This window comes from Amycolatopsis melonis (assembly GCF_040064235.1).
Lineage (GTDB): Bacteria > Actinomycetota > Actinomycetes > Mycobacteriales > Pseudonocardiaceae > Amycolatopsis > Amycolatopsis melonis.
On record NZ_JBDZYD010000015.1, the window covers coordinates 1 to 56,057 of the forward strand.

The following is a 56,057-nucleotide window of genomic DNA, read 5'->3' on the forward strand; positions in this document are numbered from 1 at the left end:
TTCGCCACTCATCCACACCCGAAGATGCTTCAGCGTTCGACTTGCATGTGTTAAGCACGCCGCCAGCGTTCGTCCTGAGCCAGGATCAAACTCTCCAACAATGTCTTCGAATTCAATCGAGGCAAAAAATTGCTCTCAAAGGAAACCCCGACGAGGGGTTTCAAATATAAGCTCTACTGGCTTAGTTCACTAGCACACTGTTGAGTTCTCAAGCAACACACGCTCTGCGTGTCATTTCCGCAGTGTCGGCCCGGTCTCCCTGGCGACGAAGAGAAGATTACACGCCCGGAAACAGCCCCGAACAGGGGGGTCGGTCTTCATGATCAGCGCAGGTCAGAGCGCATGACGAAGGCCGTCTGCGGCTCAGTCTGCACCGAACGGCCGCCGAGCGCCAGCGAAAGAATATTGCTCCGAGTACATTGCACCGTATTGCTCCGCGGCAAAGCTCCGCCTAGCGTCGGCCGCATGACACTCGCCTACGACGACCTCGGCCCGAAGAGCGGGCGCCCGGTCCTCCTCGTCCACGGCCACCCGTTCGACCGCTCGATGTGGCGGCCCCAGGCCGAGCGCCTCGCCCGGGACGGCTACCGCGTCGTGACGCCGGACCTCCGCGGATACGGTGAGTCCAAGACCCAGGACACCAAGACCACCCTGGACGTCTTCGCGGACGACCTCGTCGCACTGGCCGACACCCTCCAGCTCGGCAACTTCGTCCTCGGTGGCCTCTCCATGGGCGGCCAGATCGTCATGCAGCTGGTCGCCGCCCACCCGGACCGCGTGACCACCCTGGTCCTGGCCGACACCTTCGCGGGCCTCGACACCCCGGAGGCCAAGCAGGCCCGCTACGACACCGCCGACCGCATCACTGCCGAAGGCATGGCGCAGTACGCCGAGGAGCTGCTGCCCAAGATGATTTCGAAGCAGACACGCGCGGAGAGGCCGGACGTCGAGGCGCACGTCCGGCGGATGATGCGCGACGCCCCGGCGGACGGCGCCGCGGCCGCGCTGCGGGGACGTGCCGAGCGTCCCGACTACACCGGCGGCCTGCGGCACATCGGCGTCCCCACCCTGGTGGTCGTCGGCAGCGAGGACGAGTTCACCCCGGTCGCCGAGGCCGAGCTACTCCACCGGGAGATCCCCGGCTCCACCCTGGTGGTGATCGACGGCGCGGGCCACCTGCCTAACCTGGAGCGCGAGACGGAGTTCGACGAGGCACTCAGCACCTTCCTGAACAGCAGCGGAGCCACCCCATGACCCAGCAGACCGTGTTCGTGACCGGCGCCAGCGCCGGCTTCGGTGACGCCATCGCGCGCCGGTTCGTCGCCGAGGGCGCCCGCGTGATCGCCGTCGCCCGCAGCGAGGACAAGCTCGAGAAGCTGGCCGGTGAACTGGGCGAGGCCGTCCTGCCGGTCAAGCTCGACGTCAGCGACCCCGAAGCCGTCAAGGACACCGTCCAGAACCTCCCGCGGGACTGGCAGCAGGTGGACGTCCTGGTCAACAACGCCGGGCTGGCCAAGGGCCTCGAGCCCGCCCACCAGGCCGACCTCGACGACTGGGACCAGATGATCGCGACCAACGTCCGCGGCCTCGCGCACGTCACGCGCGCGCTGCTGCCGGGCATGGTCGAACGCGGCCGCGGCCACGTCATCAACATCGGCTCGATCGCCGGCACCTACCCCTACCCCGGCGGCAACGTCTACGGCGCGACCAAGGCGTTCGTCCACCAGTTCAGCCTCAACCTGCGCAGCGACCTGCACGGCACGGGCGTCCGGGTGACGAACATCGAGCCCGGCATGGTCGGCGGCACGGACTTCTCGAAGGTCCGGTTCGACGGCGACGGCGACAAGGCCGCCAAGGTCTACGAGGGCACCACGCCGCTGACCGCCGGCGACGTCGCCGAGTCCGTGTACTGGGCCGCGAGCCAGCCGCGGCACGTCAACATCAACATCATCGAGCTGATGCCGGTGGTGCAGAGCTTCTCCGCCCTGCAGATCTACCGGGAGTCCTGAAACAGCGAGAACAGCGCCTGCTGGCCCGGCTCGGCCGAGGTCAGCAGGCGCTTCGTCCGCGGCCGCCCGCCGGTCGACGGGTAGCGCAGCACCAGCTCGCCGACGCCCGCGAGCTGGTCGAGCAGCTCCCGCACGGACAGGTTCGTCCCGGCCCGGTCCGCCTCGCGCCGCATCAGGTGCGTCACGGTCGCCGCGAGCACGGACACCAGGCCGTGCGCGGCGATGCGCTGCCGCGTCCACTCCCAGCGCGGGGTCGGGCCGGTGACCGCGGGCCCGGTGAGCCAGCGGAACGTCGATTCGAGGTGGGTGCGGGCGCGGTAGGCCGTGACGACGTCGCCGATCGGCCAGTCGCGGTCGGTGACCAGGATCTGCTTGCCGAAGAACTCCTCGTCCAGCCGGGCCAGCGCGGCGGCGTCGATCCGCCGTTCGAGCCGGATCTCCCCCGGCCGGTTCCCGCTCAGCACGGCGGTGAGGACGCGCTCGATGCGCCGTCCACGCGTCACCCGGCCGATTTCGGCGTGGACCTGCGCGCGGTCACCGCGGTGGGTGCCCGCGGCCAGCGCCTCGGCCAGGCCGTCCAGCTCGCGGGTGGCGGTGGCCAGCTCGTCGGCGAACGCCCGCGACTGCGCCGCGTGCAGGGTCGCCGAGTGGGTCAGGATCACCCGCCGCCGGACGCCGTCGACGACCGCGTGCGTGTCCAGGGCGGTGAGGCCGGCGAACCGCTCGGGGTCGACGCGCTTGCGGGCGGACGCGGGCTGGGTCAGCAGCTCGGGGTGGTCGGTCAGCGGCAGGGAGCCGACGAAGCCGCTGCGGGAGCCGAGGTCGAGCTGGGCCGCCTGGCCGGCGTGGAAGACGAGGGTGGCCGGGCCCAGTTCGCCGGTCAGGGAGGCGAACGTCGGCGCGGTGCCGTCGTCGCGCCGGTACAGCCGCGAGTTCAGCGGGATCGCGCCGTCGCGGGTCACCCGCAGCCCGGCCCCGGCGAGCACGCCGGAGCAGGCCGACGGCAGCGTGCAGTCCGCGGGGGCGAAGGCGGCGAACTGGGGGACGTCGACGGCGAGGGCCGCGTGGTCGTCGAGGATGTCCAGGACGGCGGCCGCGACGGTCTCCTCGATGGCCGCGATCCGTTCGGGCGTCAGGCGTTCCAGCGCGCGCCAGAGATTGTCCACTGTGGATACCCGCGGCCGCACGAGGTCGGCGGCCGCCGACGATTCCCACCACTGCCCGATCGGTGCCGAAGGGGCGGTCGCGCGGTGCAGCACCGCGACGGCCAGCGTCGGTCCCAGCGCGGGCTTCGCCCGCACGACGTCGTCGACCCGGCGAACGAAGTCCAGCCGCGTGAGCGTCGCCCACACCGCGGCGACGTCGCCGTAGGTCCGGTAGGAAACCGACGCGGGTTCGCCGCCGGGGACGGCGCGGGCGATCTCGTCGGCCGTGCCGAGGTAACGCTGGGTCACTACCCGCGGCTTGCCGTCGACCCTGGCGGACTCCGCCAGGTAGTAGTACGTCCGTCCGCCGATCTTCTTGCCGACCACAGCTGCCACCCTTTAGGTAATACACGCCTGCCCGCTGATCGACAACCACGGGAGCGCGCTGACCTGCGACGACGATCACGCGGACCGGGGAGGCGGGTGATGGTACGGAAGACACACTGGCTGGTCGCGTGAGGACGGTCCTAGCGTTGGCGGAATGGGACCCGAACCCGACGCCACCACCCCGACCGCCTCCGCGATGCGCCGCGCGCTCGCCCGGGCGCGGGACGGGAAGACACTCGACGTAGCCGAAGCGAGCGTCCTGCTGCACGCCCGCGGCGAAGACCTGGGGAAGCTTTCCGAATACGCCTCGCGCATCCGTGACGCGGGCCTGGCCGAAGCCGGGCGCGCCGGCATCATCACCTACAGCCGCAAGGTGTTCATCCCGCTGACCCGGCTGTGCCGCGACCGCTGCGGCTACTGCACGTTCGTCACCGTGCCCGGACGGCTCGAATCGCCGTTCCTGTCCCCCGACGAGGTCCTCGACATCGCCCGCAAGGGCGCGGAGATGGGCTGCAAGGAAGCCCTGTTCACGCTCGGCGACCGGCCGGAGGACCGCTGGAAGGCCGCCCGCGAGTGGCTGGACGCGCACGGCTACGACGACACGCTGTCCTACGTCCGCGCGATGGCGATCCGCGTGCTGGAGGAGACCGGCCTGCTGCCGCACCTCAACCCCGGCGTGCTGACCTGGCAGGACTTCCAGCGGCTCAAGCCGGTCGCGCCGTCGATGGGCATGATGCTGGAGACCACCGCGACCCGGCTGTGGAGCGAGAAGGGCGGCCCGCACTACGGCTCGCCGGACAAGGATCCCGCGGTCCGGCTGCGGGTGCTCGAAGACGCCGGACGCAGCAGCGTCCCGTTCACCACCGGTGTCCTCATCGGCATCGGCGAGACGTTCGAGGAGCGCGCGGACGCGCTGTTCGAGATCCGCAAGATCGCCAAGACCTACGGCGGCATCCAGGAAGTCATCGTGCAGAACTTCCGGGCCAAGCCGGACACGAAGATGCGCGCGACCCCGGACGCCGACCTCGAGGAACTGGCCGCGAACATCGCCGTCGCGCGGCTGGTGCTCGGCCCGAAGATGCGCATCCAGGCGCCGCCGAACCTGATCGGCAACCAGTACGACCTGATGATCCGCGCCGGCATCGACGACTGGGGCGGCGTCTCGCCGCTGACCCCGGACCACGTCAACCCGGAACGCGCGTGGCCGCAGATCGACGAACTCGCCCGCCGCACCGAGAAGGCCGGGTTCGAGCTGAAGGAACGGCTCACGATCTACCCGGAGTACGTCAAGGCGGGCGAGCCGTGGCTGGACCCGCGGCTCACGCGGCACGTCGCTGCGCTCGTCGACTACGACACGGGGCTGGCGCGCGAGGGCGCGCTGCCGGTCGGCATCCCGTGGCAGGAGCCGGACGGCGGCTGGCAGGAGTCCGGCCGCACCGACCTGCACACCGAGATCGACACCAGCGGCCGCACCGAGGACCGCCGCAGCGACTTCGACTCGGTCTACGGGGACTGGAAGGAGATCGGCGACCGGATCAAGACCGGGCCGCAGCGGTTCGACACCGACATCCTGGAAGCCCTGCGCAGCGCGGAAAAGGACCCCGCGGGCCTGTCCGACGACGCCGCGCTGGCGCTGCTGCACGCCGACGGCAAGGAACTGGACGCGTTCACGAAGCTCGCCGACGACCTGCGCCGGGAGACGGTCGGGGACGACGTCACGTTCGTCGTCACGCGGAACATCAACTTCACCAACGTCTGCTACACGGGTTGCCGCTTCTGCGCCTTCGCGCAGCGTCGCACCGACGCCGACGCGTACACGCTTTCGCTGGAGCAGGTCGGCGACCGCGTCGACGAGGCGTGGGCCGCGGGTGCGACCGAGATCTGCATGCAGGGCGGCATCCACCCGGACCTGCCCGGCACCGCGTACTTCGACCTCGCCGCCGAGGTCAAGCGCCGCCAGCCGGAAATCCACCTGCACTCCTACAGCCCGATGGAGGTCGTGAACGGCGCTTCGCGGACCAACCTGTCGCTTCGCGATTGGCTCATCAAGGCCAAGGAGTCCGGCGTGGACTCGCTGCCGGGCACGGCGGCGGAGATCCTCGACGACGACGTCCGGTGGGTGCTCACCAAGGGCAAGCTGCCGACGTCGGAGTGGATCAAGGTCGTCACGACCGCGCACGAGGTCGGGCTGCCGACGACGTCGACGATGATGTACGGCCACGTCGACACGCCCGCGCACTGGGTCGCGCACCTCAAGCTGCTCGCGCGGCTGCAGCGCGAAGGCCTGGAGAAGCACGGGCGGCGCGGGTTCACCGAGTTCGTGCTGCTGCCGTTCATTCACCAGAGCGCGCCGATCTACCTGGCCGGGCTCGCCCGCCCGGGCACGACGCTGCGCGAGAACCGCGCGGTGCACGCCCTGGCCCGACTCCTGCTGCACGGCATGATCGACAACATCCAGAGCTCCTGGGTGAAGCTCGGCGAAGAAGGCAGCCGCGCGGTGCTGCAGGGCGGCGTCAACGACATCGGCGGCACGCTGATGGAGGAGACGATCAGCCGGATGGCCGGCGCGTCGCACGGGTCGTACAAGACGATCAGCGACATGCGCGCGATGGTCGAGCCGCTGGGCCGCCCGCTCGTGCAGCGCACGACGGACTACGGCAGGCCCTCGGCCGAGCGGCTGGCTGCCGCGGCCGCTTCGGACGGCGTCGCGACGCAGGTGCGCAAGCCGTTGCTGCCGCGCCTCCCGCCGTGTGGGGTGGCGGGCGCCCGGCCGGGCGCCCGCTACCCTTGCGCGGCATGGGGGTTTCTCGCTTCGCACCGCTTCTGTTCGCCGCGCTGCTGGCCGGTTGCGCCACTCCGCCACCACCACCGCCGCCCGTTCCGACGCCGACGACCACCCCGAGCCCGACCTACGCGCCCCCGCCGGCGACCGGGCTGTCGCTGTCGGTGGGTCAGGTCGAAGCCGGGCTCGGCCACCGCGCGAGCGTCCTGACGCTGACCAACCGGGACACCAAGCCGCGGCCGGTCCCCGACTACCCGGACCTGAAGATCCTCGCCGCCGACGGCACCTCGCTCGACGTCCGCGTCGAACACGACACGTCCTACTTCGCCCGCGATCTCGGGCCGCAGCACCTCGTCCTCCAACCGGGCGAAAAAGCGCTGGCCGTGCTGGCGTGGTCGGCGACCGTGACGAGTGGCGACAAGCGCACGGGCGTCGCAATTTCGGTGGTCCCTTCCCCAGGCGAACCTGCGCAGAAACAGCCTCTGGAGACCGATCTCGGCACCACGGACACGGTTACCGTCAGCTCGTGGGCGAGCAAGATCGGCAACTGACCACCGTGTGTCACCGCTCACAAACCGACGGGTGACCAGCGCGGTTCTGTGCTACCTCTGTTCCCTCACCGTGCCGGAAGGGACTTGCGATGAGCACCTCCGTGGCCTCGCTGGAAATGGTCGACACCGACCGCTACCCGCTGACCGAACCGGACAGTCCCGCCTGGCGCGAGACCGTCGGCCGCACCCGCGCGGAACTGGCCGATGCCGGCTGCAGCGTCCTGGCCGACTTCGTCCGCCCGGAACTGCGCGAGACGCTGCGGGCGGAATGCGCCGCGCTCGAACCGCACGCGTACACCAAGATCGAAAAGGTCAACGCCTACAACACCGCGATCGGCGAGCCTCTGCCCGAAGACCATCCCGGCCGGACGATCATGGAACGCGGCAACGCCTTCGTGGCGCGCGACCGCATCCCCGCGTCGTCGATCATCGCCCGGCTCTACACCAGCCCGCTGTTCCAGCGGTTCGTCGCCGACTGCTTCGGGCTGCCGCGGCTGCACGAGCTCGCCGACCCGCTGTCCGGGCTGACGCTCAACGTCATCGCGCCCGGCCGCGCCCACCCGTGGCACTTCGACACGAACACCCACACCGTCAGCATGCTGACCCAGGCCGCGCAGGACGGCGGGACGTTCGAGTACTGCCCCGGCATCCGGTCCGCCGCGGACGAGAACTTCGCCGCCGTGCGCGCGGTGCTGGACGGCGACACCCGGCCGGTCCGGCGCCTGGACCTGCGGCCCGGCGATCTCCAGCTGTTCAAAGGACGCTTCGCGCTGCACCGGGTCAGTACCGTGGCGGGCACGCTCGCGCGGCACTCGGCGATCTTCGCCTACAGCGAGCGCCCTGGCGTGATCGGCAGCGCCGAGCGGACCCGGCAGCTGTTCGGCCGGGTCCTGCCCGCCCACCTCGCCGGCCGCACCGACCGCGGCGACGCGCTGCTCGACTGAACCAGGAGCCAGGCCCGTGCCTTTCGACTCGACCGGCAAGATCTCGTTCGACCACATCTACACCGCGCCGGACCCGCGCCCGTTCTTCGGCACGCTGCGCCGCGTGGACTACGGCATTCCCCAGCTGGCGAAGCCGTACTTCGCGAAGCTGATCGCCGAACACCCCGCCGAGCGGCCGACCGTGCTCGACGTCGGCTGTTCCTACGGCGTCAACGCCGCCCTGCAGCGCTGCGAGACGACCATGGACGAGCTGTACGCGCACTACACCGACCCGGCCGTGCGCGCGCTGGACCACGCGGCGCTGCTGGAAGCCGACCGGAACCGCGTCCGGACCGCCAGTCCCCGGTTCTACGGCCTCGACAGTTCCGCCCCGGCGCTGGAGTACGCGCTGTCCGCCGGGTTCCTCGACGAGGCGATCCACGCCGACCTCGAACGGAACGACCCGGACGGCACCCAGCAGAAGCTCCTGGACGACGTCGACCTCGTCGTCTCGACCGGCTGCGTCGGGTATGTCACCGAGAAGACGCTCACCCGGGTCGCGCGCGGCGCGCGGCCGTGGATGGCGCACTTCGTGCTGCGGATGTTCTCCTTCGAGCCGATCGCGGCGAGCCTCGCCGAGCTGGGGTACGAGACCGCGAGCGTCGGCGGGGTGTTCCGGCAGCGGCGGTTCGCCTCCGCCGAGGAGCAGACGCAGATCCTGGACACCCTGAGCGCCGCCGGGGTCGATCCGGCCGGGCTGGAGTCCGACGGGTGGCTCTACGCGCAGCTGTACGTTTCCCGCCCCGGCGGCGCGGCCGCGGACCTCGCGGCCGCGCTCGCCACCGCAGACCGAGAAGGATGACCGTGAGCAGTCCGGAATGGTCCACCCGCACGTTCGGCAACGAGGACCGGCTCCCCCGCGTCCCGCTCCCCACGCTGGAGGACAGCGGCCGCCGCTTCCTCGAGTGGTGCGCTCCGCTGCTGACGCCGGAGGAACTGGCCGAAACCGAAGCGGCGGTCGCGGCGTTCCTGTCGGGTCCCGGGCCCGAGCTGCAGGCCCGGCTGGAGGAATACGACCGCTCGCCCGGCGTGCGCAGCTGGCTCGACACGTTCTGGCCGTACCGCTACCTCGGCCGCCGCGACCGGATCGCGCTCAACGCCAACTTCTTCTTCCTGTTCCAGGAGTCCCCGCTGGGCCAGGTGGAGCGCGCGGCCGAGCTGACCGCGTCCGCCGTGGACTACAAGCTGCGGCTCGACGAGGAGCTGGTGCCGCCGGTGGTGCTGCGCGGTGCCCCGCAGTCGATGGTGCAGCACAAGTTCCTGTTCTCGGCCACGCGGATCCCCGGCGAGGTGCTGGACACCGCGCGCACGCAGTACCCCTCGCCCGAGCGGCACATCGTGGTGTTCCACCGGAACGTGCCGTTCCGCATGGACGTCATCGACGGGGACGGCCGGCCGTACACGCCGTCGCAGCTGGCCGAGGGCCTGCAGGCGATCCTCAAGGACGACCACGGCACCGACGTCGCCGCCGCGCACCTGACCACCAAGGCCCGCGCGGAATGGGCGGCGTCGCGGGCGGCGCTGCTCGAAGCCGGGAACGGCGCGGCACTGGAGACGATCGAGACCGCGTTGTTCTGCCTGTGCCTGGACGACTTCACGCCGTCGAGCACGCTGGAAGCGGGCGACCAGCTGCTGTACGGCGAGAACCGCTGGTACGACAAGGCCGTGTCGCTCGTCGTGTTCGGGGACGGCAGCGCGGGCATCAACGTCGAGCACTGCGAACTCGACGGCACCACGATCCTCGGCTTCACCGACGCCCTGCTGAGCGGTTCACGGCTGCCGCGGGAGACGGCTTCGGGCGTCCCGGGCTTCGAGCCGGTCGAGTTCACGCTGACCGACGCGCTTGTCGAAGACGCACGCGCCGCCGGAGCCGCGTACCGGGCGTACGCGGACGCGACCGCAACGCAGACGGTGTCGTTCGGCTTCGGTGCCAACCGCGCGAAGGAGCTGGGCATGTCCCCGGACGCCTTCGCGCAGATGGCCTACCAGCTCGCCCACCGCCGCGCGAAGGGCCTGACCGGCGCGACGTACGAGTCGATCGCCACCCGGCAGTTCCAGAACGGCCGGACCGAGGCCATGCGGGTCGTCACGCCCGAGGTGGTGCGCTTCGCCGACGTCATGACGTCCGACGCGAGCGCCGAGGAGAAGCGCGAAGCGTTCCGTGCCGCGGCGGCGAAGCACGTCGCGCGGGCGAAGGAGTGCCAGGCAGGGGACGCGCCCGAGCAGCACCTGTGGGAGCTGCAGCTGATCGGCAAACGCCGTGGCGACACCGAAACCCCGGCGCTGTACACATCACCGGGCTGGCTGAAGATGCGGGACGACTACCTGAGCACCAGCTCGGCACCGTCGGTCAACATCCAGTACTTCGGGTTCGGCTCGACCAGCCCGCAGTGCATCGGCGTGGCGTACGTGCTGCTGCCGGACCGCTGGAACATCTACCTCAGCACCCCGAAGCACGTCGCGGCGGAGATGTACCGCTTCGCCGGCGAACTGGAGCGAGCGGTCACCGAACTGCAGGAGCTGCTGGCCACGGGGTGACGCTCGGCCTGGGGTGGCGCTGAACCTGGATCCCCCCGTCGGTGCGTGCTGAAAGGGACTTTCCTTGCGTCTGGTGCAACGAAAGTCCCTTTCACTGCACCACGTGAGACGAAAGCGCCTTTCAGCCCACCCTGGCACGCCCCGCGAGTGCCCTTGCCCGGCAGGGTCGCCGAGGCCGCCGGTGGGCGGTCGTGAGTGGTAATTCGGGTTCTAACGCGAATTACCACTCACGACAAGCCGCGGCAGGCTGCTCACGCCGTCGGGTCGGAGACGACCAGGACCAGCGATCCTTCGAACTCCGGCTGCTCGCGCAGCTTGCCGTAGCGGCGTTCCCACGTCCCGTCGTCGAGGTCGTGCTGCAGTTCCGCGGCGAAGCGGTGGTGCACGCGGTCGTCGACGAAGCTCCATGCCGAGCACGACAGCCGCGCGCCCGGGTCGAGGAGGCGTTCGGGCCGCGCGTAGTAGGCCTCGTTGAAGCCGTCGGTGCAGTCGATCGGGATCGGCACGCCGATCACCGACGTGTGGCCGCCGAGGCCGTCGGCGATGTCGTCGACCGACGGGTAGCGCCGCGCCTCGGTCTCGATCACCTCGGGGGCGTAGTCGAGCAGCCAGAACCGGCGCAGCCGCTCGGGATCGCACGTCAGGATCGCGATCGGGCCGCGCGTCACCCGGCGCATCTCCCGCAGCCCGGCCCACAGGTCGTTCCACTGGTGGACGCTGAACGTGCTCATCGCGCCTTCGAAGGCCCGGTCGGGGAACGGCAGCTTCTCCGCCACGGCGTCGACCGCGGGCGGCAGGCCCGCCGGCCGCTGCGCGCGCATCGACGCCGACGGCTCGACCGCCGTCACTTCGCGGTCGCTCGGCTCGTAGGCGCCGGCGCCCGCGCCGACGTTGAGCACGGTGCGCGCTTCCCCCAGCGCGTCGAGGATGTACCGGCCGATGCGCGGATCCGGCTTGCGGTAGTCGGTGTACACCCCGCCGATCGCGCCGTAGTCCGCGTCCCCTGCGCTGCCGTCAGCCCGTCGCTGGCTCATGGCGACAACGTAGCAAGTCCGGCCGGACAGCGTACCGTCAAGTTCTGTCGCAAATTTGCGTAAGTCAGTCAAACTATTGCGGATTCTTGTCCGATATTCGTATGCTCCCGGACACGTCGACGGCCTGCTCCTCCCTCCCGCGAGAAAGGTGACGACGATGTCCCCCGTTCCCCGGCGCAGCGCGGCCCTGCTGGCCGCGGCACTCGCCGCGGCCGGCCTGACCGGCCTGACCACCGGCTCCCTGACCCCCGCCGCGGCGGCGACCTGCCCGGCCACCGCGTCCGGCGGCGCGAGCGTGCCGTTCCGGACCGTCGAGGCCGAGTGCTCGGCCACCACCGGCTCGGCGATCGGGCCCGACTACACCCAGGCCAGCCTGGCGTCGGAAGCCTCCGGACGCCAGGCGGTCCGGCTCGGCACCGGCCAGTACGTCGAGTTCACGCTGCCCGCGGCGGCGAACGCGATCAACGTCCACTACAGCGTCCCGGACGGCTCGTCGGGACGGCTTTCGGTGTACGTCAACGGATCGAAGCTCGGCAGCGGCCTCTCGGTGACGTCCCGGTATTCCTATGTGGACACTGGCTGGATCCCGGGCGCGAAGACGCACCACTTCTTCGACGACGCGCGGCTGCTGCTGGGCCAGGACCTCGCCGCGGGCGCGAAGGTCCGTGTCCAGGCCGACCCGGGCGACGTCGGCCAGGCGACCGTCGACCTCGCCGACTTCGAGCAGGTCGGCGGCGCGGGCACGAAACCGGCGAACGCACTGGCGGTCACCGACTACGGCGCCACCGCGAACGACGCTTCGGACGACTCGCAGGCGTTCCGCACCGCGCTGGCGGCGGCCCGCGCGCAGGGCCGGGAACTGTGGGTGCCGCCCGGCCGGTTCGAGATCGGCTCGGCCCTGCAGATCGACCAGACGACCGTGCGCGGCGCCGGGCCGTGGTACACCGTGCTGCACGGCAACAACATCTTCAACAACGGCAGCGCGTCCGGCAACATCCGGCTCCACGACTTCGCGGTGTTCGGCGACGTGACCGAACGCAACGACGGCAGCCCGGACAACGCGTTCCACGGCGTGCTCGGCACCGGCTCGGTCGTGTCGGGCCTGTGGATCCAGGACACCAAGTGCGGGCTGTGGCTGATGAACGGCGCGTCGTCGAACCTCACCATCGAGAACAACCGCATCCTCGACACGCAGGCCGACGGCGTCAACTTCGACGGCGCGGTGACGAACTCCGTACTGCGCAACAACTACCTGCGCAACAACGGCGACGACGGACTGGCGCTGTGGTCCAACGGCCAGGCCGACTCGGGCAACACGATTGCGAACAACACCGTCGTGCAGCCGAATCTGGCCAACGGCATCGCGCTGTACGGCGGCTCGGACAACACGGTGAGCGGCAACCTGGCGCAGGACACCAACGCCCTCGGCGGCGGTTACGTCGTGGGCAACCGCTTCAACTCGGTGCCGCTGGGCGGCACGATCACGCTGTCGAACAACACCGCGCTGCGGGCCGGAGCACTCGACCCGAACTGGCAGTTCGGCGTCGGCGCGCTGTGGTTCGACGCCCGCGACCAGGCGATCACCGGCGTGACCATCCGCGTCACCGGGTTCACCGCGATCCAGAGCCCGTACGAGGCGATCCAGTTCATCGACGGCAACGGCGCGGGCAAGCCGATCCAGGGCATCACGATCGACGGCGTCTCCGTGCAGGGCGCCGGCACGTTCGTGGCGCAGGCCCAGACGCAGGGGTCGGTGTCGATCAGCAATCTGACGGCCACCGGCGTCGGCGTGACCGGGACGTACAACTGCCCCTACCCGGCGTCGATCCCGAAGATGACGTTCACCGGGTCCGGCAACAGCGGCTGGACCGGCACCTGGCCCGACTGCTCGACCTGGCCCGCGCCGAACTCCGGGCCACCGCAGCCGCCGCAGCCGGGCACGAACCTCGCCCGCGGCAAGGCGATCGCCGCGTCGGGTTCGCAGGGCGGCTTCCCACCGTCGAACGCCGTCGACGGGGACGCGAACACGTACTGGGAAAGCACGAACAACGCCTTCCCGCAAACACTGACGGTGGACCTCGGCGCGGCCGCGTCGATCGGCAAGGTGACGCTGCGCCTGCCGCCGTCGTCCGCATGGGGCCCGCGGACCCAGACGGTGACGATCTCCGCCAGCGTCGACGGCGGCTCGTACACGACACTGGTGGGTTCCCGCGGCTACGCGTTCGACCCGGCGTCCGGCAACACGGCCTCGGTTTCGTTCCCGGCGACGTCCCAGCGCTTCGTGCGGCTGACGTTCACCGGCAACACCGGCTGGCCCGCCGGCCAGGCCGCCGAATTCGAGGTGCTCGCAGCCTGATGTGACAAAAGCGCACGGCGGCGCGACGGTTCCGCACGGATCCGCCGGGCCGCCGTGCGCTGCACTAGCATCGCCGGGAGATCGTCCCGGGGGAGGACCAGTGCCGCGTCTGCTGCTCGTCGAGGACGACGAAGCCCTGGCCGAAGCCCTGTCACTGGCCCTGCGGGCGCTGGGGCACGACGTCGTCCACGCCCCGACCGGCGAGCAGGCGCTGACCGCACTCGGCGACGCCGAGTTCGTCCTCCTGGACGTCATGCTGCCCGGCATCGACGGCTTCGAGGTCTGCCGCCGCATCCGCGCCCGCAGCCGGCTGCCGATCGTGCTGCTGACCGCGCGCGGCGATCCGATCGACGTCGTCGCCGGGCTCGAATGCGGCGCCGACGACTACGTGGTCAAGCCGGCCGAACCGCGGGTGCTCGACGCGCGGATCAAGGCGATCGGCCGCCGCGCCCGGCCGGCGGCACCCGAGGCCGGGCTGCTGCGCGTGGGCGAGCTGGACATCGACGCGGCCGCGATGAGCGTCACCCGCGGTGGCGAGGAGCTGGCGCTGACCGCGACGGAGATCCGGCTGCTGGTCGAGTTCGCCGAGCACCCGAACCAGGTGCTCAGCCGCCAGGTGCTGCTCAAGCGCGTGTGGGACTACGGCTACGTCGGCGACTCGCGGATCGTCGACGCGGCGGTCGCGCGGCTGCGCGCGAAGGTCGAGGCCGACCCGGCGAATCCGGTGCTGCTGCGCACGGTCCGCGGCCTGGGCTACCGGCTGGTGACGAAGTGAGGCTCCCGGCGGTCAGCCTGCGGACGCGGATCGTCGCGGCGATCGTCGCGGTGACCACGACGGCGACCGCGGTCATGGCGTTCTTCGCCTACCAGGTGCAGTCCGAGGACACCGTGCAGGCATTCACCATCTCCGCCACGTCCCGGGTGGTCGACGAGGGAATCGACCTGCAGCGGGAACTCGACGGGGCCCGGCCCGAGAAGCAGGCCGACGCACTCGTGGCGAAACTCGGGATGCTGCCGGTCGGCTGGTTGCTCGTGCGCAAACCACCCGGCAAGCCGTACACCACGATCGCCCGTGCGCCGCTGGAACTCGCCGGAAGGCAGGTCGTCTGGCTGGGGCCGCCGCCGATGGTCGCCACCGAGACCCCGGAGGAACTGCTGCGGCCGGTCGAAGCGGCGGTGCTTTCCCGCTCCGCCACCGGGGTCGCGCTGAACACCGCGAACACCACGGACCCGGAGACCGGCCGCCCGGCGCTGGTCGTGGGCCGCGACTTTCCCGGCACCGACTACTTCCTGGTCGAGTTCTTCGATCTCGGCGTGCTCGAAACCGACCTCGGCGTGCTGCGCCGCAACCTGGCGCTGATCGCGCTCGGGGTGAGCGTGTTCGGCGTCGCGTCGCCTTCCTGGTCGGCCGCCGGGTCCGCCGTCCCATCCAGGCACTGTCCGCGGCTGCCGACGAGCTGGGCGCCGGCGCGCTCGACACCCGTGTCGCGGTCAAGGGTCGCGACGAGGTCGCGGCCCTTGCCACGTCGTTCAACGCGATGGCCGCGCGGCTGGACGCGAAGGACCGCCAGCAGCGGCGGTTCGTCGCCGATGTCGCCCACGACCTGCGGACGCCGCTCGCCTCGATGATCGCCACCGTCGACAGTCTCGACCACGCCGAGCCCGCCACCCGCGGCCGCGCCGCCGAGATCCTCGGCGCGCAGGCGCGGCGGCTGGCGAAGCTCGTCGAAGACCTCCTGGAGATCGCCCGGTTCGACGCGGGCAAGGCCGACCTGCGGGTGGCGCCCGTCGACCTCGCCGACCTGGTCGCCGGCGCCGCCGAGGTCAGCGGCGCCGAGGCAGGCGTCACCGTGCACGGGGACGTCACGGTCGTCGCCGACCCGCGGCGGGTGCACACGGTGGTGGCGAACCTGCTGAGCAACGCCGTCCGGCACGGCGCCGCGCCGGTCACCGTCACCCTCGACGGCACCGGCGACGACGTCGTCGTGCGCGTCGCCGACGCCGGGCCCGGCGTGCCGGAGGAGCTGCTGCCGATCCTGTTCGACCGGTTCACCCGGGGCGACCACGCGCGTCAGGCGACCGCGGGCAGCGGGCTCGGGCTGGCCATCGCGCGGGAGAACGTGCTGGTGCACGGCGGATCGCTGACGGTGCACAACGACGGCGGGGCCGTGTTCACGGTGCGGTTCCCCCGCGGCGTCGAGAACGCCTGACCGGCGAAGGCCGTCAGGTCCCGCCAGGACAGGTCACGCGGGTGCTGTGCGTCGAAGTACGGCAGCGGCAGGTGCGCGAGCAGCAGGGAGGCGCCGAGCAGCGGCAGCGGGCGGAAGTCCCGCGGCGGCCCCAGCCACAGCAGCAGGACGAAGTTGGTCACCAGCAGGAATCCCCAGCGCGCCCAGTCCCAGCCGGCGAACGCGAGCAGCGCCGGGGCCGCCACGGCCGCGACGGCGAGCACGTCCCGCCGCTGGGTCAGGAAACCGGCTACCACCACGACGAGGATCGGTGCCACGTACAGCAGGACCTCGGTGATCGAATACAGCTGCCAGCTCTGGCTCTGCGTGCGGTCGAACAACGCGAGCGCGTCGGCCCGCGGGGTGAAGTCCGCCCCGGCCATCGCGTGCCGAAGCCGTTCGGTGGCACCCTCGCTCGACGCCGGGAGCGCCAGGACGGCGAGTTCGGCGGCCACGGGTGCGGCGAGCAGCATCGCCGTGCTCCGCACCGGAAACCGCCGCACCAGCACGACCGCGAAGACCGGGAGCACGGTGAGCGCCGCGATTTCGTGGGTGAACACCGCGGCCGTCATCAGCCCGGACGCCACCGCGGGACGGCGCGGCAGCTGCCACAGCGCGGCGAACAGCAGCAGGTACAGCACCTGGTCGAAGTAGCCGACCTCGTGGAAGAGGAACCCGCCGGCAGGCAGCAGCAGCCAGCCGACGACCAGCACCGGCTGCCGCCCGCGGACGAAGGCGGCGGTGAGCACGGCGAGCAACGCGGCGAGGACGGCGAAGGCGGCGGCCGCGAAGACCCAGTACGCGTACCCCGTCGCGACGGCAAGCGGATGGAGCAGGGTGCCGACGAGGAACCGGCGGTGGAAGCCGTCGGTCACCGAGACGGCTTCGAGCGTCGCGGCCCAGTCGCCCGGCATCCGGAAGCCGCGATAGGCCGCCAGTGCCAGGGCGAGCCCGAAGAGCACGGTGAGACCCCGGGTGCGGGTGGCTTTCGAGAGGGTGCTGGTCACGAAGCCCAAGCTAGGAAGCGGATGTGCGGGTCCGGTGACCGTTGTTCGACGGTTTGGCACGTCCTGCTTTTGCACTTCGCTGCTGTAAAGTTTCGGCCATGACGCGTCGCCTTGCCGAAGTCGCCCGCCAGGTCGGGGTCAGCGAAGCCACGGTCAGCCGGGTGCTCAACGGCAGGCCCGGGGTGTCGGCGAGCACCCGGGCGGCGGTGCTCACCGCACTGGACGTGATGGGCTACGAGCGGCCGACGCAGCTGCGCGGCGAACGGGCCCGGCTGGTCGGGCTGGTGCTGCCGGAGCTGCAGAACCCGATTTTCCCGGCGCTGGCGGAGATCATGGGCAACGCGCTGGCCCAGCAGGGGTTCACGCCGGTGCTGTGCACGCGGACCGCGGGCGGGGTGTCGGAGGCGGAGTACGTCGAGCTGCTGCTGCAGCAGCAGGTGTCGGGTGTGGTGTTCGCGGGCGGGCTGTACGCGCAGGCGGACGCGATCCATTCGCACTACCACCACCTGGTCGAGCGCAGGCTCCCAACGGTCCTGATCAACGCGGCGGTCGACCACCTGGGCCTGCCCCAGGTGTCGTGCGACGACGCGGTGGCGGTCGAGCAGGTCGTCGGGCACCTGAGCTCGCTCGGCCACGAGAAGATCGGCCTGGTCCTGGGCCCATCGGACCACGTGCCGTCCCGCCGCAAGCTGGAGGCATTCCGGTCGTACGCGGCCAAGCTGGGCCTGCCGGTGAGTGACGAGCTGGTGGAGCACGGAATGTTCTCGATCGAGGGAGGCCACGCGGCAGCGGCCCGCCTGTACCCCCGCGGCGCGACGGCGGTGTTGTGTGCGAGCGACCTGCTGGCGTTGGGCGCCATCCGCGCGGCCCGCAGGCAGGGGCTTTCGGTGCCGGAGGACGTTTCGGTGGTCGGCTACGACGACTCGGCCCTGATGAACTGCACGGACCCGCCGTTGACAACGACCCGCCAGCCGATCGAGGCGATGGGGCGTGCGGTGGTGGAGTTGCTGGTGAAGCGCATCAACGGTGGTGAGGTGGCGGCGGAGGAACTGCTGTTCGCTCCGGAGCTGGTGGTCCGGGGGTCGACGGCTCGGCATATCGCCTGAGGTCGGGTTCCCGGCATCTTCCGGGCCTTCGGTGAGCTGGGTAGTGCGCGAGCCGTGACCCACGGCCCTCCACCGGCCGCCCCGCGTCCTGCCCGGGCCCTGCCTGCCAGCCGCCTGCTGCGGCGTTTGCTGCGCGAGTGCGGTACAGCGGCGACCTGTGGCCTCCGGGCGGTCGCGCGCCGCGGCGGTGTCGTGAACGACTCGTTCACCTCATCCGACGTCATGAACGAGTCGTTCACGACAACCCGACCTCGGCAGCAAAGTCATTTGTGCTGGTCATGGGGGTGACTCCGCAGAGGGGCCGGCATCGCGAGCCAGGCGCCGGAGTGCTCGCATGATGCCGGCGTTGCCGGTGACTCTGACGGCGAGGTTGCGGGAGGCAGCCAAAGCACGGTGCGAATCCGGGGGTGGTCTTCGCGGGAGGCGATGTCGTGAACGACTCGTTCACCTCATCCGACGTCATGAACGAGTCGTTCACGACAACCCGACCTCAGCAGCAAAGCCGTTTGTGCTGGTCATGAAAGTGACTCCGCAGAGGGCGGGCAGCATCGCAAGCCAGGCGACGGAGTGCTCACGTGATGCCGGCGTTGCCGGTGACTCTAACGGCGAGGTTGCGAAGGCAGCCAAAGCACGGTGCGGATCCGGGAGTGGGTCTTCGCGGTAGGCGATGTCGTGAACGACGCGTTCACCTCATCCGGCGTCATGAACGAGTCGTTCATGACACCCCGACCTCGGCGGCAAAGCCGTTTGTGCTGGTCATGGAAGTGACTCCGCAGAGGGCGGGCAGCATCGCGAGCCAGGCGACGGAGTGTTCGCATGATGCCGGCGTTGCCGGTGACTCTGACGGCGAGGTTGCGGGAGGCAGCCAAAGCACGGTGCGGATCCGGGAGTGGTCTTCGCCGCCGGTAGGCGGTGTCGCGGACCCAGCGCAGCCGCTTCCAATGTCCCAGCATCCGCGCAGGTCAGCGAGCTGATCAAGGCCAAAGTCAGAGGAAGCGGCCGGCTGAGCCACCCGGCCCGGCCCCGAAGCGGCCCCCGCCACTCCCAGGGGGGCGTCCCCAGGCCCAGTCTATCGCCGCCCCCGCCGAAAACCGGGCACAAGCCCAACCGGCCGCCCACCTGTCCACATCACCACCACCCTGTGGACAACCCTCTGTTCGTAACTTGCAGATTCCAGTCGCCTTATTGCGCTCCCACGTCTCCCACTTTAGAGTGACCGCAATCACGTGACGCCACTCGAGAAGAGGCTTGAGATGAGCAGTCCCTGGTCCCGTCGCATGTTCTGCCTTGCCGTCGTCGGAGGGCTTGCCCTCGGCTCCGCCTCCTGCGGGGATGGCGACACCACGCAGGCCGGCGGCAAAGTCAAGATCACCGTCACCGGGCAGCCGCCGGCCAGTCAGCCGTTCGAGCGCGGTGTCTTCGATGCCGATGTCAAGGAGTTCGAGGCCGCGCACCTGGACGTCGACATCGAGCCGCACGAAGGGTTCATGGATCCGAAGACCTTCTCGGCGAAGCTGGCCGGTGGGCAGCTGGAAGACGTCTACTACGTCTACTTCACCGATCCCGCGCAGATCATCGCCCGGCACCAGGCCGCCGACATCACCGAAGCCGTGAAGAGCGTCCCGCACGTCAAAGACCTCAAGCCCGAGCTTCTCGACAACTTCCGCGACGCGAAAGGCCGTCTCTACGGCCTGCCCACGATGAACTACACGATGGGCCTGCTCTACAACCGCCCGTTGTTCCGGCAGGCCGGGCTCGATCCCGACCAGCCGCCGCGGACCTGGGACGAAGTCCGCGAAGCCGCGAAGAAGATCTCCGCGCTGGGGAACGGGATCGTCGGGTACGCCGACTACAGCAAGAACAACCAGGGTGGCTGGCACCTCACCGGCTGGCTCTACTCGCTGGGCGGCGCCGTCGCCCGCCAGGACGGCGGCAAGTGGGTTGCCGACTTCGACAACGACAAGGGCCGGAAAGCCCTCCAGTACCTGCACGACATGCGCTGGACCGACAACTCCATGGGCGCCAAGCAGCTGCTCGAAGCCCAGGACGTCCAGCGCATGATGGGCGCCGGCCGGCTCGGCATGTACATGGCCGCCCCGGACAACATTCCCGTGCTGGTCAAGCAGTTCAACGGCAAGTACGCCGACTACGGCATCGCCGGCATGCCCGGCGGCCAGGGTACCCTGCTCGGCGGCGAGGGTTACATGATCAACCCGAAGGCCTCCCAGGAGAAGATCAAGGCGGGCCTCGAATGGATCCAGTGGAAGTACCTCAACCCCGACCGCTTCGAGAAGCACCTCCAGCAGTACGCCGAGGGCAAGCAGCCGGTCGGCCTGCCCGCCGAGCCGACGCCGGACGTCTGGACCGGCGCGGTCCGCGAGCGGCAGCTGGCCCTCAAGGCCAAGTACGCCAACGTTCCCGCCGAGAACTTCAAGTCCTATGTGGACACGACAAGCCGGATCCGTGGCAGCATCGAGCCGCCGAACGCGCAGCAGGTCTACGCCGTGCTCGACAGTGTCATGCAGGCCGTGCTCACCGACCCGAACGTCGACATCGACCAGCAGCTGAAGTCCGCCGCCTCGAAGGTCGACAGTGTCCTCGCCCAGGTCAAGTAGCCGTACGCTCAAGGAGAACCTGACCGCCTACGGCCTGCTCAGCGCCGCACTGGTCGTGTTCGCCCTGTTCTCCTGGTACCCGATCGTGCGCGGGATCCTGCTGAGCTTCCAGCAGGTCGACTTCGTCGGCGCGCCGGCGTGGGTCGGCTTCGGCAACTTCGAGAAGCTGTTCGCCGACCCGCTGTTCGGCGTCGCCTGGCGTAACACGCTGCTGTTCACCGGGCTCGCGCTGGTCTTCGGCTTCGCCGTGCCGTTCCTGACCGCGGTGCTGCTCAACGAACTCCGCCACGCGAAGGCCTTCTTCCGGCTGGCGGTCTACCTGCCGGTGATGCTGCCGCCGGTCGTCACGGCGCTGATGTGGAAGTGGTTCTACGACCCGGGTCCCGGCCTGTTCAACTCCGCGCTCGGCGCGGTGGGCCTGCCCGGCGGCGAGTGGCTCGATTCGTCCGGCACGGCCATGCTGTCGCTGGTGTTCGTCTCGACCTGGGCGAACATGGGCAGCACGACGCTGATCTACCTGGCCGCGCTCGGCACGATCCCCGGCGAGCTGTACGAAGCCGCGGAACTGGACGGCGCGGGATTGTGGCAGCGCCTGCGGCACGTGACGGTCCCGCAGACCCGGTTCGTGCTGCTGGTGCTCCTCCTGCTGCAGATCGTCGCGACGATGCAGGTGTTCACCGAGCCGTACGTGATGACCGGCGGTGGCCCGGACGACTCGACGGTCACCGTGCTGCTCCTGCTGTACCGCTATGCCTTCGTCTACAACGACTTCGGCGCGGCCAGCGCGATGAGCCTGCTGCTGTTCGCCGCGCTCGGCGTGTTCTCGGCCTGGTACGTCCGGCTGACGCGGAATGCGGACCGCGCATGAGAACCCTCGTCTCCCCCGGCGCGCTGCGCACCCGGCGCGGCAAGCTCGTCTACGGCGTCGTCTTCACCTGCACGCTCATCGTGTTCGTCCTCGCGTTCCTGTTTCCGCTGTACTGGGCGGTGACGGGCGCGATGAAGTCACCGCAGGAACTGGCGCAGACCCCGGCGACGCTCGTCCCGCACGAGTGGCACCCGGAAACCTTCGCCGACGCCTGGGAGCAGCTCAACCTCGGCAAGTACTTCCTCAACACGCTGGTGGTCGCGGGCGGCGCATGGCTGGCCCAGCTGGCCATCGACGTCCCGGCCGCGTTCGCGCTGTCGAAGCTGCGGCCGAAGTTCGGCAACGTCGTGCTCGGCCTGATGCTGGCCACGTTGATGCTGCCCGCGGCCGCGCTGCTGGTCCCGACGTACGTGACGGTGACGGACCTCGACCTGATCGACTCGCCCGCCGCGGTCTGGCTGCCGGCGGCGGCGAACGCGTTCAACATCTACCTGCTGAAACGCTTCTTCGACCAGATCCCCGACGAGCTGATCGAAGCCGCGCGCCTCGACGGCGCCGGGCCGGTGCGCACACTCTGGCGCATCATCCTGCCGATTTCGCGGCCGATCCTGGCCGTCGTGTCAATCCTCGCGGTGGTCACCGCGTGGAAGGACTTCATCTGGCCGCTGCTGGTCTTCCCGGACACCGGGAAGCAGACGCTTTCGGTGATGCTGCAACGGGTGGCGATCGACATGCCGCTCAACGTGCTCGTCGCCGGGATGGTGCTGGCCAGCCTGCCGATGGTGGCGCTGTTCCTGGCGTTCCAGCGGCACATCCTCGCCGGGCTGACCGCCGGCGGCCTCAAGGGCTGAACCCGATCAGGAGGGACACATTCGTGACCGACAAGACCGGCTGGTGGCGGAGCGCGGCGATCTACCAGCTCTACGTCCGCAGCTTCGCCGACGGCAACGGCGACGGCATCGGCGACCTCGCCGGCGTCCGCGCCCGGCTGGACCATCTGGCCGGCCTGGGGATCGACGCGATCTGGTTCACCCCGTGGTATCCGTCCCCGATGGCCGACGGCGGCTACGACGTCGCCGACTTCCGCGACATCGACCCCCTCTTCGGCACCCTCGCCGAAGCCGAAGCACTGATCACCGAAGCACACGCCCGCGGCCTCCGGGTGATCATCGACATCGTCCCCAACCACTGCTCCGACGAACACCGCTGGTTCCAGGCCGCCCTCGCCGCGGGCCCGGGATCCCCCGAGCGGCAGCGGTTCTGGTTCCGTCCCGGCCGCGGGCCGGACGGGGCCGAGCCGCCGAACAACTGGAAATCCCGCTTCGGCGGCCCCGCCTGGACACGCGTACCGGACGGCGAGTGGTACCTGCACCTCTACAGCCCCCGCCAGCCGGACTTCAACTGGGACAACCCCGATATCCGCACCGAGTTCGAGGACATCCTGCGGTTCTGGTTCGACCGCGGCGTCGACGGTTTCCGCATCGACGTCGCCGACGGCCTGGTCAAGGACCCCCGCCTGCCCGACGTCGACGACGGCGACGAAACGCCGTTCTCCGACCAGGAAGGCCTGCACGAGATCTACCGGACCTGGCGCAAGATCGCCGACAGCTACCCGGGCGAACGCGTGCTGGTCGGCGAGATGTGGCTGCCGGACCCGACGCGCGCAGCCCGCTACCTGCGCCGCGACGAACTGCACTCGGCATTCAACTTCGACTTCCTCGTCTGCCCGTGGGACGCGGGTCGCTTCCGCGACGTCATCACCCGCACCCTGCAGGCCCACGACGAAGTCGGCGCCCCCGCGGCGTGGGTGCTGTCCAACCACGACGTCACCCGGCACGTCACCCGCTACGGCCGCAGCGGCGACACCGGATTCAGCTTCGCCAACCGGCGGCACGAACTGCCGGTCGACCTCGAACTGGGCACGCGCCGGGCCCGCGCGGCGGCACTGCTGACCCTGGCCCTGCCCGGCGGGCTCTACGTCTACCAGGGCGAAGAGCTGGGACTGTGGGAAGTCCTCGACCTCCCGGACGAGCTGCGCCAGGACCCGGTCTTCGCCCGCACCCACGGCGCCGACCCGGGCCGCGACGGCTGCCGCGTCCCGCTCCCGTGGTCCGGCGACGCGCCGCCGTTCGGCTTCGGCTCCGGCGGCACCTGGCTGCCCCAGCCGCCGGAGTGGCGCGCGTTCACCGCCGAGGCGCAGGCGGCGGACCCGGCGTCGATGCTGTCGCTCTACCGGACCGGGCTGCGCCTGCGGCGGGAGCTTCCGGCCGGTGAGTTCACCTGGCTGTCCCTGGGCGACGACGTGCTGGCGTTCCGCCGCGGGTTCACGTTCGTGCTGAACTTCTCGGCCGCGCCGATCCCGCTCCCGGACGGCGAAATCCTGCTGGCCAGCGGGCCGGCCGGCGGCGGGGAGCTGCCGGCCGGCACCGCGGTCTGGCTGAGGTCCTAGGCGGTCAGCTGCAGGATGTCCACGCCACGGGCGTTGTCGGCGACGTAGACGTACTTGCCGTGCCAGTACGGCGCCCACGCGCTAGCGTCGCCCGGACGGTAGTAGGCGATCTGGCGCGGGTTGGTCGGGTCGCTGACGTCGAGAAACCGCGTCCCCTGCGCGTAGAACGACTGCACCAGGATCTTGCCGCGGACGTCGAAGTAGTGGGCGGAGCAGTCGTCGGAGGCCGGGTCGCTGCCCTCTTGGCCTTCGACGCTCCACGTGCCGACGCTCTGCAGCCGGAACGGCTTCTCCGGCGTCGAGCGCCAGCCTTCGCCGTGGTAGGAACCGGCCAGCGAGGAGATCGTCAGGACGCCGTCGCCCGCGCAGCCGTCGACGAAGTTCTCTTCCGTCGCGTAGATCAGGTCCTGGCCCCGCCACGCGCCGTCGCCGACGCGGTGCCCGGCCGGGTGGAAGCTGTTGTGCATGAACCGCGACGGCGCCGCCGTCTCGGCGATGCCGCCACCGGCGTAGGGCACCGGCTCGTGCGCCGTCGCGCGCCGGATCCTGCCGGTGAGCGGGTCGCGGTGGATGCCGTTGGTCCAGTAGCCGCGGACGCCACCGCGCCCGGACACCCACGCGACGCCGTTGCCGTCCACCTGCACGTCGTGCACGTAGTCGGTCTTGCCGTCGTTGCGGGCCAGCTCGATCGGCTCCGGGTTGACCTTCGGGTGCTTCGGGTCGCGGATGTCGGTGACCCAGATCGGACGGCCGCCCCAGTCGGCGGGCATGCCGTCGGCCTTCGCCGGGCCGCCGGTCCACAGGTAGCGGCAGCCGTCGACGCAGCTGGTGGTGTGGCCGGCCGGCACCTTGACGTAGCTGAGGATCGCCGGGGCCTCCGGCTTCGAGACGTCGACGACGTAGATGCCGGACTCGCCGGTGTGGGTGTTGCCGCCGAACGCCCGCGGGTCGCGGGAGAGGAAGACCAGCTTGCGGTCCTGGTCGACCTCGGTGTCCTCGGTCTCCCACAGGCCCGGCAGGCTGACCTGGCCGACCAGCTTCGGCGCGGCCGGGTTCTTCAGGTCGTAGACCTTGAGCCCGAACTCGCCGGACACGACCATCACGTCGCGGCGGCCGTAGTCGAGGAAGTTGATCGAGATGGCGCCGGCGGCGTCGGGCACGTTGCCGACCGAGCGGACGTTCTTGATCGCGCCCGGGTCACCCGCGGTGCGGGCGGCCGGGACCGCGGGCTTGTCGTCCTCGCCGCAGGCGGCGGCCGGCAACCCGGTCGCGACCAGCGTGGCGCTGACGGTGACGGCGGCGAAGCACGACCGTAACCAGGTGCGCACGCGAAACCTCCCAGAACGCTCCGAGCGTGACCAACCGAACGGTACGTCGGCGATCAACCGGACACAACCGTCTTTCGTTGCCACCCGCCTGGTAGGACTGGCGCATGCGCCTGCTCGCCCTGCTCGCCGCCCTGGCACTCGCCGTCACCGGCTGCTCCGGCTCCGACTCCGCCCGTCCCGGTGTCCTGACCGTCGGCATCCGGGAGCCCGCGACGCTGCTCCCCGCCGACCTCGCCGACCAGGCGGGCCGGCTGGTGACCGGCGCGCTGTGGACTCCGCTGGCCGACTACGACGCGGTGTCCGGGAAGGTCACGCCGCGCGCGGCCGAGTCGATCACCAGCGCCGACCGGGTGCACTGGACGGTCAAGCTGCGGCCCGCGACGTTCCACGACGGCACCCCGGTCACCGCGCAGTCCTATGTGGACACCTGGAAGGCGGTCGCGGAGGCGCACTGGGTGTCCTCGCCGGTGCTGACGAAACTGCTGCGTGCCAAGGAAATCACCGCGACGGCGCCGGACACGCTCTCGATCGTCCTCGACCGGCCGTCCGGCCAGGTCCCGGCACTGCTGTCGGCGCCGGGCCTGGTGCCGCTGCCGTCGTCGGTGCTGGCCTCCCGCGACTGGAACGGCTTCGCCAAGGCACCGGTCGGCAACGGCCCCTACCGCCTCGACGGCCCGTGGAAGCCCGGCTCGGGCGGGACGCTGAAGCGGGTCGGCGCCGGCCAGGCCGCGGAGATCGAACTGCGGGTCGGCGAGCCCGCGGCCCAGTACGACGAGGTGAAGGCGGGAACGCTCGACCTCGCGGCCGAGGTCCCCGGCGAGAAGCACGAAGCCATGCACGGCGACTTCGGCAACCGCCACGCGAGCTGGGCCCTGCCCGAGGCCGCCTACCTGGTGTTCCCGGTGCAGAACCCACAGTTCGCGGACGCGACGGTCCGCCACGGCTTCGCCCTCGGCGTCGACCGCGCGGCACTGGAGGCCGGTCCGCTGGCCCACCAGGCCGACCCGGCCAAGGCGCTGCTCCCGCCGGTGAACGCCCCGGGCGAGCGCGCCGGCACGTGCCGCCCGTGCAGCTTCGACGCGGCGGCGGGCAAGGCACTGCTGAAGCAGGCGGCCTTCCCCGGCGGCACGACCGTCTACTTCGGACCGGGCGCCGAGACGTGGACCCGGGAGCTGGTGGTCGGGCTGCACAAGGCACTGGACGTTTCCGTGACGGCGTCACCGAAGGCGGGCCAGCCGGACGGTCCGTCCACACTGGACGTCAAGCTGGCCACGGCGAGCCCGTACGAGCTGCTGTCCGAGCTGGCCACGGCCGCGGGGTACACCGACGACGTCTTCCGCCAGAACCTGGCGCTGGCCGACGCGGCGGCCACCCCGGAGGAGGCGGGCGAGCTGTACCGGCTGGTGGAGAACCAGCTGCTGCGCGACCTGCCGGTGGCCCCGCTGTGGTCGGGCCACGGCCACGCGGTCTGGTCCGCGCGCGTCCACGACGTGACGGCGACCCCGTTCACGGGGCCGGTGCTGGCCGGAATCGGTCTCTCGTGACCTGGGATCCGGCGTCGCCGTCCGAGGTGGCGACGCTGTTCGCGGAGATCGGCGTCCCGTGGTGGATCGCGGGTGGCTACGCGATCGAATTCGCCGTCGGCCACGCGTTCCGCGAGCACGCCGACGTGGACGTCCTGCTGCTCCGGCGCGACCAGCTCGCGGTACAGGAAGCGTTGGCGTCGTGGGAATGGTGGGCCGCGGACCCGCCCGGCACGCTGCGGCCGTGGCGCCGCGGCGAGTTCCTCCCGGCCGGGATCGACGACGTGTGGTGCCGCCCCGGGCCGTCGGCGCCGTGGCGGATCCAGGTGATGCTCGACGAGACCGACGGCGGCGAGTGGGTCTCGCGCCGCAACCCGGCCATGCGGCGCCCGATCGCCCGGATCGGCGAGGTGTCGGCGGACGGCATCCCTTACCTGGCCCCGGAAGTCCAGCTGCTGGCCAAGTCCCGCGACATCCGGCCCAAGGACGAACAGGACTTCGCCGAGGCGTTGCCGGTCCTCGACGCCGATCAGCGCCGCTGGCTCGCCGACGCCCTCGACGACGCGCATCCCTGGCGGGCGCGCCTCTAGACCGTGGCGTGCTCGGCGACAGTCTCGATGAACGCCCCGGTCAGCGGGTCGGGAGCGGCACGCGTGTAGGCGGCCAGCGTCCGCCGGACCGGCACCTTCGGCCGCAGCACGCGGCCGTCGAAGCGGGCCGGGAGGACGTTCGCCGGGACCAGCGCCGGCCCCAGGCCCGCCGCCGCGAGGATCGGTGCCGCCGCCGTCTGCTCGGTGCGGACCGCCGCGCGCGGGCGGAAGCCCGCCGCCGCGCACGTCGCGTCGACCAGCTCGGCCAGGCCGTTGCCGGGCGCGTAGTGCACCCACGCGCAGTCCGCCAGCGTCGCGAGGTCGACCACGCCGGTGTCGTCGTCCTCGCGGGCGCCGTCGGCCGGGAGCACCACGACGAACTCCTCGACGCCCAGCTCCCGCACCGGCCCGGCCCAGTCGCCGGGGCACGGCCCGAGCGCGACGTCGGCCTCACCCGCGTTCATCGCGTCGCGCAGCTCGCCGGCGTGGCGGAACTCGATCAGCCGGACGTCGACGTCGGGCCGGTCGCGCCGCCACACGCGCAACGCGGGCGGGAGCACGCCGAGGCTCACCGAATACACCGTGGCGACCTGCAGCTCGCCCGCCGTCGTGCCGGACGTCAGCCGGGCGGCGCAGCGCGCGCGTTCGGCGTCGGCCAGCGCCGCCCGCGCGTGCGGCAGCATCGCCCGGCCCATCGGCGTGAGCCGGACGGCGCGGGGGAGCCGCTCCAGCAGCGGCCCGCCGACGCTGCGCTCCAGCGCCCGCATCTGGTGGGACAACGCGGGCTGCGTGACGTGCAGCTGCTCGGCGGCGCGGGTGAACGAGCCGGTGTCGACCACGGTGACCAGGTACTCCAGCTGCCGCAGGCTTGTCATGAACTCAGTTTATCGACATGGTGACTACTAAGCCTTGGACTTATGCCGCGGCGCCGCCGAGCCTGGAGGCATGGAACGCAAGACAGCAGTGGTGGCCGGGGCCAACGGGATCATCGGCCGGAATCTCGTGGAGCACCTGCGCGCGGACGGCGGCTGGGACGTCGTCGGCCTCTCCCGCCGCGGCGGGCCCGGGACGATCGCCGTCGACCTGCTCGACCCGGCCGACACGCAGGCGAAGCTCGGATCGCTGACCGGCGTCACGCATCTGTTCTACGCGGCCTACCAGGACCGGCCGACGTGGGCGGAGCTGGTGCCGCCGAACCTGGCGATGCTGACGAACGTCGTCGACGCGCTCGAAGCGGCCGCGCCCGGTCTCGAGCACGTGAGCCTGATGCAGGGCTACAAGGTCTACGGCGCCCACCTCGGCCCGTTCAAGACGCCGGCGCGCGAGACCGACGCCGGGCACATGCCGCCGGAGTTCAACGTCGACCAGCAGCAGTTCCTCGAGCGGCGCGCGGGCCGCTGGACGTGGTCGGCGATCCGGCCGTCGGTGGTCGGCGGCACGGCGCTGGGCAACCCGATGAACCTGGCGCTGGTGATCGCGGTGTACGCGTCGATCTCGAAGGAACTCGGCCTGCCGCTGCGGTTCCCGGGCAAGCCCGGCGCGTACGACAGCCTCCTGGAGATGACCGACGCGGGCCTGCTGGCGTCGGCGACGGTGTGGGCGACCGGGCAGCAGGGAGCGTTCAACATCGCCAACGGCGACCTGTTCCGCTGGCGCGAGCTGTGGCCGAAGCTGGCAGCGTACTTCGACCTGGAGGTGGCGCCGCCGCTGCGGATGTCACTGGCCGACGTGATGGCCGACAAGGGTCCACTGTGGACGTCCATGGTGGAGCGGCACGGGCTGTCGGTGTCCTATGCGGACGTTTCGGCCTCGTGGGCGTTCGGCGACTTCGTGTTCGGCTGGGACTACGACGTGTTCGCCGACACGTCGAAGGCGCGCCGCGCGGGCTTCCACGAGTACGTGGAGACCGAGCAGATGTTCTACCGCCTGTTCGACGAGTTCCGGAAGGCGCGGGTGATTCCCTAGCCGCGGCCGATGTAGGGCATGGTCGTCGCGGTGACGGTGAGGAACTGGACGTTGGCTTCGAGCGGCAGCCCGGCCATGTACCGCACCGCGTCGGCCACGTGCCGCACGTCGAAGGTGGGTTCGGCGACGATCCGGCCGTCGGGCTGCGGGATGCCGGCGGCCATCGGCTCGGTCATCTCGGTGGCGGCGTTGCCGATGTCGATCTGCCCGCAGGCGACGTTCCAGGCCCGGCCGTCCAGCGAGATCGACCGGGTCAGCCCGATGACGGCGTGCTTGGTGGCGGTGTAGGCGACGCTGGCGGGCCGCGGCACGTGGGCGGAGATGGAGCCGTTGTTGACGATCCGGCCGCCCCGCGGGTCCTGCTCCTTCATGAGCCGCACGGCCTGCCGCGCGCAGAGGAACATCCCGGTGAGGTTGACGTCGACGGTCCGTTTCCAGTCGTCGACGGAGAGGTCGGCCACGGTGCCGGCGGCACTGACCCCGGCGTTGTTGAAGAGCAGATCGAGCCGTCCCCACTGCGCACGGACGGTCTCGAAGAGGGCTTCGACCTGCTGTTCGTCGGCAACATCGGTGGGGACGACAAGGGCGTCCCCCACCCCGGCGGCGGTCTCGGCAAGGGCGGCCTCCCGCCGCCCGGCAAGGGCGACCCGGTAGCCATCACCGAGCAGGGCCCGGGCCACGGCCCGCCCGATCCCTGACCCGGCTCCGGTCACGACGGCGGTTTTCGCCACTGTGCCTCCTAGGCTTGCTGGCATGGGACTTCGCGCACGTTTCGAGGCCGGGCCGGCCCGGCAACTCGGCCACCTTAGCGGCCTGCGCGGCCGTCTGGTGGGCGCGATGCTGAACCACCGCAACGGGTGGCGGCCTTGGAGCTGAAGGGCACCGAGAGCGCCCTGGGCATCGGCTTCGGCGGCGGCCTGGGCCTGGCACTCCTGCTCCGCGCAGACGGTCCACGGCGTGGACATTTCGGCAACGATGATTTCCCGAGCCCGCACGACGTTCCGCACAGAGATCGCTACCGGCAGCTGCACGAAGGGTCGATGACGAAGCTGCAGTTGCCGGACGATGCGGTGCACGCGATCGTCTCGACGAACACGATCTATTTCATCGACGACCTGGCCGCGGCGTTCGCGGAGGTCAGCCGGGTGCCGGCCCCGGGCGGCCGGCTAGTGCTGGGTATCGGCGACCCAAAGCTGATGGCGAAGTCGGTCCGGAGTCTCAGTGCCGCCGCCCACGCCGCCACTGCAGCTCCCGCCGCCGAGCCCCGCTGCTGCAGCAGCCCCCACCACAGCAGCCCCCACCACAGCAGCCCCCACCACAGCAGCCCCCACCACAGCAGCCCCCACCACAGCAGCCCCCGCCGCTCCCAGGGGGGCGTCCCCAGGCCCAGTCTATCGCCGCCCACGGACAAAACAGGCGGAATGGCGTTGTCCCGCCTCATCCATCCACATCGCCGCCCGCCTGTGGACAACCGGGAACGGCCCGGCGAGCAGCGTGCTTGCCGGGCCGTTCCGTCACCGAAAACTGCTACTTGGGCTGCACGCCCAGTGCCGCCAGTGCCGGGCCCGCCATGATCACGCCCGTGCCCGTCACCGTGTCGAAGCCCGGGGCTCCCAGGTCGATTGCGCTCGACACCAGGGCCGTGCGGATCTGGGCCGGGGTGGCCGTCGGCTTGCCCGACAGCAGCAGGGCCGCGATCGCCGCCGCGTGGGGGGCCGCCGCCGAGGTTCCGAAGAACGGCTGGAAGCCGCTCACCGATGTGGCCACTCCGTCGGCCGCCGTGATGTCCGGCTTGTTGCGGACCGTGCCGCCCGTCGAGGACACGTTGCCCGGCGTGATCGCCGTGCCGTCCGCGTTGTAGAACAGGCGGCGCTTGCCGTCCGACGAGAACCGCTCCCACTTGCTCGATGCCGTGAACAGGCCCGGGTACGGGCCCGCCGGGTTGGCCGGGTCGCCCGTCTCCAGGGGACGGCCGAACGCCGCCGCGGCCGGGGCCGCCGCCACGCTGAACGCGTTCACCGCCGCCGAGTGGCCGTTCGTGACTCCGTTGGTGCTGAACGCCTTGAGCGAACCCGAAGCCACGAAGCGGCCGCGGATGACGTTCAGCGCGATGAACCGGTCGGCGCCGCTGTACTTCACGACCGCCACCTTGTACCCCGAGCCGCTGGTCGGCACGGACGCGATCTCGTACGGGTTCTGCGAACCGGTCTGCGCGTTCTCGCTGGACGCGACGACGCTGCCCGAGGAGTTCAGGATGAACAGGTCGTAGTCGTTGGCGGACTTGCCCCACGGGTCGGACCAGAACAGCGTCACCGGGCGGCCGAGCGAACCCGCCGAGAGCGCGTCGAAGTTCTGCGTGGTGCTGCTGGGGTCGAAGTCGTGCGGGGTGCCGGTGACGCCGCTGATCTTCGACGACGACGCGCGGAAGTCGCCTTCGTAGTAGCCGCTGGTGCCGTCGGTCGCGTTGCCCGAGTTGCCCGCCGAGGAGAAGTACAGCGCGCCGGCCGCGGTCACGTCGTTGACCGCCTGCGCGACCTGCGTGTCCTGGAACGGCGACTCGTCGAAGTAGGAGACGTCGTCGACGATGATCTGGCACTTGCCGGTGCTGCGCAGCGCGCGGATGTTCGCGGCGAAACTGGCCTCGCTGGTGAACGCGGTCGCGAAGCCGAGCGTGGCGTTGGGCGCGAGGTCGTGGATGATCTCCAGCATCGCGGTGCCCTCGTCGCCGCTGCCCTTCTGGCCGGACAGGACGTCGACCGCGGGCAGCTCGCCGGCGGCCTGCGACTTCGCCAGCGAGTCGACGCCGTCGGAGAGCACGCAGACCTTGACACCGGCGCCGCTGACGCCGTACGTCGTGCGGGCGGTGTCGGCGCCGTGCGCCTTGTCCCCTTCGGACACCTGCGTCGCGGCGACGGCCTGCTTGGCCAGCGCGGCGCGGAAGTCGCGGTTGCCGGACTCGCTCCAGGTCGTGGCCTGGGCAGCGGGCTTGACCTCGGCGACGTCGCCGCGGCCGGCGATCGCGTCCAGCGCGGACAGCGGCAGGTCGGCGCGGACGGCACCGTCCGGCGAGGCGTAGCGGACGGTGCCGCCCGCCGCCTTGACGGCGTTCGCGACAGCCTGGTCGCGGGAGGAGACGATGTCGACCGAGACGGTGCCGGCGTTGCTCACGCCCACACCCGAGCGGTAGTCGGGCAGCTTCGCGGCCAGCGACCGGTCGGCCCGCAACCGCTTCTCGACGACCAGCTGGCTCGATTGCTTGCGCTCGGCGGGGCTCAGGCTCTTCTTGATGCTCTGCAGCGCGCTGATGCCCGCTTCGGTGCGCGCGGCCGCCGCGTCCACCATGGACGGCTGCGCCGCCGAGACCCCCGTGGTCAGCAGCATCGCGCCGACCGTCAGCGGAACCGCGTGCGCGGCAACCCGGCTGAATCTCACCATCGATGTCTCCCTGTGGTACTCGGCCGCTCGACCGAATGACACCCGACCGGGTGTAATGGGGAGAATCTAAGGAGTGACTGGTCCGGGGTCCACCGACCAAAGTCGGGAACGCTTCAGGGTTCACATGCTGGAACGGTCAGGGAAACGTGAGAACTATTTTTCCCCGCCCGTGCCCGGTCTCGATTTCCCGGTGCGCGGCCGCGGCCTCGGTGTACGGGTAGGTCCGGCGCACGTGGAAGCGCAGGTCGCCCTTGGCGTAGAGCGCGGCCAGCTCGGCGAGCCGCGCGGCGGAGCGTCCGGATTTCGAGACGAGCACCCCGAGTTCCGCGGCCCGCCCGTGGTCGACGAGCGTGAGGATCCTCCTGCGGTCCGTCACCAGTTCGAGTGAGAGATCGAGTGCCGCGCCACCCGCACCGTCCAGCACGACGTCGACACCCTGCGGCGCCGCGGCCTCGACGCGCTCCCGGAGCCCTTCGCCGTAGACGACCGGCGTGGCGCCCAGCCCGCGCAGGTAGTCCTGGTTGGCTTCGCTCGCGGTGCCGATCACCCGGGCGCCTTTGAGCCGCGCGAGCTGGACGGCGGCGGTGCCCACCGACCCGGCGGCGCCGTGGACGAGCAGCGTCTCCCCCGCCTTCACCTGCAGGGCCTCCAGGGCGATGGACGCGGTCTGCGTGCCCGCGGTGAACCCGCCGGCGACCTCCCACGGCATTTCCGGCGGCTTCGGCGTCACGTCGGTGGCGGGCACGACGATGTACTCGGCGGCGGCCTGCACGGCGGTGAAGCCGAGCACTTCGGTCCCGGCGGCGATGTCCCCGCCGCCTTCGTCGACGACGCCGGCGAACTCGTTCCCCGGCACCCGCGGCCACCCGAGAACCAGCCCGGGCGGCTCCCACCCGGCCCGCACGGCAGCGTCGTACGGCTGCACCCCGGCGGCCTTCACCCGCACCCGCACCTGCCCCGGCCCGGCATGCGGTTCGGGCAGCTCGAGGACGCGCAGCACTTCCGGCCCGCCGAACTCGGTGAACGCAACAGCTTTCACGGCTTCCCTCCAGTTCGTTCCGGAGTTCAGCGTGGAACTTCGAGTAAGCTTGAAGTCAAGACCACGGGAGGACTTGTAACCGCGGCCACTCCCGCTGCCACCGGGCGGCCTTGCGTTCGTAGACCGCCCGCGGGGCCAGTACCCGGTTCGGGCGGACGACCAGGGCGAAGAGGTCCTCGCAGCCGTGCAGCGCGTGGAAGTGCCACGTCCGGTCGCGTTCGAGGCGGACACCGACGCAGGAGCAGACGGCCGGAAACGCATCGATGGCGGCTTCCACCGTCGCGAAGGGCGGGCAGGGAACGCCGAACTTCGCTTCGTACCAGAGATGGACGCGCGCTTCGTTGCGCACTTCCACTTCGGCGGGGAGGTCGCCGTACGCGGCGGCGGCCCGGCGGATCACCCGGTCTTCGGCTTCCCAGCTCAGGTCCGCGGGATCGTGGTAGAACAGGTCGTAGTCCTCGATGCCCTGCGCCGGTTCGCGATCGGTCAGGACGTTCCACACGGTCTGCACCACGCAGCCCGCGGTGAGGTACCAGTCCGGCAAGGCCAGTTCTCGCGCGCGTTCGAGGACTTCGACGAGGATCTCGTTGCGGGACAGCAGATTCCGGAGCCGGTCGGGGTCCGTCATTTTCTCATCGTAGGCTCGGGTGCATGGGCCAGATCGAAATCGTCCGCGCCACGGCAGGCCAGGCCGGTGTCCTGACCGAGCTGATGCACACCTCCTCGGCCTACCAAGGCGGCTATGCGTCCATCCTGGACGGCTACGAGGTCACGCCGGCCTACGTCGAAGCGCACCCCACCTTCGTTGCCACCTCCGCGGGTGAGATCGTCGGCTTCTACGCGCTGATCGAAGACCCCGCGGAACTCGATCTGCTGTTCGTCGCCGACTCCGCACAGGGGCTTGGGGTCGGGCGGCAGCTCGTGGCGCACATGCTCGGCGAGGCTCGGGGACGTGGGCTGCGCAGCGTCCGCGTCGTCGCCCATCCGCCCGCGCTGTCCTTCTACGTGCGGGTGGGCGCGCGGCGCACCGGCACGATCCCGCCGCGACCGCCGAAGGTCGGGTGGGAACGGCCGGAGCTCCGCTTCGACGTTCCTACATGTTGATCATGTGACCCGCGAGGCCGTGGATCGCTTCCTTCACCGCCTCGCCGAGCGTCGGGTGCGCGTGGACGTTGCGGGCCACCTCGTGCACCGTCAGGTCCCACTGCTGGGCCAGCGTCAGCTGCGGCAGCAGCTCCGTCACGTCCGGGCCGATCAGGTGACCGCCGATCAGCTCGCCGTGCTTGGCGTCGCTGATCAGCTTGACGAAGCCCGCCGCGTCGCCGAGGCCGTGGGCCTTGCCGTTGGCCGTGAAGGGGAACTTCGCCACCTGGACGTCGAAGCCCTTCTCGCGGGCCTGCTCCTCGGTCCAGCCGAAGCTGGCGATCTGGGGCTGGCAGTAGGTCGCGCGCGGAATCATCGGGAAGTCCAGCTCCATCGTCTCCGCGCCCGCGATCGTCTCCGCCGCCACCACGCCCATCGCCTCGGACGCGTGCGCCAGCATCAGCTTCGCCGTCACGTCGCCGATCGCGAAGATGTGCGGGACGTTCGTGCGCCCGCGGCCGTCGACCGCGATCGCGCCGCGCTCGGTCAGGGCCACGCCCGTCTTCTCCAGGCCGTAGCCCTCGACGCGCGGCTGGAAACCGATGGCCTGCAGCACCTTGTCCGCTTCGAGGACCTGCTGCCCGTTCTTCTCCGACGACACCGTCACGCGCACCGACGCACCAGAGTCGTCGATCGACTCGACCCGCGTCGAGGTCAGCACCTTGATGCCGAGCTTGCGGTACCGGCGTGCCAGCTCCGCCGACACCTCGGCGTCCTCCAGCGGCACCATCCGGTCGAGGAACTCGACGATGGTGACGTCGACGCCGTAGTTGTGCAGCACGTACGCGAACTCCACGCCGATCGCGCCCGCGCCGGCGATCACGATGCTCGACGGCAGGTCGCTGGAGAGGATCTGCTCCTCGTACGTCACCACGCGCTCACTGCGCGACGTCCCCGGCAGCAGCCGCGTGGTCGCGCCGGTGGCGATGACGCAGTGGCCGAACGTGATCCGCTCGCCGTTCACCTCGATCGTGTGGTCGTCGACGAACGTGCCGTGCCCGTCGAACTCGGTGATCTTGTTCTTCTTCATCAGGAAGTGCACGCCCTTGACGCGCCCCTCGGCGACCTTGCGGCTCCGCTCGTACGCGGCCGTGTAGTCGACGCGGATCGGGCTGTCGGACGAGATGCCGAACGCCTTCGCCTCCTGCGTCACGACGTGCGCCAGCTCGGCGTTGCGCAGCAGTGCCTTCGACGGGATGCACCCGACGTTCAGGCAGACGCCACCCCAGTACTTCTCCTCGACCACCGCGGCGCTCAGCCCCAGCTGGGACGCGCGGATCGCCGCGACGTAGCCGCCTACCCCGGCCCCCAGCACGACGACATCAAAGTGTTGTGCACTCATGCTTGGAGGCTACAGCGGCGCGCAGCGCCTCCGTTGAGGGTGGCGGTGGGGAGGAAGGCGGAGCTACCCTCTTCACGACAGCCTGGCGGGGTGACCCGGGACTCAGCGGGCCAGCAGCTCGCGCAACGCCGTGACCACCTCCTCCGGTCGTTCCTCGGGCAGGAAGTGCCCGCAGTCCAGCACGTGCGTCCGCAGGTCGGGCGCCCACGCACCCCACACCTTCGCGGGATCGAAGGGCAGCTCGGCGACCGGCCGTTGCCACAACGCCGCGACGGGCATCGCCAGCTGACGGCCCGCCGCGCGGTCGGCCGCGTCGTGCTCCGCGTCGACCGTCGCGCTCGCCCGGTAGTCCGCGCACACCGCCGCGATCGCCTCCGGTGCCGACGCCGCCGCCAGGTACTCCGCGCGGACCGGTGGCGGGATCGCCTCCGGGTCGCGGGTCCAGACGTCGAGGAAGTGGCCGAAGAACTCCGACGGCGCCGCGCCGAGCAGCCGTTCCGGCAGTGGCGGTTGGCAAGCCAGCAGGAAGAGGTGGAACGCGAACACCCCGTCGGTGCCGTGCAGCGACTCCCACAGGTCCACGACCGGGATGACGTCGAGCACCGCGAGGTGACCGACGGCTTCCGGGTGGTCGAGCGCCGCACGGAACGCCACCAGCGCGCCACGGTCGTGCCCGGCCAGCGCGAACCGCTCGTGGCCGAGCGCGCGGGCCAGTTCGACGACGTCCGCGGCCATCTCCCGTTTCGAGTAGCCGGTGGGTGGTTTGCCGCTGCCGCCGTAGCCGCGCAGGTCGGGGCAGATCACCCGGTGATCGCGGGCGAGCGACGCCGCGACGTGCCGCCAGGCCAGGTGCGTCTGCGGAAATCCGTGCAGCAGCACGACCGGCGGCCCGGAGCCGCCGACCGCGACGTTGATACTCAGATTCCCGACCGGAACCTGCTGGTAGCCGAACCCTGAAATGGTCATGACGGCAGGCTCTCACCCACCACCGACAATTTCAGGCAGCGATCGACGGCTTCTCCCCGCGGATCTCCACGAGCAGCTCGGTGATCGCGGCCATGATCCGGGCCGTGGCCTCCTCCAGCACCGGACGGCTCAGCTCGCGGCCGGCCAGGTCCGACAGGTCGACCGGCGGCCCGGCGACCAGCTCGACCGTCTTGCGCGGCACCGCGCGCGGCCACCACGACGTGGAGGGCAGCAGGTGGTGGGTTCCCCAGTTGGCCACCGGGATCACCGGCGCCCCGGTTTCCAGCGCCGCGCGCACGACGCCGGTCTTGCCGCGCATCGGCCAGCCGTCGGGGTCGTTCGAGAAGGTGCCTTCCGGGAACACCGCGACGCACTCGCCCGCCCGCACCGAGGCGACCAGGTCGCGGTAGGCCTCCGCCGCCGTCGCGGCGCCGCGGTAGACCGGGATGTGCCGTCCCGACCGCATCACCGAGCGCACCACCGGCACCTGCCACAGCGACGCCTTCGCCAGGTACCGCGGGACACGGCCGGCGGCGAGGCAGAACGCGGTCAGCGTCGTCGGGTCGGCGAAGGACAGGTGGTTCGACGCCACCAGCACGCCGCCGGTCCGGGGGATGTGGTGCGACCCGCGCACGCGGAAGCGGGTGGTCTGGGCGAGGAACTGCCAGACCACCTCGATCGCGAGGCTGTACCAGGCGCCCCGGCCGGCGCGGGCGAAGCGCCGGCCGTAGGCGATCATCTGGCGTCGGGTCAGCAGCTCACCTTCGAGGGCACTCCGGCGGTCGGTCATGAGTGTCATTCGTAGCCGACGACCCGCCGGTGCGGCCCCCGCTCGCGCCGAACGCGGCGCAGATCACAGGAGTAACTTCAGAGCCGCTCGAGGACCACGACGGGGATCTCGCGATCGGTCTTCTTGGCGTACTCGTTGTAGTCCGGCCAGACGGCGGCGAGCTTCTCCCACAGCTTCGCGCGCTCCTCGCCGGACGTCGTGCGGGCGCGGGCCTTGAACTTGTCGGCCTTGATCTGCACGCCGGCCTCGGGGTGCTCCAGCAGGTTGAGGTACCAGCCCGGGTGGTTCGGCGCGCCGCCCTTGGAGGCCACGATCACGGGGTTGCCGTCGACTTCCTGGTAGATCAGGGCGAACTTGCGGTCCTGGCCGGTCTTGCGGCCCTTCGTGGTCAGCACCAGCGTCGGGACGCCTTCCTGCCAGTCGTGGCCGACCTCGCCGTCGGTCTCCTCGTAGCGGCGGACGTGCTCGTCACCGAACAGCATGCGGGTTCCTTTCGCTGTCATCGGGATGTGGCGGGCTCACCACACAACGGTTCCCGCCGACGACAACAAACACACCTCCGGCGATCTTCCCGCAGCATTTCACTCGATCGGGGTACGTTCGCGGAGTAGCGGCGGCTCCCTTCCCGGCCGACTCCCAGTAGATTGCACCGACCGAGCACACGGGTACGCCCGAGAATGATCTTGGAGGAGCCATGAAGGCCCGGCCGCACGTGACACTGGAAGATGTGGCACGCAGCGCGAACGTCTCGCTCGCGACGGCGTCGCGGGTGCTCAACGGCACCGCGTCCGTCCGCGCCGACCTGCGGGAGCGGGTGTCCGCCGCCGCGGCCGAGCTGGCCTATGCCCCGAACGCGCACGCGCAGGCGCTGGCCGGCGGCACGCATCGCACGGTCGGGGTGATCTGCCACGACGTCAGCGACCCGTACTTCGCCGCCATCGCCGGCGGGGTGATGCGGGTGGCGACCGACAACGGGCTGCTCGTGATGCTCGCCGGCACCTTCCGCGACCCGGACCGCGAGGTCGCCTACGTCTCGACGCTGCGCGCGCAGCGGGCGGCGGCGATCCTGCTGATCGGCTCGGCGTTCGAGGACCGGGCGTGGGAACGCGCGATGGCGGCCGAGCTGGAGCCCTACCGCCGCGGCGGCGGCCAGGTGGCGGCGGTCAGCAGGCACCGCGGCCTCAAGATCGACACGGTCCAGCCGGACAACAAGGGCGGCGCGGCCGCGCTGGCGAAGGCGCTGGTCGAGCAGGGACACAAGCGGTTCGCGGTGCTCGTCGGCCCGCGGCGGCTGAGCACGGTGATCGACCGGCTGGCCGGGTTCTCCGCCGAGCTGGCTGCGCACGGCATCGAGCTGCGCGAAGACGACGTCATCGAGGCGGCGTTCAGCCGCGACGGCGGGTACGAAGCGACGAAGCGGCTGCTCGCCGGCCGCAGGCGCAAGCTGCCGACGTGCGTGTTCGCCGTCACCGACGTGATGGCGATCGGCGCGCTGACGGCGTTGCGGGAGGAAGGCCTGTCGGTGCCCGGCGACATCTCGGTGGCCGGCTTCGACGACATCCCGGTGGTCCGCGACCTGGCCCCGGCGCTGACCACGGTCCGGCTGCCGCTGGAGGAGCTGGGCGAGCGGGCGATGGACCTGGCGATCAAGGGCTCCGCGGGCGCCCGGCCGCGGACGGTCCGGCTGTCGGGCGAGGTCGTGCTGCGCGAGAGCACCGCACGCCCCCGGCGCTGACCCCACCAGGGCCTTGTCGTACCCCGGCACAGGCCCTACCGTGGGCATGAGAAAGCGCTTTCAGACTCTTCCGGAGGTCCTCGAATGCTCGTGCTCCCGGCTCCCGGCGGCGAGCTGCTGAACTGGTCGCCGTCCGGGACGCGGCCGCCCGTACCGCCGAAGACGCCGCCGGCGTCGCGCGTCGCCTACGCCGCCGCGCACGTCGTCGCCGACGCGCTGGCCGGCGAACCCTACGCCGTCGACTGGGACACCACCCTCGCCTTCCGGGAACACCTCTGGGCGTGCGGGCTCGGCGTCGCCGAGGCCATGGACACCGCGCAGCGCGGCATGGGCCTCGACTGGGACACCACGCAGGAACTCGTGACGCGCACCGGCGCGATCGCGGCCGGACGCCGGTGGTGCGCCGGGGTCGGCACCGACCAGCTGCCCGCCGGTCCGGCCACCATCACGTCCATTGTGGACGCCTGGCGCGAGCAGCTGGAGCTGGTCTCCGGCGCCGGCGCGGTCCCCGTCGTCATGGCCAGCCGGGCGCTGGCCGCGGCCGCCACCGGCCCCGGCGACTACCATGCGGCGTACGGGAAACTGCTGTCCGAGGCCGGCGGCCCGGTCCTGCTGCACTGGCTGGGCGAGCAGTTCGACCCCGCGCTGGCCGGCTACTGGGGCCACGACGACGTCCGCGCCGCCGCCCGGGAACTCGCGGCCCTGTGCGCCGAGCACGCCGGCACCATCGCCGGCGTGAAAGTTTCGGTGCTGGACGCGGCGATCGAGACCGAATTCCGCCGCGCGCTGCCGCCGGGCGTCGCCTGCTACACCGGCGACGACTTCAACTACCCCGAGCTGATCGCCGGCGACGCCGACGGCCACAGCGAGGCCCTCCTCGGCATCTTCGACCCGATCGCGCCGGTCGCCGCGGCCGCGCTGGCCCGGCTCGACGACGGCGACCGCGCGGGGTTCCGCACGCTGCTCGACCCCACCGTGACGCTGTCGCGCGAGATCTTCCGCGCGCCGACCCGGCACTACAAGACCGGCGTGGTCTTCCTGGCCTACCTCAACGGCCACCAGAACCACTTCCGGATGATCGCCGGGCAGGAGTCCGCGCGCACGATCACCCACCTGGCGACGCTTCTGCGGCTGGCCGACGAGGCAGGCGTGCTCGCCGATCCCGACCTGGCCGTGGCGCGGATGCGGCCGCTGCTGCAGGCGGCGGGGGTGGCGTGATGGACCCGCGGCTGAGCCTCAACCAGATCACCACCAGGTCGTGGTCGCTGCCCGAAGCGGTGGCCGGCTGTGCCGCGGCGGGCGTCGGCTGGATCGGGCTGTGGCGGGACAAGGTCGCCGAAACCGGCGTCGACGAAGCCGCGCGGCTGCTCAAGGAACACGGCGTGCGGGTGTCGTCGCTGTGCCGCGGCGGGTTCTTCACCGGGGTCACGCCGGAAGGCGCGCCGGTGGACGGCGTCGCGCAGACGCGGGAGGCGATCGACGAGGCCGCCGCGCTCGGCGCCGAGGTGCTCGTGCTGGTGGTCGGCGGGATCGCGGGCAACGACCTGGCCGCGTCGCGGCAGCGGGTCGCCGACGCCGTCGGCGAGCTGGCGCCGTACGCCGGGGAACGCGGGGTACGGCTCGGCCTGGAGCCGCTGCACCCGATGCAGTGCGCGGAGCGCTCGGTGCTGTCCACTGTGGACCAGGCGCTGGCCGTCGCCCGCGAGCACCCCGCCGAGCAGGTCGGCGTGATCGTCGACGAGTTCCACGTCTGGTGGGACCCGCGGATCGAGGAGTCGATCGCCGCGGCGGCAGGCCGGATCGCCGGCTTCCACGTGTGCGACGTGCTCGTGCCGCTGCCCGATCCGCTGCTGGGCCGGGCCCTGCCCGGCGACGGCCCGATCGACCACCGGCACCTGCGCGCTTGTGTCGAGGCGGCCGGGTACGACGGCCCGATCGAGGTCGAGGTGTTCAACGCGCAACTGTGGGCCCGGCCGGGAGCGGAAGTGCTCGCGGAGACCGTCACGGCGTTCGACCGGTACGTGGCCTGAATGGTCCACCAAGCGGTACGCTGGGTCCGGGGGTCGCGCGATGAAACCGGACGGTGACGACGGAGCGGTCCGCAGCGTGCTGCGCACGTTCGACCTGCTCGCCCTGTTCACCGAACGCCACCGGACGTGGACGGTCAAGGACCTCACGGCGGCCAGCGGCCTGGCCAAGACGACCGTGCTGCGGCTGGTCGCCACCTGCGAGCAGCGCGGCCTGCTGTGGACCCGCCCCGACGGGCGGATCACGGTCGGGCCCGGCATGCTGCGCTGGGCGCAGCTGGCGAACTCGGCGTGGCAGCTGCCCGAGCCGGTCCGCCAGGTGCTGCGCGAGCTGGCCGCCGGGTGCGGCGAGACGGTGAACCTCTACGTCCGGAGCAGTTCGGTGCTGGTCTGCGTGGCCCAGCAGGAGGGAACGCGGGCCATCCGGCACGTCGGCCGCGTCGGCGACGAGCTGCCGCTCGACTGCGGCGCCGCCGGGCAGGTGCTCGGCGGCGGCACCGCGGGCGCGGCCAGCGTCGCCGCACCTGTGCACGACGGCGGCACCCCGAGTGCGGCAGTCAGCCACGGACAGCCGGAGGCGGGAGCGTCCAGCGTCGCCGCGCCGGTGCACGACGGCGAGGGGCGGGTGCTCGCCGCGCTCACTCTCACCGGGCCGGCCGGGCGGTTCGGCGATGCCGAGGTTGCTGCGTTTTGCGAGGCCGTCACCGCGGCCGCGCGCCGGATATCGCAGATCGGCCTCGGCACGCGGACGGAATAGACCACAATCACCCGGTTCCCGATGAAGGGTTGGTTAGGCTTCCCGCATGTCGAAGCTGCTGGTGGTGGAAGACGACGCGGCGATCGGCAGCGTGCTCGAATCGACCCTGCGACTGCACGGTTACGAAGTGTGCTGGCGACGCGACGGGCGCAGTGCCCAGCAGGCCGCCGAAGCCGGTGACTTCGAGCTCGTGCTGCTCGACCTCGGCCTGCCCGACCTCGACGGCGTCGAGGTCTGCCGCCGCCTGCGGACCGCGCTGCCCGCGTCGGTGCTGGTCATCCTCACCGCCCGGCAGGAGGAGATGGACGTCGTCGTCGGCCTCGACGCGGGCGCCGACGACTACCTCACCAAGCCGATCCGGCTGGGCGAGCTGCTGGCCAGGGTGCGGGCGCACCTGCGGCGCGGCGCGCCCGCCGGTGCCCGGCCGCCGGTGAACGTCGGCGGGCTGACCGTCGACATCGCCGGCCGCCGCGCCACGCTGCACGGGCGCGAGGTGGTGCTGCGGGCCAAGGAGTTCGACCTGCTGGCCCGGCTCGCCGAGCAGCCCGGGGTCGCGGTCAGCCGCGAGACGCTGATGGCCGAGGTCTGGGACGCGCACTGGTACGGCTCGACGAAGACGCTGGACGTGCACATCGCGGCGGTGCGCCGCAAGCTCGCCGCGGCCGCCGGACCGGACGCCGAGGTGCCGCGGATCGCGACGCTGCGCGGGCACGGCTACCGGCTGGAGGACCCGGCGCGGTCCGCGGCCGAAGGCTGACCGGTGCGCCGCCGGATCACCTCGCTGACGGTGCTGGCCGCCCTCGTCGCGACCGTGCTGTTCGCGCTGCCGCTGGGCATCGCGGTCTGGCAGTACTACCACGACGACGCGAAAGGCGACCTGGAGCGAGCCGCGGACACCGTCGCGCTGGTCGTGGCGGCGGACCTGAACGCCGGGCGGCGGCCGGTCGTGCCCCCGCGTGACGAGGAGGACGACGAAACCGACGGCGAGGTCGGGGTCTACGCCACGGACGGGCGGCTGCTCGCCGGGCACGGACCGGCCGTCGGCGGCCCGGTCGAGCGGCAGGCGGCCCAGGCGACGGTGGACGTCGTCATCGGCCGCGAGGGCGACGAAATCGCGCTGGCCGTGCCGGTCATCAGCGGGCCGCGGGTGACCGGCGTGGTCCGCGCCGCGCTGCCGCAGTCCGAGCTGCGGCTGCGGATCATCCTGACCTGGGTCGGCATGGCCGGGCTCGCGCTCGCGACCACCGGGGTGAGCTGGCTGCTCGCCCGGCGGTTCACGGCACGGCTGGTCCGGCCGCTGGAAGAGCTGGCCGCCGCGGCCGAGCGGCTCGGCGACGGCGACTTCACCGCCCGGTCGCCGCGGGCAGGCATCGCCGAGATCGACCAGGTCGGCGAGGCACTGGGCGCCACCGCGACCCGGATCGGCGAGACGCTGGAACGCGAGCGCGCGTTCTCCGCGGAGGCGTCGCACCAGCTGCGGACCCCGCTGACCGGGCTGCGCCTGCAGCTGGAAGCGGCGCTGGAGACCCCGGCCGCGGACCCGTACGCGGCGATCCGCGCCGGGATCGCGTCCGCCGACCGGCTGGAACGCACCATCGAGGACCTGCTGTCACTGGGCCGCGAACGCCGGGCGCCGCGCGCCGAGCTGGATCTCGACGCGCTGCTCGAGGAGGTCCGGCAGGCCGGGGAGACGCTGCTGGTGCCGCAGGGCCGGACGCTGCGGATCGTCCGGGAGGACCCGCCGCCTGCCCACGCGGCCGCCGCGGCGGTCCGGCAGGTCCTCGGCGTGCTGCTGGACAACGCGGCGACGCACGGCCGTGGCCGGGTCACCGTGGTGGCCCGCGACGCCGGCGACGCGCTGGCCATCGACGTCGCCGACGAAGGCCCGGACCTCGGCGAGACCGACCCGTTCGCGACGGCGGCCAGCGGCCACGGCATCGGCCTGCGGCTCGCCCGCAGCCTCGCCGAGGCCGAAGGCGGACGGCTGCGCCTGAGCCGTCCCCACCCGCCGACGTTCACCCTGCTCCTCCCGGCCGACGCCCCGGCGTGACGAACCGGGCATCACACGTGACTGGAGAGGCATCACGCGTGATTGGAGGGGCATCGGCCGTGATGCCTGCCGGATCACGGGTGATACCCCTCGGGACACGCGTGATTCCCCTGGCTACATCGGGAAGGTTTTGCGGAAGACGGCCGAGATCGGGGCGAGGTCGGTGATCAGGCGGTCGAGGTCGCCCGGGCTCAGGATCGTGTACGGGGCCTCCGCGAGACGGTCGGTCAGTGCCTCGACGCGGTCCTTCGTGGCCCGGCCTTCGTCGGTCAGCCAGCCGTCGGGGCCGACGAGACCGCGGGCGCGCATGCCGTCGACGACCGCGTCCAGCTGGGCGGCGGGCAGGTGCCAGACGCGACCGAAGCTCTTCGCGGGCGTGCCGGTGGCCAGTGCGTGGAGCACGTGGGCCTCGGTCCCGCCGATGCCTTCGGCCATCAGGGCGACGATGTGGCCGTCGCCGCGGTGCTCGCGCAGCAGCGTGGTCGCGTGCCACAGCCGGGCGACCGGTTCCTGCGGTGCCGGGAGCGTGCGCAGGGCGGCGTAGAGCGGCCGTCCCTCCACGGGCGCGCTGGTGGCGGCCTTCAGCAGCAGGTCGCCTGCCCGGGCGACGGCCGGGTCGTCGGCGAGGGCACCGAGGATGCGGCGCATGCCCGCGACGCAGCCGCGTTCCCGGGCGGCCAGCGCCGCCTCGGGCGTGGTCACGTCCCACACCCGGGGAATGTGGCGGGCGACCTCGCCGGGGGCGAAGTTGTAGAAGACCGCGTGGATCACCTCGGCGGGCACCGACGGACCGAACGGCGCCGCCCGGCCGGCGAAGTAGGCGTCCCACTGGTTGCGCAGGCCGAGCGCCATCAGGGCTTCGTCCGACTCGTCGGCGAAGTAGGGCACCAGGCCGAGCGGCTCGACCAGGTCGTACATGCGGCGGGCGACGGGCTGCTGGTGCGACATCTTCATCCCCTGTGGGGTCCTGGCGGCGCCCTCTTGGCGGCCGCTCACCTGCTCCACGAACGGCTCACCGGCAATCCGACACCCGGCGGCGGATTCGCGCAAACTCGGAACGAATCGCCACGATCCGACTGTCTTGTGCAATGAATCACCTGTGATTCATCTGTACGCGCAACGTTCTCCTGTTTTGCCCGCCGGGAGCGGCCGATACGGTCGTCGGCATGAAGTTACGGGCCGCGACGGCGCGGCGGAAACCGGTCGCCGACCTGGTCGCCGAAGGTGATCATGGCACGTTGAAGCGGTCGCTCGGCCTCGGGCAGCTCACCATGCTGAGCATCGGGGCGACGCTGGGCAGCGGGATCTTCGTCGTGCTCGGCGAGGCCGTCCCGGTGGCCGGGCCCGCGGTGGTCCTCTCGTTCGTCCTCGCCGGGGTCACGGCGTTGTTCTCGGCGCTGTCCTACGCCGAGCTGGCCGGGATGATCCCGCTGTCCGGTTCGTCCTACTCCTACGCGTACGCCACGCTCGGCGAGCTGGTCGCCTGGGTCTGCGGCTGGTGCCTGGTGCTCGAATACGGCGTCTCGGTCGCGTCCGTGGCCGTCGGCTGGGGGCAGTACCTCAACGAGCTGCTGCGGCTGGCCTTCGGCTTCGCGATCCCGGACGCGCTCAGCCAGCCACCCGGCTCCGGCGGCGTCGTCAACGTGCCCGCCATCCTCGTCGTGCTCCTCGCGATGGTCCTGCTGCTGTCCGGGGCGAAGGAGAGCGCGCGGGCGAACGCGGTCATGGTGGTGGTCAAGATCGGCACGCTGGTGCTGTTCTGCGTCATCGCGTTCAGCGCCGTGCGGGCCCGCAACTTCACGCCGTTCCTGCCGCTCGGGCTGGCCGGGCTCAGTGCCGGCGGAGCCAAGCTGTTCTTCTCCTACATCGGCTTCGACGCGGCCTCGACCGCGGGCGAGGAGGCGAAGAACCCGCAGCGCGACCTGCCGCGCGCGATCCTGCTCTCGCTCGGCATCGTCACGGTCCTGTACTGCCTGGTCGCCGTCGCCGCGGTCGGCGCGCTGCCGTGGCAGGAGTTCGACGGCCAGGAGGCCGCGCTCTCGCACGTGCTCAGCGTCGTGTCGGACAACCCGTTCTGGGCCGGGCTGCTGGCCGTCGGCGCGATCGTGGCGATCTCCAGTGTCGTGCTGACCGTCCTCTACGGACAGACCCGCATCCTCTTCGCGATGTCCCGCGACGGGCTCGTCCCGGCGTCGCTGTCCAAAGTGGACGCGAGGACGGGGTCGCCGCGGATCAACACGCTCGTGGTGTCGGGCTTCGTCGCCGTCCTGGCCGCGTTCATCCCGCTCGGGAAGCTCGCCGACGCCACCAGCATCGGGACGCTGTTCGCGTTCGGGCTGGTCAACGTCGCCGTGCTGATCCTGCGGCGGCGCCAGCCCGAGCGGGCGCGCTCGTTCCGCGTGCCGCTCGCGCCGGTCACGCCGGTCCTGGGCGTGCTCTGCTGCGCGTACATGATGCTCAGCCTCGACGGCGCGACCTGGGTCGTCTTCGGCGCCTGGATGGTGCTGGGCCTGCTGATCTACTTCGGTTACGGGATCCGGAGGTCGAGGCTGGCATGAGGGTCGCGATCCACCAGGGCCCGCTCGGCTCCCTGTCCGGCGGCGGCGCCGACCTCGTCGTCACCGCGGAGATGGGCACCACCGGCTATCACATCGGCGCGCGCACGCACGAACTCGCCGAACCCTCCGACGGGCCGACGGCGGCCCGGATGGCCGCGCTGGCCCGGCGACTGGGCGCCGCGCTGGTGTACGGCTACCCGGAAACCGACGGCGAGCACGTCTACAACAGCGTCCAGCTCGTCGACGCCACCGGGCGGCGGCTGGCCAACTACCGCAAGACACACCTGTTCGGCGACCTCGACCGGGCGTGGTTCACCCCCGGCGACGAGCCGGTCGTGCAGGCCGACCTCGGCGGCGTCCGGGTCGGGCTGCTCATCTGCTACGACGTCGAGTTCCCGGAGCTGGTCCGCGCGCACGCACTGGCCGGCACCGAACTGCTGGTCGTGCCGACCGCGCTGATGAGTCCCTACGAGGTCGTCGCCGACACGCTCGTGCCCGCGCGCGCCTACGAAAGCCAGCTGTTCGTCGCCTACGCGAACCGCTGCGACACCGAGCAGGAACTGACCTACTGCGGCCGGTCCTGCGTCGTGGCCCCGACCGGTGAGGTGCTCGCCCGCGCCGGATCCGGGCCCGGGGTGATCGCCGCCGACGTCACGCGCGACGCCGTCACCGCGTCCCGCCTGGAGAACACCCACCTGGCCGACCGACGGCCCGAACTGTACCGGGGAACCACCGCATGACCTCCGCCGTCCCGACCGCGATCCACCACGACGAACCGGCGGGCCGCCCGATCACGATGTTCGGGCCGGACTTCCCGTTCGCCTACGACGACTACCTCGCCCACCCGGCCGGGCTCGGCTCGGTGCCCGCCGAGCGGCACGGCACCGAGGTCGCCGTGATCGGCGGCGGCCTCTCCGGCATCGTCACCGCGTACGAGCTGATGAAGCTGGGGCTGCGGCCGGTGGTGTACGAGATCGCCGAGATCGGCGGCAGGCTGCGCACGGTGCGGTTCCCCGGCTGCCCCGACGACGTCGTCGCGGAGATGGGCGCGATGCGTTTCCCGCCCGCGTCGACCGCGCTGTTCCACTACATCGACAAGGTCGGGCTGGAGACGACGCCGTTCCCGAACCCGCTGGCGCCGGGGACGCCGAGCACCGTCGTGGACCTCAAAGGACAGAGCCACTACGCGCGCACGCCCGAGGACCTGCCCGCCGTCTTCCGCGACGTCGCGGCAGCCTGGGACCGGACGCTCGCCGAGCACGCGTCGTTCGCCGAGATGCAGACGGCCATCCGCGACCGCGACGCGAAGACGATCAAGCGCCTGTGGAACGAGCTGGTCCCGCGGCTGGACAACCAGACGTTCTACGGCTTCCTCTGCGACTCCCCCGCGTTCGCCTCCTTCCGCCACCGCGAGATCTTCGGCCAGGTCGGCTTCGGCACGGGCGGCTGGGACACCGACTTCCCGAACTCCATCCTGGAGATCCTGCGCGTGGTCTACACCGGCGCCGACGACGAGCACCGCAGCATCGTCGGCGGCAGCAGGCAGCTGCCACTGCGGCTGTGGGAGCACGCCCCGGCGGAAATCGCTTTCTGGCCGTCCGGGACGACACTGGCGTCGCTGCACGACGGCCGTCCCCGGCCGGGCGTCACGCGGCTGCACCGCACCGCGCCGAACAACATCACCGTGACCGACGCGGACGGGCACATCCGGACGTTCCCGGCGGCGGTGTTCACCGCGCAGAGCTGGATGCTGCTGTCCAAGATCGAATGCGACGAGGCACTGTTCCCGATCGACCACTGGACGGCGATCGAGCGCACGCACTACATGGAGTCGTCGAAGGTGTTCGTCCCGGTCGACCGGCCGTTCTGGCTGGACCGCGACCCGGCGACCGGCCGCGACACGATGAGCATGACGCTCACCGACCGCATGCCGCGCGGCACCTACCTGCTCGGCGACGACCCGGACAAGCCCGCGGTGATCTGCCTGTCCTACACGTGGGCCGACGATTCGCTGAAGTGGCTGCCGCTTTCGGTCACCGAGCGCGTCGAGGTGATGCTGCAGTCGCTGCGCGAGATCTACCCCGGCGTCGACGTCCGTCGGCACATCATCGGCGACCCGGTGACGGTGTCGTGGGAGGCGGAACCGCACTTCATGGGCGCGTTCAAGGCCAACCTGCCCGGCCACTACCGCTACCAGCACCGGCTGTTCACGCACTTCGTGCAGGACGAGCTGCCGCCGCGCTACCGCGGGCTGTTCCTGGCGGGCGACGACATCTCGTGGACCGCGGGCTGGGCGGAGGGCGCGGTCCAGACGGCACTCAACGCGGTGTGGGGCGTGCTGCACCACTTCGGCGGGGAAACGCATCCGGCGAATCCGGGACCCGGCGACGGCTTCGCGGACATCGCGCCGATCGCCCTTCCGGACTGACGGACCGGACCGGCGGGCGATCACTCTCCCGGACCGGCCGTGCCCCGATCGTGGGATTGGCCGCCGGGGGCGTCCGACATCGTGCGCATTGCCCTGCTCCGGCCGGGGGCCCGTGCGACCATGGGCGGATGAACACCGAGCCGGCGCCGAGATGGCGAAGACTGGAACCGGACGAACGGAAGGAACAGATCTACGCTTGCGCGGCGCGGCTGTTCGGTGAACGTCCCTACTCTGAAGTGTCCACATCGGACATAGCGGCGGCGGCCGGGGTGGCGCGCGGGCTGATCAACCACTACTTCGGCACGAAACGCGAGCTGTACCTCGAAATCATCCGCCGCGCGCTGACCGTGCCGCGGCTGGCCGTGGAAATCCTCCCGGACGGGCCGCTGGAACTGCGGGCCGACGTCGCCATCGAGTGGTTCCTCGACATGGTCACCAGCCAGGAGCGGATGTGGCTGGCCGCGATCGCGCCCGAGGGCATCGGGCGGGACCTCGAAGTGGAGCGCATCCTCGAAGAAGCCGACCGCGAGTCCGCCGACCGCGTGCTCGAAGCCGTGGGGCTGTCGCGGGAGAGCGAGCACGGGCCCGAGCTGAACGCGCTGGTGCGCGCGTTCGGCGGGATGGTGAAGGCGGCGGGCCGGGAGTGGCTGGTGCGCGGGTCGCTGACGCGCGAACAGGTGCACCTGCTGCTGTCGAAGTCGCTCGTGACGCTCGTCGGCGAAGTCTTCCCGGCGATCCAGGCGGAGCCGCCGTCGCCGCGCCAGGGCGGCCGGGAATAGACCGAAGCCCCCGGCACCACGAGGGGGAGGAGGGCGCCGGGGGCTCCGGGTCGGTGGGCGAACCACCGACGCACGCCCACGGTACGCCGCCGCACTGTCAAGTCGCTGTCAGCCCCGCGCTGCCCGCTTCGCGCAGCTGGCCGAGGCGGTGGCCGAGCCCGTCGAGGCACCGCCGGACCGCGTAGTCGTAGAGCTGGGCGTAGTAGCCCGCGGCCAGGTCGGGGTCGCCCATCAGGTCGTGCATCGCCGCGCCGAGCTCGGCCATCCCGGGCAGGTCCGGCCGTTCGCGGTAGGCCGCGTACGCCTCGGTGTTGCCGATCTGCAGCGCCAGCGCGCCGTCGCGGTCGTCCTCCATCGCGACGAACTGGCACGCCGTCATCAGCAGCAGGTGGTAGGCCGGCACGCTCTCCCGGCCGAACCCCGCCTGAAGCAGGACGCCGATGCCCGCGTCGATGCTGCGTGCGGCCGCCTGCACCGACGGGCCGAACAACGCCAGCCGCCGCGCGCAGCCGGGGTAGGTCCGCAGCAGGGCGCGCAGGCCGGCCAGCAGCTCGGTGAACCACGCCTGCCACGGCAGCCGCTCGTCGGGCAGCTCCAGCAGGCTCACCACGCGGTCGACGACGGCGTTGACGACCGCGTCCCGGTCGCCGACGTGGTGGTAGATCACCGCCGGGTACGCCTCGACCGCGCGGGCCAGCTCCCGCAGCGTCCAGTTGTCGAGGCCGCGCTGCGCGGTCAGCTCGGTGGCCGCGCCGACGATGTGGTCGGCCGTCAGCGCCGGCAGTCCCGCCGCGGCGCGTGACCGCGGCCGCTGTCCGGTGCCCGAGGATGAGGTCGGCATGGGGCGTAACGGTAACCGCCGCCGCCGGAGCGGGCCAGCGTCGCGCGGGTACGGCAGGATCGGGGCATGGCACGTGCACAGGCCAACGGTCTCGAGCTCGAGTACGACACCTTCGGCGACCCGGCGGGCCCGCCGCTGGTACTGGTGATGGGGCTCGGCGCCCAGATGATCACCTGGGAGGACGCCTTCTGCGAGCTGCTCGCCGGGCGCGGGTTCTTCGTGGTGCGCTACGACAACCGGGACGTCGGGCTCTCGACGTGGCTCGACCACCTGCCGCCGCCGGACCTCGCCGCGCTGGCCGCCGGCGACCTCACGACGGCGCCGTACACGCTGTCCGACATGGCCGACGACGCCGTCGGGCTGTTCGACGCGCTCGGCATCGCGCGGGCGCACGTCGTCGGCGCGTCGATGGGCGGGATGATCGTGCAGCAGCTGGCGATCGACCACCCGGACCGGCTGCTGTCGGTCACGTCGATCATGTCGACCACCGGCGACCCGGCGGTCGGGCGCGCCGAGCCGTGGGCGCTGGCCCTGCTGACCCGGCCGCCGGCGACCACCCGCGAGCAGGCCATCGCCGACAGCGTCGAGGGCTACCGGAAGCTCGGCTCCCCCGGCTATCCCGACGACGAGGCGTTCCTGCTGGCCAAGGCCGCCCTGCACTACGACCGCGCCCGCCACCCGGTGGGCACGCTGCGGCACGCGGCGGCGGTCGTCGCCTCCGGCGACCGCACCGCGCGGCTGCGCGAGGTGCGGCTGCCTGCCCTGGTCGTCCACGGCGACGCCGACCCGCTCATCGACGTCAGCGGCGGCAAGGCGACGGCGGAGGCGATTCCGGGCGCGGAGCTGCTGATCATCCCCGGGATGGGGCACAACCTGCCGCGCGCGGTCTGGCCCCGGATCGCCGACGCCATCGAGCGCGTGACCGGAGTAAATGAAACGTAAAGATCGGGGCGCCCGCGCGTAGGGAATGTGTCCGGGCTCATGCCCGCGGCGCGGTCACGGACTGGACTGACCGGATGACTGATGGGTTCGGGTTCCCGTTCGGCTGTGTGGCGGCGGTCGCGGCAACGGCCGCGGCGGACCTGGCCGGGGCGACGGCCCATCCCTGGTACGCGCTGGTCACGCTGGGCGCGGTCGTGCTGGCCGCGACCTTCCGCACGACCTTCGCGGCCGCGTCCGGCACGACCCTGATCGCCTGGGCCCTGCACACGGGCTTCGTCCTCGGCCGCGCGGGCGAGCTGCACTTCGGCCCGCCTTCGGCGGTCGCCGCCTTCGTCCTCACCGCGGTCCTGCTCACCGGGGCTCTCCTCCACGCCGCCGTGTCGACCCTTCAATCACGCGAGTCGACCCTTCAATCACGCGTGTCGTCCGTCCGGGCACGCGTGTCGTCCGGCCGGGTTCTCCCGACGCCGTGAGGCAAGGGTCGACACGCGTGATCAGAGGGACGACACGCGTGATTTGAGGGACGACACGTCAGGGGGCCGAGGCGCGGCGGGCCGCCAGTGCCGCGATGAGGCGGGGCAGGCCTGCCGGGTGGAGGGGGTCGGCGCCGGTGAGGTCGCGGACCCGGCGGAGGCGGTAGTCGACCGTGTTGGGGTGGACGTGCAGACGGGTGGCCGTCCGGCGGCGGTTGGTGTCCTGGGCGAGGTAGGTCTCCAGCGTCTCGATCAGCTCCGGGTGCGCCTGAAGCGGCGCGAGGATCGCCGCGAGCCGGTCGCGGGCCGCGCCCGGGCGGGTCAGCTGGTACTCGACCAGGACGTCGTCGAGGCGGTACAGCCCCGGCGGGCGGCCGAACCAGCGCAGCACGTCCAGCACTTCCCCGGTCTGCGCCGCGGCTTCTCGGACCTCCGGCGGCGCCGCCGTCTCCGCCGCCGCGAGGACGGCGACGCCCGCCGCGCGCCCGGCCTCGCCGAGCAGCTCGTGCCACCCCGGGACTTCCGAAAGCCGCCCGGCCAGCGGGAGCAGGACCAGCCCGCCGGGACCGTCGAGCGAGGCGAGCACGCCGTCGCCGCAGCAGCGTTCGAACGCCGCGAGGAACCGGCGCAGCTTGCGGCGGACCGCGATCCCGGCGTCGACACCCGGTGCCGCCTCGTCGGCGTGCGGCCCGAGTTCCACGCTCAGCACCAGATACCGCGCGGGCAGCGTGATCCCGGCACTGCGCGCGACGACGTCGACCGGGCCGCCGTCGACGAGCACCGACAGCAGCGTGCGGCGCGCGGTGTGCTCCTGCCCGACCTTCGTCCGCAGTTCCTCCAGGTAGCCGCGGGTGACCGCGGCGGTCACCGTGCCGGCGAACGCGAGCACGCGGTCGGCGACTTCGAGGAGGTCGGCGACGTCCGCGCTGCCGGAACCGGCCGAGCCGACGGCGAAGATCTCCCGCGCGCCGGCGTGATAGGCGGTCAGCACGGCCTCCAGCGGGAAGCCCTCCTCGGCCCGGCGCACCGCCGACGCGCCGATCTGCCGCAGCTCGGCGGCGTCGAGTTCACGGTCCTCGCGCAGGCTCCGCGCGAACGCCCGCACCGCCTGCCGGGTGATGCCGGCGATGTCGCCGTCCAGTTCCTCCACGGGCAGCCGCCGGTAGTCGGCGACTTCGGCCTGGATGCGTCCGAGCACCCGCGCGATCAGCTCGGGCTCGTCCCGGCTGAGCCGCTCGTGCACGCGCTGCCCGCCGAGGGACAGGTCCCCGCCGCGCTTGTGCTCCGTCACAACCGATCCCCTCGTTCTCTGCCCGGATTCCCAGTCAATCCGGCCACGCGCCGTGCCGATGGTGTCACGGAGACCAGCAGACGGCACGGCATCAAGGAGGACGGCGTGCGGGTGCGGAAGACGGCGTTCATCGCGATCATGGTCACCGCGCTGGCGGGCGCGACGGCGAGCCCGGCGGCGGCGAGCGCGGCCGGGGAGTACGTGGCACTCGGGGATTCGGCGGCGGCCGGGCCGCTGATCCTGCCGCCCGACCTGTCCTCCCCCGGCTGCGCCCGGTCGCTCGCGAACTACCCGCACGTCGCCGCGCGGCAGCTCGGCGTGCCCTTGAAGGACGTCACCTGCTCCGGCGCGAAGACCGTCGACATGACCGCGCCGCAGCAGACGTCGTCCGGGCCGGTGCCACCGCAGCTGGACGCCTTGAGCGCGCAGACCCGCACGGTGACCGTGACGATCGGCGGCAACGACGTCGGCCTGGTCGGCGCGGCGACCAGCTGCATCAACCTCCTGCCCGGCATCGTGCCCGACTGCGTCGACCGCTACACCGCGGGCGGCCACGACCAGCTGGCCGAGCGCATCGCCGCGTTCGAGCCGGTGTGGGGCGCGCTGCTGGAGGAGATCCACACGCGCGCGCCCGCCGCCGACGTCTTCGTCGCCGGATACGGAACCTACTTGCCGCACAACGGATGCTGGCCGCTCGCGCCGCTGACCCCGCGCGACGCCAACTACATCCAGGGCAGCATCGACAAGACGAACGCCGCCCTCGCCCGCCAGGCCGCGGCGCACCACGCCCGTTACGTCGACGTCCGGACGGCCTCGATCGGGCACGACGTCTGCAAGCTGCCCGGCGTCAAGTGGTTCGAGGGCCTGGTCCCGACGTCGATCGCCGCGCCGCTGCACCCGAACGCCGACGGCATGGCCGCCATCGGCGAGCTGGTCGCGGCTTCGATCAGCGGGTGAAATCCCACCGGCTGGCGCCGTGCGGCTCGGCGGACGCGACACCGTAGGCGCGGTGCAGCGTGAGCCGGTACAGGTGCCACGGCGCCGGTCCCGCGCTCGGTGCGCTGAACGGCGCGGTGAACGCGTCGCCGTCGACCGTCGCGGGCCAGCCGCCCTCGCGGTAGACGGCCGCCACCCGCTCCAGCGCCGCGGGATCGGTGACGCGGTGGGCGTCGCCCTCCATCGTGAGGTCGAGGTCCTTGAGCCGCACCGAAACCGTGCACGCCGGGTTCGCCGCGAGGTTGCGGGCCCGGCGCGTGCGCGGCCCGCTCACGAACCACAGTGCGTCGTCCACCCAGATGGCGCCGACGCCGGCGGCGTGCGGACGCCCGTCGGGACGGACGGTCCCGACGAAGAACGTCAGGTTTTCCTGCGGGGTCTGGGTCGCGAGAAGGTCGCGTGCCCTGCTCCACGGCAGCGCCGCGGACCCGTACTGGTCGTCGAGGTTCTTGGTCTTCACCGGTTCGCTCATGCCTACGCGTCGAACGAGCCCGCGCCGGATCGACACGCGGGGCAGGTCCGGTTCGTCGTCCCCTCGCGACGACGAACCGGACCCCCGCGGCGCCGCAGCGCCTGGCCCTTGGCCGCCCCGGCGAGCGACGATGCCCGCCGTATCCGGCACCGGCCTCCCCGGCCGCGCCGACATCCTGTCCGGCCCGCGCACCTCCGGCAGCTGCGCGGCCACGACGTCCTCCGCTCGCACCCCTCCGGCGAGCGGGAACGCGGCCAGGACCTCGACCCGGTCGTCGAGCCGGTTCCGGGACACCGCACGCCGGTCGCGTCCGACCGGTGCGGTGTGTTCACTTCGGCCGTCCTGCCCGCTCCTCCCCGGGCCGGCCGGCTGTCCCCGCGTTTCCGCCATCCCCGCGCCCGGGAGTCCCGGGCGCGACCCTCTCGATGGCCCCTCAAGCGCGGAGGGTGTCCAGCTGGTCCGCCCGGACCCAGGTCGCGTGAAAACCGAGCGGGACGCGCTGGGGAAGCAGGACCCTGGCCACGGGTCC

At 71.6% G+C, this 56,057-nt stretch carries 50 protein-coding genes, 1 rRNA gene and 1 pseudogene (1 of these 52 running past the window's edge); 33 read left to right on the plus strand and 19 right to left on the minus strand.

Annotated elements, in window-relative coordinates; all coding sequences use genetic code 11:
• Positions 1 to 101 (minus strand): 16S ribosomal RNA (locus ABJI51_RS34730); the annotation flags it as partial.
• A gap of 364 nt (positions 102 to 465) precedes the next feature.
• Between ABJI51_RS34730 and ABJI51_RS34735 the strand changes: the two genes are divergently transcribed.
• Both ABJI51_RS34735 and ABJI51_RS34740 read left to right on the plus strand, forming a co-directional pair.
• Positions 466 to 1,254, plus strand: coding sequence for an alpha/beta fold hydrolase (locus ABJI51_RS34735; protein ID WP_348955329.1), 789 nt, complete (start codon positions 466 to 468; stop codon positions 1,252 to 1,254).
• On the plus strand, positions 1,251 to 2,009 hold the full coding sequence (locus ABJI51_RS34740; RefSeq protein WP_348955330.1) for an SDR family oxidoreductase: 759 nt from the start codon (positions 1,251 to 1,253) through the stop codon (positions 2,007 to 2,009). Before ABJI51_RS34735 ends, ABJI51_RS34740 begins: the two co-directional genes overlap by 4 nt.
• Here the strand turns inward: ABJI51_RS34740 and ABJI51_RS34745 are convergent.
• A complete protein-coding gene (locus tag ABJI51_RS34745) occupies positions 1,994 to 3,541 on the minus strand; it encodes an IS1634 family transposase (RefSeq protein ID WP_348955598.1) in 1,548 nt (515 codons plus the stop codon). The genes ABJI51_RS34740 and ABJI51_RS34745 overlap by 16 nt on opposite strands.
• Before the next feature lie 154 nt (positions 3,542 to 3,695).
• Between ABJI51_RS34745 and ABJI51_RS34750 the strand changes: the two genes are divergently transcribed.
• From ABJI51_RS34750 to ABJI51_RS34770, 5 genes are all read left to right on the plus strand, one after another.
• Positions 3,696 to 6,533, plus strand: coding sequence for a bifunctional FO biosynthesis protein CofGH (locus ABJI51_RS34750; protein ID WP_431605689.1), 2,838 nt, complete (start codon positions 3,696 to 3,698; stop codon positions 6,531 to 6,533).
• Entirely contained in the window at positions 6,488 to 6,874 is a 387-nt protein-coding gene (locus tag ABJI51_RS34755) for a DUF4232 domain-containing protein (RefSeq protein WP_348955331.1), read from the plus strand. The genes ABJI51_RS34750 and ABJI51_RS34755 overlap by 46 nt, the downstream gene beginning before the upstream one ends.
• An 89-nt stretch (positions 6,875 to 6,963) precedes the next feature.
• On the plus strand, positions 6,964 to 7,818 hold the full coding sequence (locus ABJI51_RS34760; protein ID WP_348955332.1) for a HalD/BesD family halogenase: 855 nt from the start codon (positions 6,964 to 6,966) through the stop codon (positions 7,816 to 7,818).
• Positions 7,819 to 7,834: 16 nt separating this feature from the next.
• Complete coding sequence (locus tag ABJI51_RS34765) at positions 7,835 to 8,659, plus strand: class I SAM-dependent methyltransferase (RefSeq protein WP_348955333.1); 825 nt, start codon at positions 7,835 to 7,837, stop codon at positions 8,657 to 8,659.
• Entirely contained in the window at positions 8,656 to 10,395 is a 1,740-nt protein-coding gene (locus ABJI51_RS34770; protein ID WP_348955334.1) for a choline/carnitine O-acyltransferase, read from the plus strand. The genes ABJI51_RS34765 and ABJI51_RS34770 overlap by 4 nt, the downstream gene beginning before the upstream one ends.
• A 251-nt stretch (positions 10,396 to 10,646) precedes the next feature.
• Here ABJI51_RS34770 and ABJI51_RS34775 read toward each other — a convergent pair whose 3' ends face one another.
• Positions 10,647 to 11,429 carry a class I SAM-dependent methyltransferase gene (locus ABJI51_RS34775; protein ID WP_348955335.1) on the minus strand — a complete coding sequence of 261 codons (783 nt, stop codon included), beginning with the start codon at positions 11,427 to 11,429 and terminating at the stop codon, positions 10,647 to 10,649.
• Positions 11,430 to 11,586: 157 nt separating this feature from the next.
• Between ABJI51_RS34775 and ABJI51_RS34780 the strand changes: the two genes are divergently transcribed.
• From ABJI51_RS34780 to ABJI51_RS34790, 3 genes and pseudogenes are all read left to right on the plus strand, one after another.
• Positions 11,587 to 13,785 carry a discoidin domain-containing protein gene (locus ABJI51_RS34780; protein WP_348955336.1) on the plus strand — a complete coding sequence of 733 codons (2,199 nt, stop codon included), beginning with the start codon at positions 11,587 to 11,589 and terminating at the stop codon, positions 13,783 to 13,785.
• Between the two features lie 100 nt (positions 13,786 to 13,885).
• Entirely contained in the window at positions 13,886 to 14,560 is a 675-nt protein-coding gene (locus tag ABJI51_RS34785) for a winged helix-turn-helix domain-containing protein (protein WP_348955337.1), read from the plus strand.
• A gap of 682 nt (positions 14,561 to 15,242) precedes the next feature.
• A pseudogene (locus ABJI51_RS34790) lies at positions 15,243 to 15,917 on the plus strand (HAMP domain-containing sensor histidine kinase); the annotation flags it as partial.
• Here the strand turns inward: ABJI51_RS34790 and ABJI51_RS34795 are convergent.
• A complete protein-coding gene (locus ABJI51_RS34795; protein ID WP_348955338.1) occupies positions 15,857 to 17,020 on the minus strand; it encodes a hypothetical protein in 1,164 nt (387 codons plus the stop codon). The pseudogene ABJI51_RS34790 and the gene ABJI51_RS34795 sit on opposite strands and share 61 nt — an antisense overlap.
• Positions 17,021 to 17,118: 98 nt before the next feature.
• On the opposite strand from ABJI51_RS34795, the gene ABJI51_RS34800 reads away from it, so the two are divergent.
• The 5 genes from ABJI51_RS34800 (at position 17,119) to ABJI51_RS34820 (ending at position 24,058) form a co-directional block, all read left to right on the plus strand.
• On the plus strand, positions 17,119 to 18,126 hold the full coding sequence (locus ABJI51_RS34800; protein ID WP_348955339.1) for a LacI family DNA-binding transcriptional regulator: 1,008 nt from the start codon (positions 17,119 to 17,121) through the stop codon (positions 18,124 to 18,126).
• A gap of 1,253 nt (positions 18,127 to 19,379) precedes the next feature.
• Positions 19,380 to 20,741: an ABC transporter substrate-binding protein gene (locus ABJI51_RS34805; protein ID WP_348955340.1), complete on the plus strand. Its 1,362-nt coding sequence runs from the start codon at positions 19,380 to 19,382 to the stop codon at positions 20,739 to 20,741.
• The gene (locus ABJI51_RS34810) at positions 20,719 to 21,609 is read left to right on the plus strand and encodes a carbohydrate ABC transporter permease (RefSeq protein WP_348955341.1); all 891 of its coding nucleotides are present in this window, start codon (positions 20,719 to 20,721) and stop codon (positions 21,607 to 21,609) included. The genes ABJI51_RS34805 and ABJI51_RS34810 overlap by 23 nt, the downstream gene beginning before the upstream one ends.
• Positions 21,606 to 22,460, plus strand: a complete 855-nt coding sequence (locus tag ABJI51_RS34815) for a carbohydrate ABC transporter permease (protein WP_348955342.1) — start codon at positions 21,606 to 21,608, stop codon at positions 22,458 to 22,460. The genes ABJI51_RS34810 and ABJI51_RS34815 overlap by 4 nt, the downstream gene beginning before the upstream one ends.
• Before the next feature lie 23 nt (positions 22,461 to 22,483).
• Positions 22,484 to 24,058, plus strand: a complete 1,575-nt coding sequence (locus ABJI51_RS34820) for a glycoside hydrolase family 13 protein (protein WP_348955343.1) — start codon at positions 22,484 to 22,486, stop codon at positions 24,056 to 24,058.
• On the opposite strand, the gene ABJI51_RS34825 is transcribed toward ABJI51_RS34820, so the two are convergent.
• Positions 24,055 to 25,386 carry an LVIVD repeat-containing protein gene (locus ABJI51_RS34825; RefSeq protein WP_348955344.1) on the minus strand — a complete coding sequence of 444 codons (1,332 nt, stop codon included), beginning with the start codon at positions 25,384 to 25,386 and terminating at the stop codon, positions 24,055 to 24,057. The two genes, ABJI51_RS34820 and ABJI51_RS34825, sit on opposite strands and share 4 nt — an antisense overlap.
• 104 nt (positions 25,387 to 25,490) lie before the next feature.
• Between ABJI51_RS34825 and ABJI51_RS34830 the strand changes: the two genes are divergently transcribed.
• Entirely contained in the window at positions 25,491 to 26,930 is a 1,440-nt protein-coding gene (locus ABJI51_RS34830; RefSeq protein ID WP_348955345.1) for a peptide ABC transporter substrate-binding protein, read from the plus strand.
• Positions 26,927 to 27,499 (plus strand): nucleotidyltransferase domain-containing protein, encoded by a 573-nt coding sequence (locus tag ABJI51_RS34835; protein ID WP_348955346.1) that lies wholly within the window; start codon positions 26,927 to 26,929, stop codon positions 27,497 to 27,499. Before ABJI51_RS34830 ends, ABJI51_RS34835 begins: the two co-directional genes overlap by 4 nt.
• Here ABJI51_RS34835 and ABJI51_RS34840 read toward each other — a convergent pair.
• A complete protein-coding gene (locus tag ABJI51_RS34840) occupies positions 27,496 to 28,374 on the minus strand; it encodes a LysR family transcriptional regulator (protein ID WP_348955347.1) in 879 nt (292 codons plus the stop codon). The two genes, ABJI51_RS34835 and ABJI51_RS34840, sit on opposite strands and share 4 nt — an antisense overlap.
• 70 nt (positions 28,375 to 28,444) lie before the next feature.
• Between ABJI51_RS34840 and ABJI51_RS34845 the strand changes: the two genes are divergently transcribed.
• Positions 28,445 to 29,464 (plus strand): SDR family oxidoreductase, encoded by a 1,020-nt coding sequence (locus ABJI51_RS34845; protein ID WP_348955348.1) that lies wholly within the window; start codon positions 28,445 to 28,447, stop codon positions 29,462 to 29,464.
• Here the strand turns inward: ABJI51_RS34845 and ABJI51_RS34850 are convergent.
• On the minus strand, positions 29,461 to 30,219 hold the full coding sequence (locus ABJI51_RS34850) for an SDR family oxidoreductase (RefSeq protein ID WP_431605690.1): 759 nt from the start codon (positions 30,217 to 30,219) through the stop codon (positions 29,461 to 29,463). The genes ABJI51_RS34845 and ABJI51_RS34850 overlap by 4 nt on opposite strands.
• 102 nt (positions 30,220 to 30,321) lie before the next feature.
• Here ABJI51_RS34850 and ABJI51_RS43625 point away from each other — a divergent pair, with 102 nt between their 5' ends.
• Positions 30,322 to 31,038 (plus strand): class I SAM-dependent methyltransferase, encoded by a 717-nt coding sequence (locus tag ABJI51_RS43625; RefSeq protein ID WP_431605691.1) that lies wholly within the window; start codon positions 30,322 to 30,324, stop codon positions 31,036 to 31,038.
• Here the strand turns inward: ABJI51_RS43625 and ABJI51_RS34855 are convergent.
• The 3 genes from ABJI51_RS34855 to ABJI51_RS34865 form a co-directional block, all read right to left on the minus strand.
• Entirely contained in the window at positions 30,992 to 32,899 is a 1,908-nt protein-coding gene (locus ABJI51_RS34855) for a S8 family peptidase (protein ID WP_348955350.1), read from the minus strand. The genes ABJI51_RS43625 and ABJI51_RS34855 overlap by 47 nt on opposite strands.
• A 136-nt stretch (positions 32,900 to 33,035) precedes the next feature.
• Entirely contained in the window at positions 33,036 to 33,938 is a 903-nt protein-coding gene (locus tag ABJI51_RS34860; protein ID WP_348955351.1) for an NADP-dependent oxidoreductase, read from the minus strand.
• A gap of 55 nt (positions 33,939 to 33,993) precedes the next feature.
• Complete coding sequence (locus ABJI51_RS34865; protein WP_348955352.1) at positions 33,994 to 34,566, minus strand: nucleotidyltransferase family protein; 573 nt, start codon at positions 34,564 to 34,566, stop codon at positions 33,994 to 33,996.
• Positions 34,567 to 34,589: 23 nt separating this feature from the next.
• Between ABJI51_RS34865 and ABJI51_RS34870 the strand changes: the two genes are divergently transcribed.
• Complete coding sequence (locus tag ABJI51_RS34870) at positions 34,590 to 35,042, plus strand: GNAT family N-acetyltransferase (RefSeq protein ID WP_348955353.1); 453 nt, start codon at positions 34,590 to 34,592, stop codon at positions 35,040 to 35,042.
• Here the strand turns inward: ABJI51_RS34870 and lpdA are convergent.
• From lpdA to ABJI51_RS34890, 4 genes are all read right to left on the minus strand, one after another.
• The gene (lpdA, locus tag ABJI51_RS34875; protein WP_348955354.1) at positions 35,032 to 36,423 is read right to left on the minus strand and encodes a dihydrolipoyl dehydrogenase; all 1,392 of its coding nucleotides are present in this window, start codon (positions 36,421 to 36,423) and stop codon (positions 35,032 to 35,034) included. The genes ABJI51_RS34870 and lpdA overlap by 11 nt on opposite strands.
• 102 nt (positions 36,424 to 36,525) lie before the next feature.
• Complete coding sequence (locus ABJI51_RS34880; RefSeq protein WP_348955355.1) at positions 36,526 to 37,389, minus strand: alpha/beta fold hydrolase; 864 nt, start codon at positions 37,387 to 37,389, stop codon at positions 36,526 to 36,528.
• Between the two features lie 31 nt (positions 37,390 to 37,420).
• Positions 37,421 to 38,179: a lysophospholipid acyltransferase family protein gene (locus ABJI51_RS34885; protein ID WP_348955356.1), complete on the minus strand. Its 759-nt coding sequence runs from the start codon at positions 38,177 to 38,179 to the stop codon at positions 37,421 to 37,423.
• Between the two features lie 77 nt (positions 38,180 to 38,256).
• Positions 38,257 to 38,661 (minus strand): nitroreductase family deazaflavin-dependent oxidoreductase, encoded by a 405-nt coding sequence (locus tag ABJI51_RS34890; protein ID WP_348955357.1) that lies wholly within the window; start codon positions 38,659 to 38,661, stop codon positions 38,257 to 38,259.
• Between the two features lie 212 nt (positions 38,662 to 38,873).
• On the opposite strand from ABJI51_RS34890, the gene ABJI51_RS34895 reads away from it, so the two are divergent.
• The 6 genes from ABJI51_RS34895 (at position 38,874) to ABJI51_RS34920 (ending at position 44,748) form a co-directional block, all read left to right on the plus strand.
• Entirely contained in the window at positions 38,874 to 39,914 is a 1,041-nt protein-coding gene (locus tag ABJI51_RS34895) for a LacI family DNA-binding transcriptional regulator (protein WP_348955358.1), read from the plus strand.
• A gap of 84 nt (positions 39,915 to 39,998) precedes the next feature.
• Complete coding sequence (locus ABJI51_RS34900) at positions 39,999 to 41,132, plus strand: DUF993 family protein (RefSeq protein WP_348955360.1); 1,134 nt, start codon at positions 39,999 to 40,001, stop codon at positions 41,130 to 41,132.
• Complete coding sequence (locus tag ABJI51_RS34905) at positions 41,132 to 41,944, plus strand: sugar phosphate isomerase/epimerase family protein (RefSeq protein ID WP_348955361.1); 813 nt, start codon at positions 41,132 to 41,134, stop codon at positions 41,942 to 41,944. The genes ABJI51_RS34900 and ABJI51_RS34905 overlap by 1 nt, the downstream gene beginning before the upstream one ends.
• Positions 41,945 to 41,984: 40 nt before the next feature.
• Entirely contained in the window at positions 41,985 to 42,698 is a 714-nt protein-coding gene (locus ABJI51_RS34910) for an IclR family transcriptional regulator (protein ID WP_348955362.1), read from the plus strand.
• Positions 42,699 to 42,744: 46 nt separating this feature from the next.
• Positions 42,745 to 43,455, plus strand: a complete 711-nt coding sequence (locus tag ABJI51_RS34915) for a response regulator transcription factor (protein WP_348955363.1) — start codon at positions 42,745 to 42,747, stop codon at positions 43,453 to 43,455.
• A gap of 3 nt (positions 43,456 to 43,458) precedes the next feature.
• Positions 43,459 to 44,748, plus strand: a complete 1,290-nt coding sequence (locus tag ABJI51_RS34920; RefSeq protein WP_348955364.1) for a sensor histidine kinase — start codon at positions 43,459 to 43,461, stop codon at positions 44,746 to 44,748.
• Positions 44,749 to 44,862: 114 nt separating this feature from the next.
• Here the strand turns inward: ABJI51_RS34920 and ABJI51_RS34925 are convergent, their stop codons facing one another.
• The gene (locus ABJI51_RS34925; RefSeq protein ID WP_431605695.1) at positions 44,863 to 45,696 is read right to left on the minus strand and encodes an SCO6745 family protein; all 834 of its coding nucleotides are present in this window, start codon (positions 45,694 to 45,696) and stop codon (positions 44,863 to 44,865) included.
• 218 nt (positions 45,697 to 45,914) lie between these two features.
• On the opposite strand from ABJI51_RS34925, the gene ABJI51_RS34930 reads away from it, so the two are divergent.
• From ABJI51_RS34930 to ABJI51_RS34945, 4 genes are all read left to right on the plus strand, one after another.
• Positions 45,915 to 47,306 carry an amino acid permease gene (locus ABJI51_RS34930; RefSeq protein ID WP_348955366.1) on the plus strand — a complete coding sequence of 464 codons (1,392 nt, stop codon included), beginning with the start codon at positions 45,915 to 45,917 and terminating at the stop codon, positions 47,304 to 47,306.
• Positions 47,303 to 48,046 (plus strand): carbon-nitrogen hydrolase family protein, encoded by a 744-nt coding sequence (locus tag ABJI51_RS34935; RefSeq protein ID WP_348955367.1) that lies wholly within the window; start codon positions 47,303 to 47,305, stop codon positions 48,044 to 48,046. The genes ABJI51_RS34930 and ABJI51_RS34935 overlap by 4 nt, the downstream gene beginning before the upstream one ends.
• A complete protein-coding gene (locus ABJI51_RS34940) occupies positions 48,043 to 49,734 on the plus strand; it encodes a flavin monoamine oxidase family protein (protein ID WP_348955368.1) in 1,692 nt (563 codons plus the stop codon). The genes ABJI51_RS34935 and ABJI51_RS34940 overlap by 4 nt, the downstream gene beginning before the upstream one ends.
• 128 nt (positions 49,735 to 49,862) lie before the next feature.
• On the plus strand, positions 49,863 to 50,513 hold the full coding sequence (locus ABJI51_RS34945; RefSeq protein ID WP_348955369.1) for a TetR/AcrR family transcriptional regulator: 651 nt from the start codon (positions 49,863 to 49,865) through the stop codon (positions 50,511 to 50,513).
• A gap of 97 nt (positions 50,514 to 50,610) precedes the next feature.
• Here ABJI51_RS34945 and ABJI51_RS34950 read toward each other — a convergent pair whose 3' ends face one another.
• Positions 50,611 to 51,354 (minus strand): TetR/AcrR family transcriptional regulator, encoded by a 744-nt coding sequence (locus ABJI51_RS34950; RefSeq protein ID WP_348955370.1) that lies wholly within the window; start codon positions 51,352 to 51,354, stop codon positions 50,611 to 50,613.
• A gap of 66 nt (positions 51,355 to 51,420) precedes the next feature.
• Between ABJI51_RS34950 and ABJI51_RS34955 the strand changes: the two genes are divergently transcribed.
• Together ABJI51_RS34955 and ABJI51_RS34960 are read left to right on the plus strand one after the other, a co-directional pair.
• Positions 51,421 to 52,296, plus strand: a complete 876-nt coding sequence (locus tag ABJI51_RS34955) for an alpha/beta fold hydrolase (protein ID WP_348955371.1) — start codon at positions 51,421 to 51,423, stop codon at positions 52,294 to 52,296.
• 74 nt (positions 52,297 to 52,370) lie between these two features.
• Positions 52,371 to 52,769, plus strand: a complete 399-nt coding sequence (locus ABJI51_RS34960) for a hypothetical protein (RefSeq protein WP_348955372.1) — start codon at positions 52,371 to 52,373, stop codon at positions 52,767 to 52,769.
• A 58-nt stretch (positions 52,770 to 52,827) separates the two neighbouring features.
• Here ABJI51_RS34960 and ABJI51_RS34965 read toward each other — a convergent pair whose 3' ends face one another.
• Positions 52,828 to 54,060 (minus strand): PucR family transcriptional regulator, encoded by a 1,233-nt coding sequence (locus tag ABJI51_RS34965; RefSeq protein WP_348955373.1) that lies wholly within the window; start codon positions 54,058 to 54,060, stop codon positions 52,828 to 52,830.
• Positions 54,061 to 54,171: 111 nt separating this feature from the next.
• On the opposite strand from ABJI51_RS34965, the gene ABJI51_RS34970 reads away from it, so the two are divergent.
• Positions 54,172 to 55,017 carry an SGNH/GDSL hydrolase family protein gene (locus ABJI51_RS34970; RefSeq protein WP_348955599.1) on the plus strand — a complete coding sequence of 282 codons (846 nt, stop codon included), beginning with the start codon at positions 54,172 to 54,174 and terminating at the stop codon, positions 55,015 to 55,017.
• On the opposite strand, the gene ABJI51_RS34975 is transcribed toward ABJI51_RS34970, so the two are convergent.
• A complete protein-coding gene (locus ABJI51_RS34975) occupies positions 55,007 to 55,528 on the minus strand; it encodes a pyridoxamine 5'-phosphate oxidase family protein (protein WP_348955374.1) in 522 nt (173 codons plus the stop codon). The genes ABJI51_RS34970 and ABJI51_RS34975 overlap by 11 nt on opposite strands.
• Before the next feature lie 433 nt (positions 55,529 to 55,961).
• Positions 55,962 to 56,057: the final stretch of a carotenoid oxygenase family protein gene (locus ABJI51_RS34980; RefSeq protein WP_348955375.1), read on the minus strand. 1,377 nt of this gene lie beyond the right edge of the window; 96 of the gene's 1,473 nt are visible here — the last part of the coding sequence; its start codon lies beyond the right edge, outside the window; its stop codon occupies positions 55,962 to 55,964.

Excerpts from the sequence above, each read along its gene's own strand:
- ABJI51_RS34910 (WP_348955362.1), top strand. The coding sequence starts at position 41,985 with ATGAAACCGGACGGTGACGACGGAGCGGTCCGCAGCGTGCTGCGCACG.
- ABJI51_RS34935 (WP_348955367.1), top strand. The coding sequence starts at position 47,303 with ATGAGGGTCGCGATCCACCAGGGCCCGCTCGGCTCCCTGTCCGGCGGC.
- ABJI51_RS34955 (WP_348955371.1), top strand. The coding sequence starts at position 51,421 with ATGGCACGTGCACAGGCCAACGGTCTCGAGCTCGAGTACGACACCTTC.
- ABJI51_RS34905 (WP_348955361.1), top strand. The coding sequence starts at position 41,132 with ATGGACCCGCGGCTGAGCCTCAACCAGATCACCACCAGGTCGTGGTCG.
- ABJI51_RS34895 (WP_348955358.1), top strand. The coding sequence starts at position 38,874 with ATGAAGGCCCGGCCGCACGTGACACTGGAAGATGTGGCACGCAGCGCG.
- ABJI51_RS34885 (WP_348955356.1), bottom strand. The coding sequence starts at position 38,179 with ATGACCGACCGCCGGAGTGCCCTCGAAGGTGAGCTGCTGACCCGACGC.
- ABJI51_RS34735 (WP_348955329.1), top strand. The coding sequence starts at position 466 with ATGACACTCGCCTACGACGACCTCGGCCCGAAGAGCGGGCGCCCGGTC.
- ABJI51_RS34845 (WP_348955348.1), top strand. The coding sequence starts at position 28,445 with ATGGAACGCAAGACAGCAGTGGTGGCCGGGGCCAACGGGATCATCGGC.
- ABJI51_RS34865 (WP_348955352.1), bottom strand. The coding sequence starts at position 34,566 with ATGACGGACCCCGACCGGCTCCGGAATCTGCTGTCCCGCAACGAGATC.
- ABJI51_RS34945 (WP_348955369.1), top strand. The coding sequence starts at position 49,863 with ATGAACACCGAGCCGGCGCCGAGATGGCGAAGACTGGAACCGGACGAA.
- ABJI51_RS34805 (WP_348955340.1), top strand. The coding sequence starts at position 19,380 with ATGAGCAGTCCCTGGTCCCGTCGCATGTTCTGCCTTGCCGTCGTCGGA.
- lpdA (WP_348955354.1), bottom strand. The coding sequence starts at position 36,423 with ATGAGTGCACAACACTTTGATGTCGTCGTGCTGGGGGCCGGGGTAGGC.
- ABJI51_RS34770 (WP_348955334.1), top strand. The coding sequence starts at position 8,656 with ATGACCGTGAGCAGTCCGGAATGGTCCACCCGCACGTTCGGCAACGAG.
- ABJI51_RS34960 (WP_348955372.1), top strand. The coding sequence starts at position 52,371 with ATGACTGATGGGTTCGGGTTCCCGTTCGGCTGTGTGGCGGCGGTCGCG.
- ABJI51_RS34740 (WP_348955330.1), top strand. The coding sequence starts at position 1,251 with ATGACCCAGCAGACCGTGTTCGTGACCGGCGCCAGCGCCGGCTTCGGT.
- ABJI51_RS34890 (WP_348955357.1), bottom strand. The coding sequence starts at position 38,661 with ATGCTGTTCGGTGACGAGCACGTCCGCCGCTACGAGGAGACCGACGGC.
- ABJI51_RS34930 (WP_348955366.1), top strand. The coding sequence starts at position 45,915 with ATGAAGTTACGGGCCGCGACGGCGCGGCGGAAACCGGTCGCCGACCTG.
- ABJI51_RS34915 (WP_348955363.1), top strand. The coding sequence starts at position 42,745 with ATGTCGAAGCTGCTGGTGGTGGAAGACGACGCGGCGATCGGCAGCGTG.
- ABJI51_RS34780 (WP_348955336.1), top strand. The coding sequence starts at position 11,587 with ATGTCCCCCGTTCCCCGGCGCAGCGCGGCCCTGCTGGCCGCGGCACTC.
- ABJI51_RS34950 (WP_348955370.1), bottom strand. The coding sequence starts at position 51,354 with ATGCCGACCTCATCCTCGGGCACCGGACAGCGGCCGCGGTCACGCGCC.
- ABJI51_RS34815 (WP_348955342.1), top strand. The coding sequence starts at position 21,606 with ATGAGAACCCTCGTCTCCCCCGGCGCGCTGCGCACCCGGCGCGGCAAG.
- ABJI51_RS34975 (WP_348955374.1), bottom strand. The coding sequence starts at position 55,528 with ATGAGCGAACCGGTGAAGACCAAGAACCTCGACGACCAGTACGGGTCC.
- ABJI51_RS34855 (WP_348955350.1), bottom strand. The coding sequence starts at position 32,899 with ATGGTGAGATTCAGCCGGGTTGCCGCGCACGCGGTTCCGCTGACGGTC.
- ABJI51_RS34940 (WP_348955368.1), top strand. The coding sequence starts at position 48,043 with ATGACCTCCGCCGTCCCGACCGCGATCCACCACGACGAACCGGCGGGC.
- ABJI51_RS34775 (WP_348955335.1), bottom strand. The coding sequence starts at position 11,429 with ATGAGCCAGCGACGGGCTGACGGCAGCGCAGGGGACGCGGACTACGGC.
- ABJI51_RS34850 (WP_431605690.1), bottom strand. The coding sequence starts at position 30,219 with ATGCCAGCAAGCCTAGGAGGCACAGTGGCGAAAACCGCCGTCGTGACC.
- ABJI51_RS34840 (WP_348955347.1), bottom strand. The coding sequence starts at position 28,374 with ATGACAAGCCTGCGGCAGCTGGAGTACCTGGTCACCGTGGTCGACACC.
- ABJI51_RS34870 (WP_348955353.1), top strand. The coding sequence starts at position 34,590 with ATGGGCCAGATCGAAATCGTCCGCGCCACGGCAGGCCAGGCCGGTGTC.
- ABJI51_RS34830 (WP_348955345.1), top strand. The coding sequence starts at position 25,491 with ATGCGCCTGCTCGCCCTGCTCGCCGCCCTGGCACTCGCCGTCACCGGC.
- ABJI51_RS34925 (WP_431605695.1), bottom strand. The coding sequence starts at position 45,696 with ATGTCGCACCAGCAGCCCGTCGCCCGCCGCATGTACGACCTGGTCGAG.
- ABJI51_RS34800 (WP_348955339.1), top strand. The coding sequence starts at position 17,119 with ATGACGCGTCGCCTTGCCGAAGTCGCCCGCCAGGTCGGGGTCAGCGAA.
- ABJI51_RS34900 (WP_348955360.1), top strand. The coding sequence starts at position 39,999 with ATGCTCGTGCTCCCGGCTCCCGGCGGCGAGCTGCTGAACTGGTCGCCG.
- ABJI51_RS34750 (WP_431605689.1), top strand. The coding sequence starts at position 3,696 with ATGGGACCCGAACCCGACGCCACCACCCCGACCGCCTCCGCGATGCGC.
- ABJI51_RS34760 (WP_348955332.1), top strand. The coding sequence starts at position 6,964 with ATGAGCACCTCCGTGGCCTCGCTGGAAATGGTCGACACCGACCGCTAC.
- ABJI51_RS34880 (WP_348955355.1), bottom strand. The coding sequence starts at position 37,389 with ATGACCATTTCAGGGTTCGGCTACCAGCAGGTTCCGGTCGGGAATCTG.